This is a genomic window from Vallitalea maricola, assembly GCF_036985595.1.
GTDB classification, from domain to species: Bacteria; Bacillota; Clostridia; order Lachnospirales; family Vallitaleaceae; genus Vallitalea; species Vallitalea maricola.
This window is the reverse complement of the sequence record NZ_BTPU01000013.1, coordinates 1-57,671: the sequence shown is the minus strand read 5'-3', so window position 1 is coordinate 57,671 and position 57,671 is coordinate 1. Positions and strand designations below refer to the sequence as shown.

Sequence of the window (57,671 nt, the reverse complement as noted above, 5' to 3'; positions counted from 1 at the left end):
AGCTATAATGATGCACTTTATTATAGAGACTTGATAAAAGATATGTTCAATCATAACAATATCTCTTTAAGGGAAAGAGCTTTATCAGAGAAGATATATTGGGATTTGATATATAGAGTTTCTAACGAAATTCATAAATTGAAGTTTGTACCATCGGAATTAATTGATTTAGATGATGCACTAGCAGATATTTACTATTGTAATTTTTCAGTCTTTCAATCAATTCCAGATAGCTGGGCAATAGATCAATTATTTCCTATAATGCCGATTCATAGATTGAATGAAGAACCTACAAGGAATGCAGTAATAGCAGATATAACATGTGATTGTGATGGTGAGATAAATAAATTCATTGACCTGCATGATGTTAAGAAAACCTTGCCGCTACATGAGTTAAGAGTTTCAGAGGATTATTATATTGGTACTTTTCTTGTAGGAGCATATCAGGAGACTCTAGGAGATTTGCATAATCTATTTGGAGATACTAATGTAGTTAGTATAAGACTTGATGGAAAAGGTTCTTATGAATTTATAAATGAGATTCAAGGTGATACAGTAGAAGATGTTTTATCATATGTAGAATATAATACAAAAGATTTGAGAGCTAGTTTTAGGGAAAATGCAGAAACAGCTGTAAAAGCTGGTCTGATTACAGCGAAAGAACGAAAGAGTATTATGGAATCTTTTGAAGCAGGACTTAGAGGCTACACGTATTACGAAAGATAGTATGGAGGATTAAGTATGTTTATGTTAGACAAAAAATCTATCTATCAATACGAAGGTATAAATAGTATATATCATGATGCAGATATTGTGATATGTGGTGTTCCTTTTGATGGGACATGTTCCAATAGACCAGGAACCAGGTTCGGTCCTGATGGAGTAAGAACTGAGATTGATGGTCTAGAGACATATAGTCCCTATCAAGATGAAGATATGATAGATTATAATTATGTAGATGTCGGTAATATAGAAATACCCATAGGAAGTACGTCAAGAACAATGGGTTGTATTCATGAGAATATAAAGAGTCTATTGACAGATAATAAAAAAATAATAACATTAGGTGGCGAGCATTTAATATCTTATCCTATTGTAAAAGCCTTTGTAGAAAAATATAGAAATCTACATGTGGTACATCTAGATGCTCACGCTGATCTAAGAAGTGATTATCTAGGTGAGAAATTATCTCATGCAACTGTTATGAGGAGAATATATGAAACTCTTAATAATGGATATATTTTTCAATATGGTATTCGCTCAGGTACAAAAGAGGAATTTCAGTTTGCTCGCAAATATACAAAATTACAGGCATTCAATTTGGATGGTATTGAAAAAGTAAAATCAATTGTAGGTAATGACCCTGTATACTTATCTATTGATTTGGATGTTTTGGATCCAAGTATTTTTCCTGGTACGGGTACTCCTGAACCAGGTGGTGTTGATTTTAATGAATTGATAAATGGCATTATAAGTCTAAAAGATGTTAATATAGTTGGGGCTGATATAGTAGAACTATCGCCTCATTATGATTTAAGTGGTGTATCTAATATTGTAGCAGCAAAAACTCTTAGAGAAGTAGCAATAATCATGTCAAAAAGAGAGGAGCATTTATATGAGTAGAGTATTAATAATTGGAGCTGGAGGAGTAGCTAATGTAGTTGTTGCAAAATGCTGTCAAAATCCAGAAGTATTTCAAGAAATAATGATTGCTAGTAGAACAAAATCAAAATGTGATGCATTGAAAGAGAAATTTGATGGTGGTAAAACAATAATTACTACTGCACAGATTGATGCAGATAATACAGATGAAATTGTTAAGCTGATTAATAAATACAAACCAGAGATGGTTATAAATGTGGCATTACCTTATCAAGATTTAACAATTATGGATGCATGTCTTGAAACAGGAGTTCATTACCTTGATACAGCAAACTATGAGCCACCAAATATCCCAAAATTTGAGTATAAATGGCAGTGGGCATACAAAGAGAAGTTTGAAAAAGCTGGTTTAACTGCTATTTTAGGATGTGGATTTGACCCAGGAGTGACTGGTGTATTTAGTGCATATGCATTAAAACATTATTTTGACGAAATTCATTATATTGATATTCTTGATGCTAATGGTGGTGACCATGGATATCCATTTGCAACGAATTTCAATCCAGAGATCAATATTCGTGAAATTAGTGCTAATGGAAGGTATTGGGAAAAAGGGGATTGGGTTGAGACTGACCCTCTAGAAATAAAAAGAGTCTATAATTTTGACCAGATAGGTGAAAAAGATGCTTATCTCTTATATCATGAGGAATTGGAATCATTAGCAGTTCATATGCCTGGTATTAAGAGAATCAGGTTCTTCATGACATTTTCAGAAAAGTATATAACTCATTTGAATGTATTAAAAAATGTTGGGATGACTAGTATAGAGCCTATTGAAATAGATGGTGTCAAGATACAGCCCCTTCGATTTTTGAAAGCCGTTTTACCAGACCCAGCAACACTTGGACCTCGTACTAAAGGAAAAACAAACATTGGCTGTATTTATCAAGGTATCAAAGATGGAAAACCTGTTAGCTATTATGTATATAATGTATGTGACCATCAATCTTGTTATAAGGAAGTTGGTTCGCAAGCTATATCCTATACAACAGGAGTACCAGCCATGATTGGAGCAAAATTATTACTTGAGGGCAAATGGAAAAAACCAGGTGTTTATAATGTAGAAGAATTTGACCCAGATCCATTTATGGAGCAGCTAAACAAACAAGGTTTACCATGGAATGAAAGTTTTAAACCTGAGTTAGTTGATTAATAGTAAATGTAAAGGTTTGGTGACAGAATGAACGATAGAGACAAAGCATTGATAAAAAGCATAAAAACACCCTCTTATGTGTTAGATGAACGACTACTTATAAAGAATCTTGAACTTTTACAATCAATACAAGCAAAAACAGGAGCTAAAATATTACTTGCATTAAAAGGATTTTCTATGTATTCGGTATTTCCTTTAATAAGCAAGTATCTAGCTGGAATTACTTCTAGTTCCTTATATGAAGCTAAGCTTGGAAAAGAGTATATGAATAAAGAAGTTCATATATATGCTCCAGCCTATAGAGATGATGAGATTGATGAAATTGTATCTATAACAGATCATATAGTATTTAATTCAATCTATCAGTATAATAGATTCAAAGATAAAGTTGATAGATCACACAGGGAAATTAAGTGTGGCATTCGTATTAATCCAGAATATTCAGAAGTTGAGACAGAGATATATAATCCCTGTGCAATTAATTCAAGGTTAGGTACTAAATTGGAAGATATAGAAGGACACGATTTAGAAGGTATTAGCGGCTTACATTTCCATACCATGTGTGAACAAAATTCTGATACCTTAGAGCGAACGCTAAAAGTAGTTGAAGAAAAATTTGGTAGATATTTGTACCAAATGAAATGGATTAATTTTGGTGGAGGACATCATATTACTAGAGATGATTATGATGTGGATAAACTGATTAGTTTAATAATGCATATGAAAAATACTTATGACCTAGAAGTATATTTAGAGCCAGGTGAAGCTGTAGCACTAAATTGTGGTTTCTTAGTATCAAGTGTATTGGATATCGTAAAAAACAATATGGACATAGCGATACTGGATACATCAGCAGCGTGCCATATGCCAGATGTAATTGAAATGCCTTATAGACCACATATTATTGATTCGAAGTTACAGGGTCAAGGAAAATATACCTATAGACTAGGTGGCATGACTTGTCTTGCTGGTGATGTAATTGGAGATTATTCATTTAATCAACCATTAGAAATTGGAGATAAGCTTATTTTTACTGATATGGCTCATTATACAATGGTAAAAAATAATATGTTCAACGGTATTAATTTACCTTCAATATCTATAATGAATGATGATGGAATTAGAGTTATAAAAGGGTTTGAATATGAAGATTATAAATCTAGACTCTAAGTTAAAAAATAATTAAAATGGAAATATAATGATTAGAATAAACTGCAACAAAGAACAGTGTATTATGACTTTGTTGCAGTTGTTTTTTAGTTAAGTTAATTTAATATTAAGCAAAACGTACATATAAAATAGAGCTGTGACAAAGAATATATTACATTCTTTGTCACAGCTCTATTTCTATATTTGATTAAAGATATAGCTGATTATTATGATATTTAGAAAAATGCATTGACAATATAGTCAATTTATATTAAAATATTATCATAAAACATTCAAAAAAAGAATGTATATTGAAAGGAGAATAGTATGAAGATTAAACAGAGTATTGAAAAGATTCCTGGTGGTATGATGGTAATCCCACTACTAATTGGTGCCATAATCAACACTTTATTTCCAGCTTCATTAAAAATCGGGGGATTTACAACTGCTATTGCAACAGGAGCTGGACCGATGATTGGAGTATTTCTATTCTGCATGGGTGCCGGATTGAACTTCAAAGCAGCACCAAAAGCTATCATTAGAGGGTCGGCAATAACTTTTACAAAATTTGCAATTGGTGTTGGAATTGGTTTGTTAGTATCTAAGTTATTACCAGCTAATGGTTTGTTCGGTTTATCATCATTAGCGATAATTGCAGCTATGACAAATACCAATGGTGGATTATATGCTGCATTAGTAGGTGAATTTGGAGATGAAACCGATGTAGGAGCCATTTCGGTTATCTCCATCAATGACGGGCCATTTCTTACAATGATTGCACTTGGTACTGCTGGGATAGCAAGTATACCATTTATAACTCTTGTAGGAGTTATTGTTCCAATAGTACTTGGTATGATTATCGGTAATCTTGATCAAGAAATGAGAAAATTCCTAACAAAAGGCGGACCAGTCTTAATTCCATTTTTTGCTTTTGCTCTAGGAGCTGGACTTAATTTTACAACTATAATCAAAGCAGGATTCGCAGGTATCTTACTTGGTGTTATGACAACAGTTATTGGTGGTATATTCAATGTACTGGCTGACAGAGCTTCTGGAGGTAGTGGAATAGCTGGTGCAGCTGCATCAAGTACAGCTGGTAATGCTGTAGGGACACCTGAAGCTGTAGCTATTGCAGACCCTTCATTAGCAGCTGTTGCCAGTATTGCAACTGCTCAAGTTGCTGCTTCAACCATAACTACTGCATTGTTGACACCTGTCTTCACCTCATTTATAAGAAAAAGAATGAGGAAAAAAGATAAGGAGGAATAAGATATGAAGTTGGCTATAATTGCAGATGATTTTACTGGTTCTAATGATACAGGAGTTCAATTTGCCAAAAAAGGATTACATACTGTTGTTACAACCAATATTAATCAATTGATGGGTAATATAAGTGATAATGATGTAGTAGTATTTGATACAGAAAGTAGATTTGATGATAAAGAAACTGCATATAAAAAAGCAATTAAAATATCCAACAAAATAAAACAATTAGATAATGTATTGGTATACAAAAAATTGGATTCTACGTTTAGAGGTAATATTGGAGCTGAGATTGATGGATGTATGAAGGGGATGGGGTATGATTTTGCTGTTGTAATCCCTGCATTACCATCAAATGGTAGAAAAACTATAGATGGACATGTAATAGTGAATGATAAATTTTTACATGAAACTGAAATAGCAAAAGACCCCAAAACACCTGTAATGCAATCATATATTCCAGATATAATTGCAAACCAATGTTCAAGGAAAGTTGAAGTTATTAAAAAAGACTGCGATTATACTAAAGAACAACTCCAAAAAAGACTTATAGATTTAAGAAATAAAGGAACAGAAATTGTAGTTTTTGATGCAGAGTCTGACTTTGATTTGAAAATGCTTTCAGAAATGATTGCAAAAATTGATTTGCATTTTTTAATTGTAGGGACAGCAGGGCTTGCTGAATATATTACAGATGCTTTTAAATTGAAGATGCGTCAATCTATATTATCAATAATCGGAAGTGTCAGTGATGTTACAAGAGAACAGATTAACTATGCTAATACACTTCATGATATCCATATAATTGACATTTCTATACAAGATTTTTTTGATGATACTAAAAAAGAAATAATGCTAAAGACCATTCTACAGCTCATATGTGATAAAAAAGACATTGTCATACGTACTGCGAAAGATAAAAAAGATATACAAACAGCATGTGAATACGCAAAGACACAAGGTCTTAATAAGTATGAAACCAGCGAGTTTATTGCTCAAGGATTAGGTGAAATCACAGGTAAAATACTTAATGAAGCAAGTAATAATTTATCGGGGTTATTTATTACAGGCGGTGATACATTAATAAAAATTGCTAATTACTTAGATATTGAAGGTATGAAGATAATTAATGAAGTTCTTCCAGCAATACCAGTGGGAAGATTTGTACATGAGAAGTATTCTGACATAGATGTAGTAACTAAGGCAGGAGCTTTCGGCAACAGAAAAACATTTAGCGATATATTAGATTATTTGAGGTGAGTATAATGAAAGTTAAACCAATTATTTTAACAATGGGAGACCCTGCTGGTATAGGGCCAGAAATTATATTGAGTTGTTTTAAGGATAAAGCAGTAAGTAAATTACCAGTTATTGTATTTGGTGATATAAAGGTGTTATCTCTAATTAAGGATGGCATTGGAATGACTGGATACAAATTAAATAAAATAAATGCTGTAGAAGAAGCAATTTATTCAAGTGAAATACTTAATGTCCTTGATTTTGATAATATTGAAATGAAGAAATATAAGATTGGGCAATTAAGTAGTATGTGTGGACACGCTGCTTATGAATATATCATTTCAGCTATACAGCATGTGAAGGACGAAAAAGCCAGAGCTGTAACAACTGCACCAATCAACAAAGAAGCATTACATATGGCTGGACATAATTTCCCTGGCCATACAGAAATATTTGCTACACAATGTGGAACTAAAGATTATGCCATGCATCTATATGATGAAAAGCTGTCTATCATCCATGTATCCACTCATGTATCTTTGGAAGATGCCATAAGAACATTGTCAAAAGAGCGTGTCAAGAAAGTGATAGAACTTGCATACGATAATATGAAAAAAATATTGAACAGAGAACCTAGAATAGCTGTTGCAGGAATTAATCCTCATTCAAGTGAAAATGGTTTGTTTGGAAATCAGGAAAAGAATATCATAATCCCTGCAATTGAGGAAATGAATCATCTTAATGTTGTAGGTCCTATTCCACCAGATACAGTATTCTATAGAGGCATAAAAGGCGAATTTGACATTGTTGTAGCTATGTATCACGATCAAGGTCACATCCCTTTTAAAATGTATGCTTTCGAATCAGGTGTAAATACGTCAGCAGGGCTATCTGTACTACGTACATCTGTTGATCATGGGACAGCATTTGATATAGCAGGCAAAGGTATCGCTAATTCTATAAGCATGGTAAATGCCATAAAGCTTGGGGATAAACTGACTAATTAATGAGATTCGTACAGCTTGATTGTTAAAACGTTTGGTGATATAATACCAATATGTTTTACATGAATCTCTAAAGGTCAGGGTGTGAGTATTTGGCGAAGAAAATTACTGAAGTAGAAGAATATATATTTAAGAACAAAGAAGTAAAAGTTCAAGAATTGATGGAAGTTTTCAAGCTTTCTGAGAGTACTGTTAGAAGATACATCAATCAATTAATAGCTGATGACAAGATAAAAAAAGACTATGGCTATGTTACAGCAAATATTAATGATAATCTAGTTAATATAAAAGCAAGAATAGACTATCTTTCTGAAAAAAAGATATCAATTGCAGATTTAGCACAGCCTTATATAAAAGACGGGGATACCATATTTGTAGACTCAGGTACAACTCATATGCATCTTGCTGAAGTTATTGAGTCAAAACATGATTTGACTATAGTTACTAATAATCTTTTGTTTGCTATAAAAGTCATTGATACTGATTTGGATGCTAACCTTATTATGATACCAGGTAGCGTAAACAAAAAAACAATATCAGCAACTGGTGATGCTGCCATAAGGTTTATTGACGATTTCTATTTTGATAAATCATTCATTACCGCAAGTGGTGTTTCACTAGAAAATGGATTATCCAATAGAACTTTGCCAGAATGTGATATTAAGAGAAAAATTATCAGTCGAAGCAGATTGAACTTTGCTTTAGTTGATGATACAAAATTCAATCAGATTTATCCGTTTTCATTTGGAGATATTGGTGATTTTGATTATTTATTTACCAATAAGAAACCTGATGATAAATATATAGATTATATAAAAATTTTGAAAACAAAGATTAAGTGGTCTTAACCTTAACGTAGATAATTGCAATTATTATAAAACTTTTCTTTTTTGTAAAAGAGAAAAGTTTTATTTTTTTAACTTAAAATCATTACATAGAAATACTACTTTTAAAGGGTTGTTCTCATAAAAGATTTTTTGTTATATGAAACAATCCTTATTATGTTGAACAAAAAAGTGAACCATTTTTTATACTATGACAATATATAAGTGAAGGGCTATTAGAGAGGAGGTTATGGTATGCTGAAAGGAGAGAGATTGCTTTGGATATTGCTTATTTGAGCGATCTTATAGAGTTACATGGTAAAGCTATTTATAGTTTTTGTTATAATCTGACCAACGACAAGAATGATACAGATGACTTATATCAAGAAACATTTCTAAAAGCAATGGAGCTAAGCCATAAAATTGATAAAAATAATAATCCAAAAGGGTTTCTAATTTCTATCGCAATAGGGATATGGAAGAACAATTGTCGTAAATATGCTTGGAGGCAAAGAATAGCTCCAATACAAGAATTTAACGAAGAAGTAATTAGTGAATACATATCTATATGTAAATCAACTGTCGAGGATATAGTTATATCTAATGAACTACATAACATGGTATTGAACGCTACAAATACATTAGATAATAAGTTTAAAATACCATTATATATGTTTTATACAGCAGAAATGTCCATTAAAGAAATAGCTAGCGCATTGAAAATTCCCCAAGGAACCGTAAAAAGTAGGCTATATAAGGCTAGAAAGACCTTAAAAAAAATTTTGGAGTTGGAGGCTAGTAAATATGAAGAATCCTGAACAATTTAATAAATTATTAAAACAAGCCCTTTCACCAACAATAGAGCCAAATAAAGAAATAAATCAAAAAATTATTAATCAAATGAAGGAGAAGAAAATGATGAAACCAAATAAAAAAAGAAGGATATCAGTTGCACTTAGTGTTGCAATAATTTCATTCGCATTATCAATAACAGCATTGGCAGCTTGGCATTTACTTAGTCCTAAACAGGTAGCAGAACATTTTAAAGATGAAACTCTTGCAGATGCATTTGAACAAGAAAATGCAATAGAAATAAATGAGTCAGTTGTTTCGGGGGGCTATAATTTTACTTTGCTTGGTATAGTATCAGGTAAAGACATCAGTGATTTTGGAAATTGTGGGCAGAATATTAATTTAGAAAGAACTTATGCAGTGGTGTCAATAGCAAAAGAGGATGGAAGTAAAATGCCAGACATAAAGGATGAAGAATATGGTAAACAATCATTTTTTATCTCCCCTTTAATTAAAGGTCAAAAACCTTGGCAAGTTAATATAATGACTATGAATGGGGGATATCAAGATAGTGTTATTGATGGAATAATGTATAGAATGATTGAATGTGATGGGGTAGAGATATTTGCAGACAGAGGACTTTATCTTGGTATAATTTCCAGTACTTTTTATGATGTAAATGCTTTTAACTATAATGATGAAACAGGAGAAATAAGTGTTAATGACGGATACCAGGGAGCTAATGTTCTTTTTGATTTACCACTAGACATAACAAAAGCTGACTATGTAAAAGCTGAAAAATATCTTGAAGAAATGTGGGAAGATGAGTAATCTAAACTTAATAAAACCTACACTAGAATTGGATTAGTAGACTATTTAAGACTTACATATATAGTAGGATTTATAGTATTGTGATTACTTACTTATAAGGTGCTTACAAAAAGAAAGATAGATATATATGGGAAAACCTGATGTTAAAATATCAGGTTTTTTGATATACTAAAAAGGTACAAAAATAAGCACGAATTATAGGAGATTTTTCATATGAGAATAGATCGTTTACTAGCTATTACAACTTATCTTTTGAATAGAAATATTGTAACAGGCAAGCAACTAGCTGTGAAATTTGAAGTATCTGAACGTACTATCCAAAGAGACATAGAAACAATAAATATGGCTGGTATACCTATTGTATCATTAAAAGGTGTTAGTGGTGGTTATCAGATTATGGATACTTTTAGGGTAATGAAACAGCCAATGACCAATGATGATATAGAGGCAATTATAATTGCCTTGAAAGGACTAGAGACTACTCTTGAAGACGAACAGATAACTAAGACTTTAGAAAAAATAAAGTCCTTGTCATCTGATAATGATGAGATTATAAGTATAGATTTTAGTATAATAAATGAAAATCAATGTATAAGTAAATATATGAAAGCACTGTCAGATGCTATTGTCAATAAAAAAATGGTCACAATTAAATACTGTAATGCAGACCAATTGATTACTAAGCGAAACATTGAACCAGTTATGCTTAAGTACAAGTGGTATACATGGTATGTAGCTGCTTATTGTCTGGATAAACAAGACTATAGAATTTTTAAACTAAACAGGATTCAGGAGATAGTACAATCAAATATTAGTTTTAATAAACTACATATTGCTGAGAAAGGATTATTTGATAAATTATTGAGGAAGGATAATAGGAAATATATCCATATCAAACTATCCTGTAGTAAAAATGCTATGTATATATTAAAAGAATACATTCCCAAATGTACTATTGTTGAACTTGGTGAAGATACATATCTATGTGAGATGACATTACCAGAAAACGAACGTATGTGGTATGGGATTGTTTTATCTCTTGGAACAGATATTAAGGTTATAAGTCCTGTAGAATTAAAAGAAAGGATAGTGTTACATTCGAAAAAAATAATAGAATTTTATAATTACGACATATAGTTGTCGGGTATACTAATATATAATTATTCCAAAGTAAAAAATAGGAGGATTAATAATGATAACAAGATACCCAACACATTGTAATGATAGAACATGCGCTTCTTGCGTTGAAGCAGGAGGTTTTATTTTTCTAGCACACCATGCAGGGGGATTTGATAAGGATGATGTAGCTTATCAGTCATTGCAAACACTTAATGCTATGAAGGAGACACTGAATACAGCAGGAGCTTCCTTAACAGACATTGTTCATATTAATTTATATCTAAAAAATATAAAAGACCTTAGAGAAGCATGTGATGTGTTCTATGAAGTTTTTGGAGATGAAGTACCCGCAAGGATGACTTTGACGACAGATTTCTTTGATGATAGATGTTTGTGTATGATGGATGCAGTTGTGTATAAAAAGAAATAACAAATTGATATAATACCAATAGCAAGGGACTATTTTTTCTTGACATATAGGGGTTACAAGAGTAAACTGTATACATGTGGGTTACGAATGTAACCTGAAAGGGGAATTATATATGAGTAAATTAGTTTCGAAAATTTCTGACTCTGAGCTTCAAGTGATGCGTGTTTTATGGGAAGCTGGAACTGAACTTCCTATTGCGGAGATTAGGAAAACACTTGAGGTAAGAAGTGATTGGGATACATCTACAATAAAAACATTACTTAGGAGACTTTGTAAAAAAGAAGTTGTTCTAGCGACAAAGAAAGAAGTGTTTTACTATAAACCTCTAGTAACAGAAAAAGAATATAATGAATATAGTACACAAAAATTAATTGATAAGTTGTATTCAGGTAGTGCCAAGAATCTTATAGCTTCTCTTTTGGGGAGTAAGAAACTTGATGATGAAGATATAGAAGAATTACGTACATTATTTAAAGTAGGTGATGATAATTGAATGAAATAGTGAAGCTTTTAATATCCCTTTCATTATCAGGTAGTATTCTTGCATTATTGTTTTTAACTATAAAACCATTAATTAAATATAAGCTATCTAAGATTATACAGTATATAATATGGATTATAATTCTATTAAGATTTATTGTTCCTATTTCTTTTCAAGATAGTGTAATGAATAGGGTATTTAATAATAGCGAAAGTCAAATAGAAATTATTACGCCTAATAATACTACTCAGATTAATGAAGCAGATAAGAATTCAATAAAGCCCAATGTACCACAAGAGGTTCAAAAATATAAATCAAAAATTGCTTATAATACTGGTATTGGTGGTAAGGGATTAATAAATATTGCCAATAAATATATCTTGAACATATGGATATTGGGAGTAATCATAGTTTTTACTAAAAACATATATTCATATATAACATTTTTGATACATTTGAAGAAGTCCAATAAACTTGTTGGAGATAATGAAAATAGCATGTTAAGTAGTTTAATTGATGGGATTAGTCATGTAAGATTTTTTCGAAATCCAGATGTTGCAACACCTATGCTAATAGGGATTATCAGACCTTGCATTATAATTCCTGATGAGGAATATACAAAAATACAGCTTAAAAATATTCTTCTTCATGAGACAACACATTTAAAACATTTTGATATATGGGTAAAATGGTTAACCATGATTGCTGCTTCTATCCATTGGTTCAATCCTATCATGTATTTCATGAAAAAAGAAATCAATAATGCATGTGAATTAGCATGTGACGAAGCAGTTATCAAAAATCTGAGTAATGAAGAAAAACAAGCATATGGTGATACCTTGATATATGTTATTGCAGAGCACAAATACTCTAATTCAATATTACAGGCAACTATGTGTGAGGAAAAAAAGACTCTAAAGGAAAGGTTAATATCTATTATGAAGTATAATAAGAAATCAAAGATTGCAATAATTCTCTCTGCCATCTTAATTGTGGCTGTTATAATTGTTTCATTATTGTTAGGTACAGGAGTTATTAAAGGAGAGGATTCACCTCCTAATATCTATATCAGCGCAGAAAGGCAAAACACTAAAGAAGCAATTACAGGTAGTTATTCTTGGAAGAAAGGGAATGAACATATACAAGTAGACTCAATTGATCCAAATGATTTTGAATATGAATTTAATAATATAGTATCAGCAGCTAGTGAGGAACAGCTAATTATTAGTACACAAAAGATGAAAAAAGATAAGAAGTACGATTTTACCATAGAAGATATATCTATCTATAAAGATAATCAATTAATGGAAATGGATATGGTTGAACCTAATTTCATAAATGGTAACTTGTATATTCAATCACCTAATGAAAAAGGCGAATACATTTATGCTTTGACATTAAAATATAATAAAGGAATAGTTACATATGGATTCGTAGTAAGAGTCAATATGCTAACTTATGATTTGGAAAGTCTATCAGAATATAAAACACCATATGTAGGTGACAGTAGTAAAGTAAGTCATATAGCAGGTTTTTTACCACCTCCAGAAAAGACTTTTATGCAGCACTATATATCTATGGAAACAAGTGAAAAACCTTACAGTTTAACCATATTTTATGAATTAGCTCCTGATCTAGAATATAAAGGAGAATGGCCTATAGTAACCCCAGATTCAATTTTTGAAACGAATTCAAGAATTAATGCATTAGTTGTGTTTACCATGATCGATAATCTAGATGAAGTAACCTTCGCCTTTCGTAATTCAAGATCAGATGGAACACTAGATCAATCAAAATATAATACATCTTTTACATTTTCAAGAGAAGTTTTTGAGGAATATGGAGATCTCACAGAACTAGGTCATAATTTAGATTTACTAACAGATGTATTAAATGACTTATAAAGAAATATTATAGTTGATTTCTTTACAATCATATAATTGTAAGCTAAAATTAAATATAAGTATTACTGATTATGTGTAAATATAAATGATTTACTATAATTAATATAGGAGGTTAATTATGCTTTTTCATAATCAAACATTTGGAGATAGATTGAAATTCTTTGAACTGAATATTTGCGATTATCCAGTAGAATTATCTGAATCCCACATACATCATACCCACCCAAAACAAGTTATAAAGGGATTAAAAGAATTACAACAATTGTTTGCTAGAATATATACTTCAGTAGATGTATTTCAAGTAGATGACCCACTTAAAAGTTTACATAATGTTACAGAAACTATAATGTTCTTATATTCAGCAGGTGCTGTAGGGGAACTTAGTCAACAAGGAGCAAAGTGGTATTTAATGATTGATAAAAAGATTATAAAAGGTCACTATAAAAAATCTATAAACAAATTTTATCGGGAATTATTAGTTGGGCTATTAAACAAAATGTTAAGTAACTTTCCTCTAACTACTAAGATTAAGTTTCATGAATATTATACACCTCATTGGATGTTGCAATTTTATACAAAAGATACTAATGATTATGTTTTCAACCTAAATGTAGCAGCGGATACTATATGTCTTGAAATTCGTCTATCCATAGATACTGTAGAAAAATTAGCAGAGAAAAAAATGGAGATTAAAGGCAATTTAAGATCAGAACTAAATAAATTAGGGTGTATATCCTGCAATAATCAATGTAACAGAGAAAATTTAAATGAAAAAAACGGAGTCAATTATTGTACAGCATATTCTGAGGCAAGATTATTAATGTTATATATTAAATCTATGGAAGATGTGACATCAGCCCTTGAAGTATTGAATCTGGAAAACGAATATTTAAATTGGTAACGAAAGTTGTAATTATAGTAAGGTAGGTGGTTTACTTGATTATTATTTATGGCATGGGTCTATTTGCAATAATATACTTAGCAGTACGATTAGCAATAAGACCGTTAATTCCTATTAAAGATAAAGATATATCTAAAAAAGATGAAATAAGTGTGATTGATCTAAAAAATCTAGGATTGTTTGATAACGAAGAGATGGAAGAAATATTAATATTATTTCAAGCTAAAGGCAAAGATAATAAGAATAAGATTAGATATGAGAAATATCTCGATATACTCATTCAATTGAAAAATCTAGGATATCTTAATGAAGAGCAGTTACAAGATAAAATAAATCAATTAAAAGATTGTGAGTCTAACAATTTCAAATTTAAGGAATTTAGTACTTTCTAATTAAAATTATTAATTCAAATTCCCTATAGTGTATCACTAGATACACTTTTTAAAATGAGAGTATGGTAAAACTTTTATAGGTCAGGGGATTTGGTGATAAGTCACATTTACAAACATAATCCCAAATTAACAAAAGATTTTAGAAGATTATTTGAATGTTTATACGAAAATAAATTACCTAAATATTGGTAAAAAACTGTAATTGAAGCTGTTGGAGTCTATAGAGATATAAAATCTATAGACTTCTTTTATGCTGTATGAATATAATATTTTTCAACATTATGCGCTAATCTATTACTAAAACACAAAAGATAATCTATAAAAATATATATAAATGTTGACTTAATGTTGAGTAATGTGGTAAAATGTAAATAACAATTTAATAGATGTGGTTAAATGTGACTTGTATTTATTGCTAAGATTATAATTCTACATATGAAAAAGTTGTTTATTATAACATATCAAGAGGAGATGTAAAATGTTAGCTATAGATAGATTAAAAAAGATTGAAGAACTACTAAAAGAAAATGGAAGTATTGTCATAAGTCAATTAAGTGAGTTGTTAGATGTATCAGAAGAAACCATAAGAAGAGATTTGGAGAAATTAAGTAAAACTATGAAATTCAAACGTGTTCGTGGAGGCGCTTATTTATACGAATCCTCTGATACAGAAGTACCTGTTAAGATAAGAGAGAAGATTTATATAAAAGAAAAACAGATCATTGGTGCAAAAAGTGTAAGCTTCATTGACGATGGAGATACTATCATGCTTGATAGCAGCACAACAGCTCTTTATATTGCAAAAAACTTAAATCTAAGCAAGAAAAAAGTGACTGTGATTACCAATTCCATAGAAATAGCAAATGAACTAGCTGATAATTCATTAATAAAAATTATTAATCTAGGTGGTACCTTACGACGAAGAACAAAATCTTATGTAGGCTATATGACAACAGATAGTTTAATAGATTTGTCAGCAGATAAAGCTTTTGTAAGCTGTTCTTCTGTAAACGTGAAATTCGGTGTAACAGATAATCATAATCTTGAAGCTAGAGTAAGAAAAGGTATGCTTAACAATTCAGTGAAAAAATTTTTAGTAGTGGATTATACAAAATTTGAAGAACCTGCAATTAATAAAATATGCGATTTAAAGGATATAGATGTAGTTATAATAGATAGGAAACTATCTAATGAACAGCTGGATGTCCTTAAGAAACATAAAATAGAAGTTGTATGTTGTGAAGAATAGGAGTGAATCACATGCAAAATTTCGAATGCAAATTAGGAACAAGAGTCGTTTTTGGTGAAGGCAGAGAAAATGAAGTCGGAAAATATGTAGCCGGATATAGCAAAAAAGTCTTGATACATTACGGTGGAGACTACCTAAAAGAATATGGAATACTTGATAGGATAACTAAATCACTAGAAGAAAACAATATAGAATATGTTATTTTAGACGGTGTTGTACCTAACCCAAGATTATCTCTAGTAAAAGAAGGAATTAAGGTATGCAGGGAACAGGATATTAACTTCGTTCTTGCTGTTGGAGGCGGAAGTGCAATAGATTCTTCAAAAGCAATAGCTTTGGGAACTATGTATGATGGAGATGTGTGGGATTTCTATACAGGAAAAGCAACTCCACAAGAAGCATTAAAAGTAGGAGTAGTGCTGACTATACCAGGTTCTGGTTCTGAAATGTCTGAAAGCAGTATTATTACTAATGAAGAAGAAAACTTAAAATATGGTATTGATACAGAAGTAATAGTTCCTGAATTTGCAATACTTAATCCAGAGATGTGTTATACCATTCCACCATATTTATTATCCTGTGGAATTGCAGATACATTAACTCATCTATTTGAAAGATATTTTACACCAACTAGAAACGTGGTAATAACTGATTACTTGATTGAGGGAGCTATGAAAGCATTATTAGAAATAGGACCAAAGCTTAAAAAAGATCCTAAAAACTATGATTATTGTGCTGAATTCATGTGGATTGCAACAATAGCCCATAATGGTACTATGGATGTGGGTAGAGCTTCTGATTGGGGTTCTCATAGAATCGAGCATGAGATAAGTGCTTTATACGACATTACTCATGGGGGGGGTATGGCAATAATATACCCAGCATGGATGAAATACGTTAAAAATCAAGATTTAGATAGATTCAATCAGTTAGCAACTAGAGTATTTGGAGTTGATAATACTAATAAAGAAGAAGCTGCCGACGAAGGAATTAAAAAGGTTGAAGAATTCTTTAGAACTCTAGGGTTAAAAACTACATTAACAGAAGCAGATATTCCTTTGAATAGATTTGAGGAAATGGCTGAAAAAGCAGTTGGCGAAGCTGGATTCGTTGGTAGATTCAAAAGGCTTGAAGTAAAAGATATCATAGAAATACTAAACATAGCAAAATAGTCATTCATAAATATAGAATTAATCAGAAATTCATATGTGAAAGGGGTTATTAATAAAATGAAGTTTGAAGAAGAAAGAAAATTATTAGTAGAATATGGAAAGAAAATGGTTGATAGAAATTTGACTAAAGGGTCTGGTGGAAATCTTAGTATTTTCATTAGAGAAGAAGGATTAATGGCAATTACTCCAAGTGGAATTGATTATTATGAAATGAAGCCTGAAGATATTGTCATAATGGATTTGGAAGATAATGTTGTTGATGGTGATAAAAGACCTTCATCAGAATACTCAATGCATAGAATTTTCTATAAAGAGAGAGATGATATAGATTCAGTTGTTCATCTTCATTCAGTATATTCTACAATACTTGCTTGTCTTCGACAGGAGCTGCCAGCAACTCACTATCTAATAGGAGTATCAGGAGGTGAAAATGTAAGATGCGCTAAATATGCTACATATAGTACTGAAGAACTTGCCAGAAATGCATTTGAAGCTATGAAAGGCAGAAATGCAGTGTTCTTAGCTAACCATGGATTATTAGTAGGAGGTAAAAGCTTATCTAGTGCCTTTGGTAAAGCAGAAGAGATTGAGTTATGTGCAGAGGTTTATTATAGAGCAAAATCTATAGGTGAACCTGTAATACTCGATACGCAAGAAGTTAATAAAATGTTAAAAATGTTCCAAGGATATGGACAAAGAGCTTAAAATTGTTGCATAATGTTTTGATTGAGATTTACTAAAAACTACTAAATATTAAGGAGAGGTCAGACATGAACAATAACAAAGATAATAGTAATAGTAATTTTAAAGGATTATTACCATTAATAGTGTTCTTGGTATTATTTATGGGCACAGGCATTATAACAGGAGATTTTAGTAGTATGCCATTGCTGGTAGCATTTATTTTCGCATCAGGATTTGCTTTATTATTGGATAAAAAAGGTGGTAAAACAAGCTTTGGAGAAAAAGTAGCAATATTTACTAGAGCTGGTGGTGAAGAAACAATTATTTTGATGGTAGTAATATTTATATTAGCAGGAGCTTTCTATTCTGTGGCAGATGCCATGGGAGCAGTAAACTCAATAGTTAATCTAGGTTTAACAGTATTACCTGTTAATATGATTTTACCAGGAATATTTATCATTGGATGTATCCTATCATTTTCAATGGGAACATCAATGGGTACAATTACGGCATTAGCACCAATCGGTGTTGGTATCGCTAATCAGGCAGATATCAGTATGGCTCTAGTATTAGCGACAGTTGTAGGTAGTGCAATGTTCGGCGATAACCTGTCATTCATATCTGATACCACAATTGCTGCAACAAGAACTCAAAATGTAGAACTAAGAGATAAGTTTAAGTCTAATATTCTTATTGTTCTACCAGCAGTAATAATAACACTTGTAATATTAGCTATGATTCCTGTTGATGTAGTAAGCTTAGAAAGCGTTGATTACTCATTAGTTAATATATTACCTTATGTAGCTATAATAGTTAGTGCATTAATAGGACTTAATGTAATGGCTGTATTAGGAATAGGTATTGGTGTTGGTTCAATCATAGGTTTAATCAATAATAGCTTTGATGGCGTTGGATTATTAGGGGTTTTACAAAGAGGTATGGGATGGATGGAAGATCTATCAATGATAGCAATAGTTGTTGCCGGTCTAGTTGGACTAATGAAATATTATGGAGGAATTGATTATCTATTAGAAAAAGTTACTGCCAAGGTAAAAGGTAAAAAAGGTGGACAATTTGGAATTGCAGCCTTAGTTGGATTAATTACAGCAGCTACTACTAATAATACAATCTCAATCCTTACAGCAGGACCATTAGCAAAAGATATATCTGAAGAATATGATATCGATCCAAGAAAAACTGCCAGTTTATTAGATATCTTCTCAGCAGCAGTTCAAGGACTAATACCTTATGGAGGACAGCTGTTATTGGCAGCAGGGTTAGGACATATTTCACCTGTTGAAATAGTACCATACTCAATATATTCAATATTAATGTTAATAATTGGTAGTATATCTATTGTTATTGGATTCCCTAGATATAAAAGAGCTAGAAAATAATATATAGATTCATTCAAGAAAATAATTTGATAAGGATAACAACATTAGAATATACCATATATAATGTGGAGAGCATTATATATGGTACATTCATAAGAAATTTTACAGGGTAAACGAACACAGGAGGTATGAGGTAATGGAAAGAGTAGATAAAGATCTTGCATTTATGCTAAGATATGAAAATGTTGCTTGGTATGAAGATGGAAAAGTTAAAATATTAGACCGTAGAATTTATCCAACAGAGGTTAGATTTGTTACTTGCGAGTCCCATCAGGAAGTAGCCCAGGCTATAGCTGATATGGTAACCCAGAGTGCAGGACCTTATACAGCGGCAGGAATGGGTATGGCACTTGCTGCTTATGAGTGTAAAGACTTAAAAGAAGAAGAACAGATGAATTATCTAAAAGATGCAGCATATACATTATCACATGCAAGACCTACAACAGTTCCTAGAATGACTTTAGTTGTTAATGGTTGTCTGGAAGTAGTAAAAAAAGCTTTTGCAAATTCACAGAGAGTGGATGAAGAGATATTCAAACATACTGTTAAATCTATGAATAGAAGATACTCCAAGATAGGTGAAGTAGCTAATTATCTAGTAGATATGTTTCCACAAAATGGTAATGTTATGACTCAATGTTTTGGAGAAACCATAATAGGTATGATGCTAAAAGAGGCTAAAAAACGAGACAAAGTTGTTAAGTTCTTCTGCCCAGAAACAAGACCTTTCCTTCAAGGTGCAAGACTTACAGCAAGTGTAATAAAAGACCAAGGATTTGATGTAACTGTTATTACAGATAATATGCCAGCTATTACTATGCAGACTAAAAATATAGATTTGTTTACATCAGCTGCTGATTCCATATGTATAGACGGACATATCGTCAATAAAGTAGGAACAATGCAGATTGCAATCGCTGCTAAATATTTTGGTATTCCATATTTTGTTACAGGAATTCCAGATAGAGACACAATAGAAAAGGTTAAGATAGAAGAAAGAAATCCAAAGGAAGTATTAGAGTTCAGAGGTATAAAAAATACATTGGACGGTGTTAAGGCTTATTATCCAGCTTTTGATATAACACCACCTCATTTAGTAAGTGGAGTAGTAACAGATAAAGGAATATATAGTCCATATGACTTAAAAAGATATTTTGCTACAGAAGTAGATAATTACTGGTAGAATAATTGGAGATGATTAGATGTCTAGATTTGACAAACATTTTAAAATGAACGAGCAAGATGCTATTGATTATACATTAGAGAAACTTGACTATTTTGACGATAATGCTAAGTTAAATGCAAAAGAGATAGGCGATGGTAATATAAATTATGTATTCAAAGTTTGGGATGAGAATACAAATAAATCAATTATCATTAAACATGCTGATACAGTACTTAGATCATCTGGAAGAGCATTAGATGTAAATAGAAACAAAATAGAAGCTATGGTACTGATGCAGCAAGAGAAATTAGCTCCTAACTTAGTTCCTAAAATATATAAATATGATCCTGTCATGTGTGTATTAGCAATGGAAGATGTATCAGCATATCACAATCTCAGAACAGAGTTATTACAAAGAAAAACTTTTCCAACATTAGCTGAAGACATTACAACTTTCTTAGTAAATACTCTATTGCCAACTACAGATTTGGTTATGGATTCAGGAGAGAAAAAAGACCAAGTAAAAGCATATATAAATAAAGATTTATGTAAGATATCAGAAGACCTTGTTTTTACAGAACCTTATATTGACTATAAAGGTAGAAATGTAATAATAGATGAAAATCTAAAATTTGTTGAACAAGTCTTATATAATGATGATGATTTAATTCTTGAAGTGGGTAAGTTGAAAAATAATTTTATGAATAATGCTCAAGCCTTAGTTCATGGTGATTTACACTCAGGTTCAATATTTGCTAATGAAACTGGAATCAAAGTATTAGATCCTGAATTCGCTTTTTATGGACCCATAGGTTATGATGTGGGAAATGTAATAGGTAATCTGTTTTTTGCTTGGGCACATGCATATGTAGATGATACAGATGATAATGATTTCCTAGATTGGTTATCTGATACAATTGAGGAAATAGTAGATAAATTCATTGTCAAGTTCAATAAATTATATAAAGAAATTGTAATTGATGAAATGGCTAAAAAAGATTACTATAAAAAATGGTATCTAGAATCAGTATTAGCTGACTCTGCTGGTAGTGCAGGACTTGAAATAATAAGAAGAGTTGTTGGGGATTCAAAAGTTGCAGATGTTACTACTATTGAAGACACAGATAAACGTATTAAAGCAGAAAGATTGTTAATCAATATTGGAAAAGAAATGATTATGAATCGTGAGAGTATCAAAAATGGTAAAGGGTTTAATGATATATTAAAAAAACATATCTAGTATAGATATTAAATTATTACTATAATATAGACTGTTAAACATTATAAGTGTATTTGAGGGCATTGATATAATTGACGAAATAGATTAAGAGGCTGCAAACATATAAAGTGTTGCAGCCTCTTAACATATTATAGTATAAACTATTAAAGTGCTTTTCTACTATCAGGATTAATAACTCTGTTGATTATAGCAGAAGCTTCAGCTCTTGTAATATTATTAGTTGGATGGAATGTTGCATTTTCATCACTACCAGTAACAACTCCGGCATTGAATAATAAGTAAATCTCAGAAGAATAATCTGTATCATCATCAACGTCAGGAAGTAGGTAAAGCTGTATTGCTGTAAATTCTTCTTCTGGCACTGATTTAGCAAATAAATATGATAATTCAGCTTTTGTAATTTTTCTAGTATAATCATCAAATTGATCTTCTTTTATAATATTGTTTTCTACTGCATATTTAACGAATCCATCATACCAAGTATCACCAGTTTTTTCAATTTCACTACCTAGACCTGCATAGATTTTATTTGTTCTACTTGCCATTGCTATAGCTTCTGCTACACTGATAGAACCTTTTGGTGCGAATTGGTTGTCTCCTTTACCATTCATTATTCCTAATTCATAGCAGTTTCTCACTGAATCTGCATACCAAATACCATCTTCAACATCATTGAAAGTATCTGGTGTGTATTCGTTTACTTGTTCAAAATTATTTAATCCAGGAACTGCTTCAGTATCTTTCTTAGGTTCTTCTTCTTTAACATTTTCTTCCTCTTTAGTTGTATCTTCTTTTATTACTGATGAATCTGTTATTCCTAATTCTGTTTTCACTGCTTCAATTTTTTCTTTAGTAGGTTGAGGATAAGTTTTAGGGTCAACAACCATAATACCTACTGGTTTATTATTTAGATATATTGGAAACTCATCGAATGTACCAACAGATAATTTATCAAATACAAGTGCAGTTCCTGTACCTAAGAAACCACCTTGTCCCATTCCTTGACTAATAACAGTTTTTTCATCATTAATAAAGCAAAAATAGCCAGGATAGAAATCTAAGTCATCTTTACCATCAATTACTTCTAATAAAACTTCAGCACCTTGAATTACAGGTATTATATCTATTCCGTTTTTTATTAGCTCTCCTTTACCGTTCCATATTTCTTCTTGCTTATCTTCATCATATGTAAAATATGTTTCATCTCCATAATAAGTATCAAGGTAACTATGTTGATAGTCTTCATAGTAAACTCTGCAATCATCTAACTGAACACCTACAACACCTTTAATTGTAAGCTTTAATAATCTTTCATTACCATTATCGTCTTTAAGAATTATTTTGTTGAATACTATTGTAGCTGTTTCTGCTTTTGAATCTGTTGTTTCGTTTTCAGCAGCATAAGATAGTGTACAAGTACTAAAAACAAGTGTAAAAGCTAATAATAATGTAACAATTCTTTTCATTTGTGAATTCCTCCTATTATTTTTATATGCTATTTAAAAAACTGATAGCATATAAAATTTTATATCATTAATAAATATTTGTCAATAAATTGTCTATTTGTTTTTTATTTTGAGGAATTATGTTGATTAAATAACATTACAATATATATAGTTAATAAAAATTAGTATAAAGCAATAATTATTTAATATAATTAGATATAATAACTGGTTTTCAAAATTAATTAAAGTGAGAAATATGTAGCATTTAACATAAATAATAAATATTATCGTAATGAAAATTTTCTTAAGAGTATTGCAATAAAAAAGGCTGTTAATGGTAAGTTCCAATCAACAGCTTTATCATGTTATTATTTATTCTAATAAATTTATTATGCTAGTATTGATTCAAAAATAAGTGTTTCAACTTGTTTTTTATGGTTGTCAATGAATTCTTGTCTAGTAAAATCTTTATCCATTAATTTTAGAAAAGTATCTTGAGTTATGATAGGTAACCATGCCATTGCCATTGCATTCAACCATAAAGTATTTATATCTATGTCTTGTCGGATTATTCCCATTTCTTTTGCATCCGACAAGTATTTATGGCTCCAGGAAATCATGTCAGGGAAGAAGCTAAGTATCCATTCCTGTCTGTTTTTATTTAATGATTCAGTAACTAAGATTTTAGTTAGATTAGGATGTTTAAAAGTATAATCAATGTGACGTGCCAGAATAGTTTTTAATGCTTCAACGGTTACTTTATCTTCAATTACTAATTTATCAACATAGTTTTTTTCATCTTCTATGAGATGTTCAATAACTTTTTTATACAGCATCTCTTTATTACCAAAGAAGTAAGAGGGGGTAGTCCGTGATAAACCACTTAATTCTGCAATCTCTGTCAAAGTTGTTAGATGATAACCTTTTTGAGCAAAAAGTGTTTCAGCGGCATCTAGTATTTTTTTTCTGGACAACTCAGCATCTCTTTTTTTTATATTATCCATAATATGACTCCTTCATCGAATGATTTGTTATATTAACAATTACAAAAAAAGACTATAATAAATATATCAAGTCTTTTTTGGGAATATTACTATGTAATTATAACATATCGCTATAGAATAAAACAGTGCTTTTTATTGCTGTGGTTTTATAATAACCTTAACCACTTCGTCAGGTTTGTTTTGAACTAGATTAATAGCGCTTTCAATATCATCCAAAGGCATTGTATGACTTATTAAAGATGTCAAATCAAGATTACCCTCGTTTACTTGATTAAGAAACCCGCTTATATTCTTTAGGTCACCTAACCCCATACTGAAAGTGATATTTTTATAAAAATTATTTGATTGAATATTGATAGGTTTCTTTGGAATACCTACAAGGAACATTCTGCCACCAATACCAAGACAATCAATTCCTTGATTGATTGTAATATCTAATCCTGCCGCATCAATAACAACGTCAGCCCCTTTGTTGTTAGTGTACTCAGCTATATTTTTTAATACATCCTCATCTGTACTGATGGCATGAGTAGCCCCAATTTTTAATGCTTTTTTCAATCTTGTCTCGGATTTTTCAACTACTATTATTTTATCTGGGTTATGAAGTTTGGCTGTTAGGATTGTTGCCATACCAACAGGTCCACAACCAAATATAACAATGGTTTCACCTTCTTTTAAACCAGAATGCTCAACACCTGTATAACCAGTAGAAGCGATATCAGATACAAAGATAACCTGTTCATCAGTAAGATTATCAGGTACTTTCAACAAACAGGAATCCCCATGAGGAACACGTGTATATTCAGCATGAACACCAGGTATATCTCCTCTAGTTGCTCCTGCACCATGAATACCACCATTAGCACAATGAGATACGTATCCATTTTTACATGGTTGGCATTGACCACAGTAAGGAGCAGGAGGACCGATAACTCTGTCACCAGCTTTGAAATTCTTCACATCTTTTCCAACGGATTCAATTATCCCTACATATTCATGACCTAGTACAAATCCAGGTTTTGTAGGAATGGCACCTTTTAGGATATGAATATCACTACCACATATTGTTGTGGTTGTAACTTTTACGATAACATCAGTAGAGGTTTTTAATACAGGTTTTTCAACATTTCTTAATTCAACTTTATTTATTTCTGGAAAGTATAATGCTTTAATAGTAAACACTCCTTTATGTAATATATAAGTAAGTACTAGTCATCTATAAGCAACTAGCTGAACGTTCATTTAGTTAATCATAGCATTGATTATTTTACTTGTCAAGATGACAATATAAGTAAATATATTAGAAAATAAGACAAATAGATGTCATATTTATCTGTTATAATATTAATAGGTGGTGATATTATTGCAGATTGATAGATTATTTCAGATAGTATATTTGCTTTTAGATAAAAAACAAGTAACAGCAAAAGAATTATCTAATAAGCTAGAGGTATCCACAAGAACAATATACAGAGATGTAGAAACTTTGTCTATGGCAGGAATACCCATATATACAAATAAAGGTAAGGGTGGAGGTATAAGTCTCCTTGAGAATTTTATTATAAATAAATCAGTTTTATCAAATGAAGAACAAAATAAAGTTCTTATAGGCTTGGAATTATTAAAAGCTACAGAATATGAAAATGTTGATGATGCCATTTTAAAACTGAAGTCATTATTTAACAAAAGTAATGAAAACTGGATTGAAGTAGATTTCTCTTATTGGGGAAGTTCAGAGTTGGAAAAAAAGAAATTTGAAGACCTAAAAGATGCTTTAACTCTTTGCAGGAGTATAAGCTTTAATTATTATAATCTATATGGTGATAAAACGACAAGAGTTGTTAACCCTCTGAAACTGATTTTTAAGCAGAAAGATTGGTACTTGTTAGGGTATTGCCTAATGAGAAAAGATTATAGAATGTTCAAGATCTATAGAATGAAAAATCTTGAAATAACCAATAACGGGTTTGATAGAGATAAATATAAATTAGATGATTTTAAATTATCATATCACAACACAGCTCCATTGATTACTTTAAAAATCCTTTTGACACCTGAGATAAAATATAGAGCTTATAATGAATTTGATGCTAAGGATATTATACGAAAAGAGGATGGTAGTTTTGAAATTACTTTTACAGCTTTGGAAGATGAGTGGTTATACAATTATATAATTTCATTTGGTCCATATATAAAAATTATAGAGCCAAGTTATCTTAATGACACAATCAAAAAGAGATTGGAAAATATTCTAAAGAATTATCGATAAGTTTTTGTAATATGACATGCTGATGTCAAATTATATTTGATAATATATAACAGTAATAAAAAATAAAATGAAGGGAAGATGTATATGAACGATATTCGTTATTGTCAAAGTTGTGGAATGCCTATGGGAGAATCTAATGAGATGTACGGTACTAATTTTGATGGAAGTAAAAGTGAAGATTACTGTAAATATTGTTTTGCAAATGGTGAATTTACAGAGGATTGTACTATGGAACAAATGATAGAATCTTGTGTTCCTCATATGGTTGGAGCTAATAAAAATATGAGCCAAGAAGAAGCAAGAAAAATAATGAAAGAATTTTTCCCAACACTAAAAAGATGGAACAATATTTAGTTAAAAAAGTTATTTTAGGAATGAAATAATGCTTTATAGATTTCACCGTTGCTGGTTTAAGTAGTTTGTTATAACGGATTAATATCATAATATAAAACTTATATAAAATGTATTGTTTAGAATTATCTAATCAATACATTTTTTTATTGTAATTAATTCTTGACATGAAAGTATAAAAATGTTACCATACATACATAAATAGATTAACGTTAAACTAACAATAACGTCAACGAATATATCATGTTTTACATTAAAAATATACAAAAATATCAAAGGTGAAAGAAAATGATATATTTATTATTGCAATAATTGAGATATGTACATTAAAAAAGGAAGGCATGATGGAAAATGTATCAAAAATTATTTAAGTCAAATCACTTATGGAAAAGAATATTTCGAAATCGGGGTCTCTATTTAATATTATTACCGTCTTTAATATTGTTAATTTGCTTTAGTTACATACCAATGTACGGGGTACTAATTTCATTTAAGGACTACAAAGGTTCTCTTGGTATTATGGGTAGTCCATGGGCTGATCCCTGGTACAAATATTTTATTAAGTATTTCAATTCTTATCAGTTTGTTAATACAATAAAAAACACTTTGATTATAACAGGTTACAGCTTATTGGTCAGCTTTCCTATTCCAATAATCTTTGCATTAGCAATTAATCAAATGAGGACTAACAAATACAAAAAGGCATTTCAAACTATTTCATATATGCCACACTTTATTTCTACAGTGGTAATAGTTGGAATACTTAATTTAATTTTTTCACCTGGAGCTGGATTAATTGGACAGATATTCGGATTGTTCGGAGCCGAAGCACCAAACTTATTGGGTAGTCCTTCAGCTTTTAAACATTTGTATGTATGGTCGGATGTATGGCAGCATGTTGGATGGGATTCGATTATTTACATAGCTGCGCTATCATCTGTTGACCCTAATCTGTATGAAGCAGCTAGTATTGATGGTGCCAGTCAGTTCCAAAAAATATTGTATGTAGATATTCCAATGTTAATACCTACAGCTATGACATTATTAATACTTAGATGTGGTGGACTTATGGCTCTTGGTTTTGAAAAAGTATACCTTATGCAAAATGACCTTAATTTATTAAATAGCGAAGTAATTTCTACATATGTTTACAAAGTGGGTATGATAAGTGCTCAATACAGTTACTCCTCGGCGGTTAACTTATTTAGTACAATAATTAATTTTATACTTTTAATATCTGTTAACAAGTTCAGCAGAAAAGTATCAGAAAACAGTTTATGGTAGAGGGGAGGAATAATGATGAGTAGTCTAAAGAAAAAAAAGAAAGTTACCAAGTTTGACATTATATTATATTCCATATCAGCTATTTTATTAATTATCATCCTTTATCCTATTTATTTTGTTGTTACTGCATCTTTTAGTGAACCTGCAGCAGTAGCCAGCGGAAATGTATGGTTATGGCCGAAAGGATTTACATTAGAAGGTTATACAGAACTCTTGAAACACAAAGAAATATGGATAGGATATAAAAATACAATTCTGTATACAGTAGCAGGAACTGCAATTGGTATTTTTGTTAATATCACTGCTGCCTATACATTATCAAGAAAAGATTTTGTGGGTCGAAAATTTTTTATGCTGTTATTTGTATTCACCATGTTTTTTAATGGAGGTTTGATACCAACATTCTTAACAGTAAAAAGATTTGGATTGTATGATAATTTCTTAGTAATGGTACTTCCTTTTTCAGTATCAGCTTTTAATATAATCGTAGCCAGAACATTTTTTCAAAATTCCATCCCTAGCAGTTTATGGGATCAGGCTAGAATTGATGGATGTGGTAACGTAAGATATTTCGTTCAGATTGTAGTACCTTTATCAAAAGCTATAATATCAGTTTTAGGACTTTGGATAGCTGTTGGACAGTGGAATTCCTACTTCAATGCTTTGATATATTTGAAGAGCAGCAGCCTACATCCACTACAATTAATATTAAGAAATATTTTGATAACTAATAATATGCAGACTGCACTTGGTAGTGGTGAAGCAGCACAGATTGCACTAAGAAGAGCCAATTTGATGAGATATTCAGTAATTGTAGTATCCACCCTTCCAATCATGTGCGTATATCCATTCGTTCAAAAGTATTTCAACAAAGGTGTAATGATAGGTGCAGTAAAAGGATAAAAAATAACCATGAATCTATTAAAATTTATATAGATTACTTTTAATTATTATAATTAAGGAGGAAAAGATTATGAAAAATAAAACAACAAAGTCATTTTTAAAGACAATAAGTCTATTGGTTGTAGCAATGTTAATGCTTACATGTGTTACAGGATGTGGATCAAACAATGAAAAAGACAATAATAATGGTGCAAAAGAAACTGCGGGAAATACAGAAAACAGTAACTTCAATAAAGAAGGACTACCTATTGTAAATGAACCTGTTACATTAACAGTATTAACTACTAGATGGGGTAATATGGGAGATAGTTTCACAGATAATCAATTCATAAAAGATTTGGAAACTAACACTAACGTTAAGATTGAGTGGCAAGTTCAATCTCTAAGTGATTGGGGAGAACAAAAAGGTATCTTGTTAGCTGGAGGAGACCTACCAGACATCATCATCGGTAATAAAACATTTGAAGATACTGATGTAATCAACAATTTAGAAATGTTTTTACCAGTAAATGATTTAGTGGATGAATATATGCCTAACTACAAAAAAGCTTTAACAGACATGCCTGACTTGAAAAAGACAGTTACATATTTAGATGGAAAAATGTATTCAATGGGTAAAAACCTACCTTGTCGTCCAGTTGTATGTAACCAGCCAATCATCAACAAAGCTTGGTTAGATAGATTAGGATTAGAGGAACCAACTACTATTGAAGAATTATATACAGTATTAAAAGCATTCAAAGATCAAGATGCTAATGGAAATGGAGATCCTAATGATGAAATCCCTATAACTGGAAGTAAAGGTATTTCAATGGATTTACTTAATCCTTTTGGAATCACTGATATAAATGGAGCTATGATGCTTGTAGATGAAGATGATAGCTTAACATTCTATCCAACAAGTGAACAATACAAAGAAGGTATAAAATGGTTAAATAAATTATATACTGAAGGGATTATCGATCCAGAAACTTTCACACAAGATGATACTATGGCACTTGGTAAGAATCAAGACCCTAATGTATCAAGAGTAGGTTTCTCATATAACTGGATTCCAGATGCAGTTTACGGACAATGGAAAGATGAATATATCGCTTTAGCACCTATTGCTGGACCAGATGGAAAGAGATATGCAGGTGGAGATAAAAACGGTATTTCTGCAATTGAACGTAATGAAGCTTTAATCACAAAGAATTGTAAATATCCTGAAATAGCTGCACGTTGGCTTGATGAATTCTACACAGGTGAAGCAAGTATCCAGAACTTCTGGGGAGCAATTGGAACAGTTATCTCTAAAAATGAAGATGGTACATATACTTTAAATAATCCACCAGAAGGAACAAGTGCTGACGGTTGGTACTGGGATCAAAGTTTAAGAGATTTTGGACCAAAATATGTAAGTGCTGATTTCCAAGAGAAAATTAAATTATCACCAGAAAGTGGAGACGGATTAAAACTTGACCTAAGTAAATTAGGAGAAGAATACATTACTAGAACATATCCAAAAGTAATGTTAAGTGCAGAAGAAATCGAAGAATTAGCTACCTTAGAAACAGATATCAACAAATTCATCGATGTTACTAGAGCTGATTGGGTAATTAATGGTAATGTAGATGAAGGTTGGGATACATATGTTAAAAGATTAAATGAAATGGGATTGGAACGTTTGATTCAAATCCGTACAGATGCAATGGAGCGTTACTCAAAAGGTGAATAGTATTATTATTTAACTAACTCAACTTTCCCACCTTTAATATATTAATAAGGGGCTGCTCTATAATACATTTTACGTTAATATCCTAGTGAATTAGAATCTTCTTAACGGTATAAATTGTAGCAGCCCCTTTATTAATTTAAATGGATACAACGGGACAGAAATAATTAATTTATATAAAAGAATACAAGGAGTATAGAATGAAAACATATAAGTATAACTTAAATAGTGCTCTTAATATTGAAGATTTAGATTATGTTTTCTTGAAAAAAGAAAATGACAAATGCACAATTACTATTGATATAGATTACCAAGCTGCTTATGGTTTGGGTGAAAGATTCAATTGTATTAATCAAAAAGGTCAAACAGTACAATCACATGTATATGAGAAATTCTGTAATCAGGGGGAAATAAGTTATTGCCCAATTCCTTTTTTCTTCACTAATACGGGATTAGGTGTTTACGTAGATTCTTGGGTTATCAATGAATTTGATTTTGCTGATACAATAAAGATTGCAATATCAAAAGACAGTTCAGATAAATTCCCAGAAATATATTTTTTCGTTGGTAAACCAAAAGAAATTATCAGCGAGTATGTATCATTGACAGGGAAACCTTTCATTACTCCGAAATGGAGTTTTGGTCCATGGATATCAGCTAACAGATGGAATACAGAAGAATTGGTAGAAGAACAGTTAGAATTACTGGAAAAGTATAAGTTCCCTGCTAATGTAATGGTTCTTGAAGCATGGAGTGACGAAGCTACCTTCTATAGATGGAATGAAAACGACGAATGGAAAAATCCAAAAGAAATGATTGATAAGCTTCATGATAAAGGTATTAAATTATTATTGTGGCAATGCCCAGTCATAAAGAAAATGGAAGAAGGTAGATTCCATAAAGTTAATGAGGAAGATTGGGAATATGTAAAACAAAATGACTTATGTATAAAAAATGCAGATGGAAGTCCTTATACTATAAAAGAAGGACGTTGGTTCAGTGGGTCCATGATTCCAGATTTTACTAATGAAGAAACTATAAAATGGTGGTTTCAAAAAAGACAGCATCTATTAGATATAGGAGTAGATGGATTTAAAACAGATGGTGGAGAATTCGTCTATGATGATGATATAAAAGCTCATAATGGAATGACAGGAATTGAATTAAAGAATGCTTATGCGTCCAGTTATGTACAAGCTTATCATGATTTTATAGGAAAAGACAGAGTACTTTTCAGCAGAGCAGGATATAAAGGACAACAAAACTTCCCAATGCAATGGGCTGGAGATCAGCAATCCACTTGGGATGAGTTGCGTCATATTATATTAGCAGGAATTTCATCAGGAATGAGTGGAGTTCCGTACTGGGGATTTGATATTGCTGGATTTGCCGGAGAGCTTCCATCAGTTGAATTATACGAAAGATCAACACAGTTAGCTGTATTCACGCCTGTAATGCAATGGCATTCAGAGCCAGTAGGCGGTCAGTTTTCCGAAATATTACCTGGTGTAAAAGGTACTAATGATAGAAGTCCATGGAATATGGCGCTATGCTACCAGGATGAAGATTTAATTGATAGATTAAGATATCACTATAATTTAAGAATGAATTTATTGCCTTACATCTATGACCAAGCAAAGAAATCCAGCGAGACAGGAATTCCAATGATGAAACATCTAGTATTAGAGTATCCAAATGATGAGTTGGTATATAATATTGAAGATAGTTTCATGCTTGGAGATATTTTAGTTGCTCCTATAATATTTGAAGGTAAGACAGATAGAGAGGTATATCTACCAGATGGTATGTGGACTAATCTATGGACTGGTGAAACATTGACAGGAAATAAAAAATATCTGATTAAGTCTGGAAAAGAACGTATCCCTGTTTTCCTTCGCAGCGGTGGAGGTATTGCCTTGAATCTAGGTGAGGACAAAAAATTAGGAAGCTATGTTGGTAATGGTACAGAAGAATATAACAACCTATGCTTCTACCTAGCGGGTAATGAAGGAGAATATTGTTTCAGTGATGATTTGGGAAATAAAATATTAATAACCTGGAAAGATGGTATTAATAAGGCAGAGGTCTTATCTGGAAATATACAATTTGATATTATTAACAATATTTGATTGATATATCAAAATATAGCAAGTAAAATCAATAAAGTCTGAAAATAGCTAGGGGCTGTGTTATCTGACAGAGCCCCTTGAATATTAATGTAGACTATCGTAAGGAGACATAAAATGATTAAGAGATTTATATATGGTAATCCATTTAATACAAAAGCTGTCATTAAGGAATTGCCAATGGAAAAAGATAAACCTAAGTACGGTAAATTAGATTTATCAGAAGGCTTCACATATACATATGACATGAAAGATGATATTGTTTTTGGTTTAGGTGAAAACATAAGAGGAATAAACAAGAGAGGATATAGATACGTAAGCAATTGTACAGATGATGCTGTTCATACAGAAGATAAGAGTTCATTATATGGAGCACATAATTTTATTATTATCTTCGGAGAAAAAACATTTGGATTATTCTTCGATACACCCCAAAAAATCGTTTTTGATATTGGATATACTCGACAAAATGAGTTGAAAGTAACAATGCCAGAGAAAGATGTCAATCTATATTATATAGAAGGAAACAGTCTCAATGATATAGTAAAAGAATTTAGACAGCTAATAGGTAGAAGCTATATTCCACCATATTGGGCTTTTGGATACCAGCAAAGCAGATGGGGATATAGAAATGAAGAAGATGTAAGAAAAGTATTGGATGAATACAGAAAAAATGATATTCCTTTGGATGCAATATATCTTGATATTGACTATATGAAGGATTATAAGGATTTTACTGTTGATACTGATAAGTTCCCTGATTTTGAAAAATTAATTTCTGATATGAAAAAAGAAGGAATACGATTAGTACCTATTATAGATGCTGGTGTAAAAATAGAAGATGGCTATAATGTCTATGAAGAGGGTGTAGCCAAAAACTATTTTTGTAAAAGAGAAGATGGCACCGATTTCGTAGCTGGTGTATGGCCAGGAAGAACACATTTTCCAGATTTTCTGAATGAAGATGCTAGAGAGTGGTTTGGAGAACAATATAAATTCTTATTAGATAAAGGTATAGAGGGCTTTTGGAATGATATGAATGAACCCGCTATATTCTATTCTGATGAAGGATTAAATGAAGCTTTTTCCAAGATTGAAGAGTATAAAGAGGATAAACTAGATGTGAATTCATATTTTGAATTTCAGAATCTAGTTAAAGGTCTATTAAATAATCCAGATGATTATAAAAGATTCTACCATAATGTAGATGGAGAGATGATTTGCCACGATAAGCTTCATAATCTATATGGTTATAATATGACTAGAGCAGCAGGGGAAGCATTTGAGAGATTGGTACCAGAAAAAAGGATATTAATGTTTTCTCGCTCTTCTTATATTGGAATGCATAGATATGGAGGGATTTGGACTGGTGACAATAATTCTTGGTGGTCTCATTTATTATTGAATATCAAAATGATGCCATCATTGAATATGTGTGGATTCCTTTATTCAGGTGCAGACATAGGAGGATTCGGCTGTAATACAACTAGGGACTTGGTACTTCGTTGGCTTGCTTTCGGGATTTTTACTCCATTGATGAGAAATCATTCATGCTCAATAAGACCACAGGAATGTTATCAGTTTGAACAAACAGTTGATTTTAAAAATATCATCGACCTTAGATATAGGTTAATTCCATATATCTATAGTGAGTATATGAAAGCTGTTTTAAATGACGAAATGTATTTTAGGCCATTAGCTTTTGATTATCCTAGTGATTCCTTTGCAATACATGTTGAAGATCAACTAATGGTAGGTGAGGGAATGATGGTCACACCTGTATACGAGCAAAATGCAGTAGGCAGATATGTATACCTTCCAGAAGATATGTTGAAAGTTAAGGTTAAAGATGGAAAATTAATTGAGGAAATTCTACAAAAAGGACATCATTACATAGACATATCCCTAGATGAGGTAGTATTCTTCGTTAAAAAGAATCACATAATACCTATATGTGAACCAGCACCTAATACAGATAAACTGGACACTAATAATTTAACATTGATAGGTTATGTTGAGGACAGTGCATCATATAAGCTATATCATGACGATGGTATGTCAAAAGACTATGATAAAAAAGAAAATCTAATTAATATTCAAGTTGAAAATGATAAAGTACATTCTGATAGTGATAGTATTAGTTTTAGTTTAAAAACAAAGAGAGAAATTTAATTGTCCAAATGGTTCATAATAGTCAATGTAGAGCTGAAAAATTAATAGACACACTCTATAATATGTATTGGTTAAGAAATAGTTTAACCAATACATTTTTTTGGAAGGGAGATTTTTGACAATACGTGAAACGGCTGAAAGCTTGAGCATCTGAAAAGCAGCTTGACTAAATCTATAAAATAATCTATAATACTAGTTAATTAAATATGGTTCGTAATCATTAAGCATAAAATGGGGTACACCACCGCGGGTGTAAATCTCCATTTTATGCTTTTTTTTATGAATTAAACATAAAGGAAGTGAAGAAAAAATGAGAGTTAATGGAACTGATATTAAGCTTGATGAGGATATAAATTTATATGATTTCTTGGTTAACAATAATTATGATATTACCAAGATTGCTGTTGAACATAATAGTAATATTGTTCCTAAGATAGAGTATAAAAATATTATGCTTAAGAATAATCATGCCTTAGAAATTGTCAGCTTTGTTGGAGGAGGTTGATATATGAAGACAACAGTTAACGGTAAAAGGATTAATACAGATGCAGCTACTGCATTTCAATTACGTAACCAAATAGGAAATGAAGATGATATTATCATTTTAAATGGTTATCAAATAGAAGAAGATAAGAAGTTAGTAGAGGATGATATATTTAGTGTCATAACAAAAGGTGCTATGGTTAATAGTGATGAGCTAGAGAGTATGCTCATGGCAAGACACACTCCTAATGTACATAAAATGATAAAGAAAGGAAAAGTGGCTATAGCTGGATTAGGTGGTCTAGGTTCTAATATTGCAATCATGCTTTCTAGAACAGGCATTGGAGAATTACTCCTTGTAGATTTTGATATTGTTGAACCAAGTAATCTAAATCGCCAGTGTTATAATATCAGTCATTTAGGTATGCCTAAGACAGAGGCGCTAAAACAGCAGATAAAAGAAATCAATCCTTATGTTGAAGTACAGATCAAGACTGTAAAAGTAACTAAAGACAATGTTTATGAGCTTTTTAACGGATATGATATTATTTGTGAAGCTTTTGATAAGCCAGAGGCAAAATCAACACTTGTTAACGTAGCATTGGAAGAGATGAATGACGTGAAGATTGTTGCAGCTTCTGGTATGGCAGGTTATGGCAGTTCCAATTTAATCAAGACAATTAATCCAATGAAAAGATTATATGTATGTGGAGATTTGCAGAGTGAGGCAAAAATCGGACAAGGATTAATGGCTCCAAGAGTAAATATATGTGCGGGTCATCAAGCTAATATGATACTAAGATTATTACTAGGAATAAATGATATATAGGAAAGGATGTATAAAATGAATGATAAATTAATAATAGGAGAACACGAATTTGACTCAAGATTTATATTGGGTTCAGGTAAATTTTCTTTGGATATGATAGATGCAGTTATAAATAAAGGCGATGTCCAGATAATAACCCTTGCCTTACGCCGCTCTAATGTAGGTGGGCAAGAAAATATATTGGATCACATACCAGAAGGTATAACATTATTGCCTAATACTTCTGGTGCTAGAAATGCTTCTGAAGCAGTAAGGATAGCAAGACTTTCAAGAGAAATTGGATGTGGTAATTTTATAAAGTTAGAAGTAATAAGAGATTCAAAATATCTGATGCCAGATAATTATGAAACTATAAAAGCTACTGAAATTCTTGCAAAAGAAGGTTTTGTTGTAATGCCTTATATGTATCCAGACCTAAATGTAGCAAGAGCATTAGTAGATGCTGGTGCAGCAACTATCATGCCTTTGGGTTCACCTATAGGCAGTAACAAAGGACTTTGCACAAAAGATTTTATAAAGATATTAATTGATGAAATAGATGTACCAATTATCGTAGATGCAGGTATAGGACGTCCATCACAAGCCTGCGAGGCAATGGAAATGGGGGCTGATGCAGTTATGTGTAATACAGCAATTGCTACCGCTTCTGATATATATACAATGGCAGAAGCCTTTAAACTTGCAATAAGGTCAGGACGTAAAGCTTACTTAGCTGGACTTGGAAGAGTTTTGAACAATAAAGGGGAAGCTTCTAGTCCTTTAACTGGATTTTTGGAGGATTGATTATTATGAATAGAGAAAAAGTAAACCACATGGAATATTTAGAAGGAATGGATGTGATAGATTCTGATTTAATGGAAAAAGTATTGGGAATAGTTGATAAATACGATTATCATATGTATACTTCCAGAGAAGTTGAGATAGCATTGGAGAAAGATGTGATTTCATTAGATGATTATGGGGCTTTGTTATCTCCAGTAGCTATGCCTTATTTAGAAGATATGGCAAAGAAAGCAACTATGAATACAAAAAAATATTTCGGTAATTCTGTAACCATGTTTACTCCTTTATATATATCGAACTACTGTGAAAATCATTGTGTTTATTGTGGGTTCAACTGTATGAATAAAATTCATAGAGGAATGCTTACATTAGAAGAAGTAGAACAAGAACTTAAAAATATTGCCTCCACTGGTTTGAAAGAGATTCTATTATTGACAGGTGAATCCCGTAGTACTTCTAATGTGGAATATATTGGAGGTGCCGTCGAATTAGCTGCAAAATATTTTTCTACAGTTGGTATAGAGATATATCCTCTTAATACTGAAGAATATGCTTACTTACATAAATGCGGTGCCGATTTTGTTTCTGTTTACCAAGAAACCTATAATGCAGATAAGTACGAACAGGTTCATTTAAGTGGTTCAAAACGAATATTTCCATACAGATTTTATGCACAAGAAAGAGCTCTGTTGGGTGGTATGAGAGGAGTATCTTTTGGAGCATTATTAGGTATAGATGATTTTAGAAAAGATGCTTTTGCAACAGGATTACATGGGTATTTTATACAGAAAAAGTATCCTTATGCAGAAATTTCATTTTCAACTCCTAGGTTAAGACCGTATATCAATAATGCTGATAATAATCCTAATGATGTTCATGAAAAACAGCTTCTGCAGGTAATGACAGCTCATCGTATCTTCATGCCATTTGCAGGTATAACTATTTCAACAAGGGAGAGAGCAGGTTTTCGTAACAATGTTATTGGAATGGCAGCAACCAAGATATCTGCAGGTGTTAAGGTTAGTGTTGGAGGTCATGGGGAAGAAGAAAAAGGTGACGAACAATTTGAGATTTCTGACCCACGTGATGTAGAAGAAATCCACAACATGATACTCAGTAGAGGATTACAGCCAGTATATACTGATTATATTTATGTTTAGGAGAAAGACTATGCTTATTTGTGTAACTAATAGAAAATTGTGCAGAGATAATTTTATAGAGAGAATAAATAAGATAGCAGAAGGAAAACCCTATGCAATAATGTTAAGGGAAAAGGATATGAATATATCTGAGTATGAATGTCTAGCTGTGAAGATAAAAGATATATGTAATAAAAGCAATGTGAAGTTCATAATCAATAATAATATAGAAACAGCTGTGAAACTAGGTATTCCCAACATTCATCTATCAATGTCTGCTCTTAGGATACATAAAAACCGACTAAGCCAATTTACGAATATAGGTGCTTCAGTTCATTCATTGGATGAAGCTAAAGAAGCTGGGGAGTTAGGTGCTTCATATATAATTGCTGGACACATATTTCCTACGGATTGCAAACAGGGGGTTCCACCAAGAGGTTTATCATTTTTACAAGAAATATGTTATTTCTCATCTATACCTGTATTTGCAATAGGTGGTATAACTAGTGATAAAAAGAATGATATAATAAAAACTGGGGCAAAAGGAATGTGCATTATGTCTCAGATCATGGATTGTACTAATCCTATTGATTGTATAAACAGTTTTCTTTTTAACCGCTTACCATAATAACTTGCATCCTAGAATCCTACTTGTCATCTATTCTGCTAATACTGAAGTTAGTATTTACATTAATTCTTTACTTTTTTGTATCCTGACTTCATTAATATAATTCTATTTTACAAGAAGGTAGTAAAAACATAGGATGATATATTTGCAAATAACTTTTACCATATGGTATAATTTTAACCACAGATAAAGTTTTATGGAGGTGGCGACTTGGCACAGCAATATACCAGAAAAATGATTCGCGATGTATTCATCAAGATGCTGAATGAGCGTCCACTTAACAAAATCACAGTTAAGGATATTGTTAGAGCATGTGGGGTCAATAGAAATACTTTTTATTATTACTATACAGATGTATATGCAATTCTGTCAGAGATATTCCAAACAGAACTTCAGACGGCTATTGATGAATATAATGATACACTCTCTTGGGAGGAGGGTTTTCTTGTGGCTACTAAGTTTGCTTCAGAAAACAGAATAGCTATTTATCATGTATATGATTCCATGCAGAGAGAAGAATTAGAGAACTACATATACAATGTATCAGGAACTGTCATGATCCGGTATGTTGAAAAAGTAAATGATGGTATCTCAGCTTCTTTGGAAGACAAAAAGCTAATTGCTTCCTTTTATCAGTGTGCCCTCACTGAAATGGTACTGCGCTGGATTGCTTCCAGAATGAAGGATGATCCTAGTACTATCATCAGACGTATCGGCCAGCTCTTTGATGGAAACATTGCCCTATCCCTTAAGCGAAGTGCTAGTTTAAAGGATGTCTGATAAAAAAAATTTCCGAGTACTTTTTTATTAGATATTTTAATCTTAATGCCTAAAAATTGGACAATTAACTAGACATATTAACTGTGGTGTTCGAATCTCCAACACCACAGTTTATTTGTCTAATGAAAAAGACATAAATAAGTGATATTATAAGTATAAATAAATCTTATAAATTAACAAGCAATCACAAAGTTAAAGGAGGGATTATTACGTCGCCGTGTAGGTACGTTAATTGAGTGAACATAAAAAACTCTTCATTAATAATTGGGATTTAGAAGGCTATTAAAAGATTAAGAAAGAAGGAGATAAAATGGAATTAAAAACACATGATGATAGATTAACACTTACAAATGGAACTTATCATTCTTTAGTAAATGCAAGAAAGCCTAAAGGAATTGAAGACAAAAAAGCTTATTTAATTGGTACAGGAATTGGTGCTTTAGCAGCAGGTTGTTTTTTGATTCGTGATGCTCATATGGATGGTAGCAAGATTACGTTTTTGGAACAATTAGACATTCCTGGAGGATCATTAGATGGTCAAGTTCGTCAGAATATGGGTTATGTAGCACGTGGAGGACGTGAAATGGGACATCATTTTGAGGTTCTATGGAGCTTATTTAGTTCATTACCATCTACTGAAGATCCTAATATGACTGTGCTAGATCATTTTTATTATACAAATTATGATGATCCAAACTCTAGCAATTGTCGTATTACTAAAAATCAAGGTGAACGCTATGACAATGGAAAATTTAATTTAGGGCAAGACTTGGCAAAAGAATTAGCTGCTTTTGTAAACATGAAAGATGAAGAACTTCAAGATAAGTCTATTGAAGATATTTTTTCTGAAGAGCTTTTAAATACTGATTTTTGGACATATTGGAGAACAATGTTTGCATTTGAAAATTGGCACAGTGCTTTAGAGATGAAATTATATATGAATCGTTTCATCCACCATGTTGGAGGTTTACCAGATCTTTCAGCTTTACAGTTTTCAAGACATGATCAATACACTTCATTTGTAAAACCTATGGTTAAATATTTGGAAGACCATGGTGCTAAATTTGAATATGGAATCACTGTCGATAACGTTGAGTTCTCAATTTCAGAGGATAAAAAAGTTGCAAAGAAAATAGTTGCAACAGATAAAAATGGAAAAGATATTTCTATTGACTTAACAGAACATGACTTAGTATTTATAACTAATGGTTCTATGACTGAAGGTTCTGGTTATGGTGATGACAATACTCCTGCTCCATTTAACAAGAAACCAGAAGGATGCTGGAAGTTGTGGAGAAATATAGCATCTCAATCAAAGGAATTTGGAAATCCAGATAAATTCTGTACAGATACAGAAAAATCTAATTGGGAATCTTGTACAGTAACTTGCCATGATGAACGTGTTCCTAAGTATATTGAAAAGATAACAAAACGTTCACCATATGGTGGACGCACTGTAACAGGCGGTATCGTTACAGCTCTTGACTCTTCATGGTTGATGAGTTGGACAATAAATCGTCAAGAACAATATTATGGACAACCAGAAAAAGATGTTGCTGTTTGGGTATATGGTTTGTTTTCTGATGTTCCTGGAGACTACATTAAAAAACCTATGAGAGATTGTACTGGTAAGGAAATCACAAAAGAATGGTTATATCATATAGGTGTTCCTACAGATCAAATCGAAGAATTAGCCGAAAGTTGTACTGCAATTCCTGTTATGATGCCTTTTATCACATCTATGTTTATGCCTCGTGAATTTGGTGATCGTCCTTATGTTGTACCAAAGAATGCAGTAAACTTTGCTTTTCTTGGACAATTTGCAGAAACATTGGATGATCCAGGACGTGATACAGTATTTACTATCGAATACTCAGGACGTACAGCTATGGAAGCAGTATATGTTTTAACTGGAGTTGAAAAAGGAGTTCCTGAGGTATTTGCTTCGAGATATGATATTCGTTATTTATTGAGTGCAGGTACAATGTTATTAGACGGAGAAAAACCAAAACTTGATTTACCTCCATTGGCTAAACGTAAAATTTTAAAACAATTAGCAGGAACAGAGATTGAAGAGTTATTGAAAGAATATGGAGTTTTTTAATTACATTTAGCATAAGATAATTTGATTAAAATCCCGAATTTAAAATCGGGATTTTAATTTATAGTTCTTTATGACACATATTGGACTTGATATATTGATAATATAAGAGAATAACATACAAAGGAGGAAACTTCTGTGAAAGAACAAAAAAATCTTAACCAAACTTATATTCCTACTATGGAAGAAATGCAAAGTTGGTATGAAGATGATTTGCGTGGAAGAGCCTTTAAATCATCAGAATATGAGAATAACAAAAAAATAGAAGATCAAGGATTATTTTTTAAACATTTTAGAAAATTTGAAGAAAGGAATCATAAAATTCCTCCTGATTCTAAAAGAAATAGTATTTATTACAAAAAATATAAAGCCTATGTAGAAGAAGAAACAGTAAACAAGGGTGAAAAGATACAAGAAATTGAAAATTTAATCCAATACGAAAAGTTTTTTCTTCGTTGGGAGAGGAGGGTCAATAGCGAAAGTAATAATTACAGTCATTATAGGAGTAATTCAGCTACCAGATATCGTGTTGATTGTATAGAAAAATTGCAAAAAGAGCTAGAGAAAATCCTAGAAAATTCACCAGAAGCATGGGAATTTTATTATAAACGCCAATTGACATGCGATATAGAAACCCAACATCAACAGCGTTTGGTAACTGTCCCTTATGTAGCTGAAGCAAAACAAAAGGTAATAGATTCGTTGAATTTAGGTGTCCCTGTATATATTGTTGGACATTTAGGAAGTGGTAAAACACAATTAGCAACTGAAGCAGCCATAGATTTTGCTGTTCAAAATAAAATACAAAGAGAATTAGAAGTTAAAATGGAAGATTGGTTTTCTACAAATACTAATGTGACAGAAGATGACGCTATTCAAAAATTTAGAGAATTTAATGAAGAAAGAAATCTTTACTATAAAAATATTTTAATGAATGGAAAAAAAGAGGAAATAGAATCTTTACAACCACTATTTATATCTGGTTCACATAATTTAACTTACGAAGATATGTTTGTAGAGAAAACTTTGTCTCTCGAAAATAGTTTTTCACAAAGGTCTTATTCAGATTATTTGAATATGATTATAGAAGACTTTTATGAGTGGATGGATGAACACAAAGAAAGACTAGAGAGGATGACTGATGAAGAGCAGTTGCAGCTTAAGATTCAAATATGGAAAAGTTTTTCCGATTTATTAGTAGCAAGCAACAGTGCTTTTGGTACTGAAATCAAAAAAATAGAAAGGGAAATTTTGATTGCAGTAAAAGAAGGTCGCCCTGTAATCGTAGATGAATTAAATACAATTGCAATGCAAAACTTAATTGCTTTAAATGATATCTTGCAACGTCATGCGGGAAGTAGAGCTTACATTACAGGAGTTGGTCCTGTTTTAATTAAACCTGGATTTGGATTTATTGGTACAGGGAATTTGTCAACTCAAATGGTTAATTATGAAGGAACAAATGAGCTGAATCCAGCTTTTAAATCACGTTTTGTAACCCTTGAATACAATTATATACCCCAAATGATAACTGGTTCATTAGAAGATCAAGAGTTCCCAGAAAAAAATGAACTTTTTAGAGTCATAATAGCACGATTAGCTGACAAAAATGGTAATATTCACGTTCCTGATTCTAAAAGGACATTAGAAGAATTATTTCGCTTTTCTCAATTGTGTAGGGTAACTCAGAATGTTTTTATGGGTAAGTGGAAAGACAATGAAGTTCAAAAAGAGTCTGGAATGGATGAACTAGAGTTGAGAGAATCTGTATTATCAATCCGTAATATCTTACATGTTTTAGATAATTGGAATCAAGGTGAAGAAAAAGACTTGAGTAAAGCTATGTGGGATGGTTTTATTAGTTCAATTACTTATCCTGACGATCAAAACTATATCCTATCACAAGCGGTGCGTTTTGGATTTTTTCCTATATCAGAAGGATGGAAGATTGAGACAAAGGGAATAGGAGAAGCAACTACAACATATGAAGAAATTCGTACTCGTCCATATCACTATGTTCGACCATCAATAGATACTTTAAGTTATTTAGATGTCGTTCATCTGTTATTTGGAAAAGGAACTTCCAGAAAAATTATGCCAGAAGGATTAAAAGAAACTTTTGAAGCGTATATGGATGATTCATTGCTAATTGATGCAAAAAAATATCAAAAACTAGACCAAAAATTATCTCATTTAGAGCATTCAAAAGATTTACTTGAATACTTAGAGGATAATGGAGGACAAAAATGAAAATAAATTTGTCAGTAGACAGAAAGGACTTTAAGAGTCAAGTTAAAGATTTAAGAGAAAAACTGAATAAATGCCAAACAAATGGAATTTTGGATGATGATTTCGAAGAACAACTTGACAAACTTTCGCAAGTAGAGGAAGAATTATTGACGGACTTAATTCCGTATTACCGAGTTTATGCAAATACTATTAAGAAAACTTTAATACAAATAAGTCCTATAAAACGATTGGGAGCTTTTAGTTTTGATAGTTTTTTACAAACGACATTGAGAATTAATGAAAATCTTTTTGTTACTAGTAGTATAGATAGAAAAACTCAGTTTTTTTATATAGATATTACAGGCGGTTCTAATCGTAATCCAATTGAAGTAGAGTGGAGTACTCCTATTAAAGAAATAAAAGAGACAATTTCATTTATGTATAAATTAAATGATAAAGAAATTTTGCTTTGTGGAGTGAGAGGAGGATGTTATCTACTTTCCAGTGATAATTTTGATCAAATACCTGATGTCAACGGACAGATTAAAGTTAAAAAGATTCAAACAGATTATGATTTTAATGGAATTGGAAGATGCTTAGTAATTAGTAATGGTTTATTTGTAGTAGAAAATGGAGATGAAAAACTAAACTTATGTGAAATAATAAAACAAAATGATGAATATCATTTCGTTTTTTATAAAGATATATATTGCACTATTCAAAATTGGACTGCGTTGGAAAAAATTAAAGATGATTATTTTGTAGTTGGAACGAAGATTGGGCAATTATATTTTATCAAATATGAGAACGGACAACTTACTATTACAGAAAAAAAAGATTTTCTAGATGATGAAATAAGACAAATTAGATGTTTAGAGGATGAAAATGGTAAAAAGAATTCTGTTATAGTAATAGGTAACAAAGGGCAGCTTAAGATATTTTCTTTATATGGAGATGAAAAAAATATTAAAACAGAGGTTAATGATTTAAAAGGTAATTTGTTTGACGTTCAATCTAAAAAAGGTACAGCAGTAGTTTTAAGTGAAGATGGAATTATATACTTATTTGAAGAGAATTTTGGGAAGTGGTATCTAAATGAAAAAGCTACAATAAAAGATATCTTTTTCACAAATGTCTTAAAATTAGACATCTCAAAATATTTGATTATGGATGTAGAAGGTAAATTAAACCTGTTAGACATTGACCGAATTGATACACCAAAAGACTTGTGGGATCTGCCACTGTATCAATAGGAGGTGATGAATATGTTTAATTTTGATGAACAAACTCTAGTAGAAGAATCTAAAAAACAATGCGAAGAATTTTTGCAAAAAGAACAACGCTCATTAGCCACATTTACAGGAGATTCTAGTTTAATGTATATTCCTGATTCAAAATTACAAAGGTTTCTTTTTGATCCTTCCAAAGGAGTGTTGTACTTGCCTTTGGAAAGTTTTTTGGATAGAAAATTAGATGACAATCAAATTATGTGGCATATCTACTATGAGCTAGCCTTATATCCTGATTGGAAACAACAAACTAGAAAATATCTCAATAGAAAAAAAGATTGGCAGAAAGAAATTGATCGCATGACAAGCTATATTCTAGCTAGGATAAAAAAAGAAGGACTGGGAAAAGATAGCGCATATCAACCTAAAATTATATCCAATTATGTAATAAAAGAAATTCTTGACTTGTTACATCTATTGGATAAGCTAACATCATTTCTGAGAGTTTTACAATTGTGCCCTATATACAGAGATGAAGAAAATTTCGGAAAAATTATTTCATATATGAAACAAACAGGTAAGAACATGGAGTCAATTTCTCAAATGCCTAAACATAGAGCTTTTGCAAACAGTTTCTTAATTATTGAATTATATAAGATAGAGCCTAAAATAGAAGAATGCATTAAAAATCCCTTTGATAGAAAAATTTTCAATCAGCCTTTTTTTGACTTTATTCATTATCAATTAATTAGACAGATAAATAATGGTCAAGGAATTATAGAAAGAGATCCATTCATTCGTTCTTTTATCTTTCCAACTTTTGAGCAATTGTGGAAGGAAGAAATTGATCAAATGGAATTCTATGAATCAAAAGGACAGGAAAAAGAACAAGTCAAAGGAAGTAAAAACCCCTTTGAACAATCAAAAGTAGATGAGATACCAGATTCATTAGAATCTACTCAGGAAGAAGAGAAAAAGATTCTAGAAGAAATGTTAGATATAAGTACGAGTGCACAAAATATGATACAAAATGAGATAGATTTAGTACCTTATGGGATTAGCCAAGCAGATCAACAATTGTTTCAATTTTATTCAAATAAAATGAAATCAGAAAGAGAACAAATGCGTCAATTCTGGAAAAAATTGATAGGAGATGCAAAAAAAGAAATAAGTATAAAAAAGGATGGTGAAATTAAGGGAAAACTAGATTTGGATAGTTTTATTAACTCTTATCCAGATTTTATAGAAGCTGAGAACAAGGGAAACTACAAAAATCTACCAATTTTTAATAGATATTTACTAGAGTCCCAAACCAATATATTACCTAAAAGAATAGAAATTTCTTTTGTGATAGACAATTCAGGATCAATGAATGCCTCAAAAATTGAGGCTGCAAGAAAAGCTTTGGCAGTGACCTTACTGTCAATAGATGATTTTAATCGATATTTGAAAAGCAATGCAGAACAATTGAATCAAAAAGTAGAAGTCTTAAGCGAAACCTGGTTTTTTGGTAGTAAGTATTATAATATTAAAGAGTTTAATGATAAAAATGTGAAGGAAAAAGAAAAAAGCGACATAATTCGCTCAATCGTAAAGCTAGATGCAACATATGGAGCAACAGATGATGCAAGTTGTCTTAGAGAAATATCCAATGCAATAACGTCCATACAGGAAAATGAACTAAAAAAGGGGAAACAAATAAAGATAGTCTTTGAAATGACTGATGGTGCATCAAGTTTTCCAGGATCAGCAAAAGAAGCTGTACAAGAATTATTATCTAAAAATGTTCAAGTCTATGCATTTCAAATAGGTAAAAATAGTAAAACAAATGAAAAAATCTTTAATTTCGTATGGAATGAAGGTTGCAAACAATCACGTGGAGTAATGATTGGTGAACAAGTAGAAAAACTGCCACAAGAACTGCTAAAAGCAGTAGGAAAAAATATGCAGTCTATTTTTAATAATTAGTTTGTATGTTAAAAGAATATATCAAAACTTTTGGTGACGAAAATAATTTGGACAATTCCCAATTTTTAATAATAATTGGTTAATATATATTTTCCACCTCAAAAAATACATGAATATGAAGAATCTGAACGAGAAGATGTACATACATGGCTTTAAGTTGCAATAGGCGTAAAGCACTTGAAAAACTCTTGAGGATGTGATAAAGGTAGTAATTCACAATTGGATTTATCATATTGGGTAATTGGAGCAAGTATTGATTATAATAATAAAATATGTTATGCTTAAATCCACAATAGCATCCTGCCTCCCATTTATTTTAGTGAGATAAGAGATTGAGGGGCCATTTATTTTTGAAAAATTTGTACCCCTTGATATAAGAAAGTATTAATCAAAAATATTAGTGTGAAACTTTACTCTAAGTTATAATAAAGGAGGGGGAAAATGAATATATTGAATACAGGTATTAACCAAGATAAAATACAAGAAGTGAACCGCTCTTTGGTCATTAGTCTATTAAGAGAAGAAGGAGTCTGTTCAAGAGTAAATCTTTCCAATCGAACTGGTCTGAAACAAGCTACAGTTACTAATATTATTAATGATTTTATTAATTGGGGATTAGTAAAAGAAGTTGGATTTTTATATGGTAATAAGGGACGTAGGGCTATAGGTATTGCTATTAATACAGATAACTATCGAGTGATTGGAGTTAGATTAACAAGAAAAAATTATACAGTTGGTTTATTTGATTTAACTGATAAACTTTATCTATCAAAAACTGTAGAAACGGACTTTAACATTGATCCAAAAATAATCTTTGAAAATATCACACAAACAATAAGTGCAATTATTAAAGAAAATGATAATTGTAAAGTCCTGGCTATAGGAGTTGCTATTCCTGGTCCGTTTATGAAAAAAGAAGGAAGGATCGTTTTGATGACGGAAGTGCCGGGATGGCAGAATATTTTAATAGAAAAAGAATTAGAAAATATATTTCATATTCCAGTATTTTTAGAACATGATGCCAACTCAGGAGCATATGCGGAATTATGGCATTCAAAAGATATAATAAAAAGTGTAGGACTAATTTATATTGCTGCAGGGCAAGGGATAGGGGCAGGAATACTAATTAATCAAAAACTTCTTAAGGGTACTTTTGGATTCGCAGGAGAAATTGGACATACTAGTATTAAATTTGATGGACATAAATGTGAATGCGGAAATAGAGGATGTCTAGAAAAGTATTGTTCATCAATAGCTTTTACAAATGCTGTAAATGAAGAATTAGGTCAAAAACTAAGATTCAAACAAATTGAACAGCTTGCAAAAGAAGGAAATTCAATTTGTTTAAATCAATATAAAAAAGCATGTGAATACTTAGGTATTGGTATAGTGAATATGATTAATAGTTTTAATCCAGACACTATTATTATTGGTGATGATATGGTTAATATTAATCCTAAATTGATGCTGGATACGATTAATCAAACAGTAAAAGAGAAAATTATACCTGAACTCTACAATGATTTAAAAATAGGAATAAGTAATATACCCAATTCTATTTTACATGGAGCAGGAATAGTAGCCATTAACGAAATATTTAGAAACCCTTTAGATTTTGTTGGGTCACAAGTTTAATGATTGTTAAAAATTAATGATACACTTATATCTCAAATGCAAACTTATTTTGCTGAGTTATGGGTGTTTTATTTTTGCCTATTTACTGGGTTCTTGGAACATTCTATTTTGGGGTTATATTTAAACTTTTTATATACTTTCTTATAAGTTTAATTGGTGGTAGTCATGTCTATACTATTATTAAAATCTAATAAAATAATGTCATTTAGTGAAAATTATATGCAAAGCATTAATTAATCGTTTTTTTTTCGTCATTTTTACTGATGTTTTTAAATTCGACTTTTTTAAACTTAGAAAAATATACAATGATATGTTGACAGATTAAAATACTAATGCTATAATCTGTTTATTGATTAATTCAATTAATTAATAAAATCAATAAAATAAATGGAGGGATAATATGAAAAAAGTTGGAGCTATTTTAATGGTACTATGTTTGTTTGTAGTAATAATGGTGGGGTGTACAAAAGAAAGTAAAGAGAATGAAAAAGGAGGGGAAGAGTCAAAAGTTGAAAGTACAGAATCAAAAACATCAACCAATAAAAAAATTAAAATTGGTTTTGCACAGAAAACGTTGGAAAACGAATATCAAAAAGCATTAGCAGAGGGATTAGTTGAAGCAGGAGAGGCTAAAGGATGGGAAGTTACTGTACTTAATGCAAAAAACAGTATAGAAAATGAACAAAAAAATATGGAAACATTTGTATCACTTAAATATGATATGATTTTTATTAATGTTGTTGATACAGAAGCTGCTACAGCAAGTATTAATGCGGCAAGTGAAGCAGGGATTCCTGTTATTGGAATTGATAGTCATGTTGCTGAAGATGCAAAGGTTGTAACAAATATAGCTTCTCCAAGCTATGGAAATGGTAGATTAGTTGGGTTGTATGCTGCTAAGCAATATGATGTAGATGAATTGATTTCAACTGGGTTACTAAGCGGAAATAAAGGGAATCCTGGTGGACTCGATAGAAGATTAGGATTATTTACAGGTGTTATTGAAGGTAGAATAGGATGTACAGAAACAGAAGCAAGAAAATTTGCAGAAGAATTTGAACAACAATTGGTTAAACAGGGTAAAGCACTTAATCAAGATGCTAATTTTGAAGTTGTAGCACAAGGCTGGGGGGGCTGGTCAATCGAAGGTGGTCTTCCTGAAATGGAAGATATTATGGTTGCAAACCCAGATATCAACTGTGTTATGGGTGAAAATGACAGTATGTTAATTGGTGCTATGGGAGCCATTGAAGCAGCTGACAAGCTGGACCAAATTCAAATTTTTGCTGCTGCAGATGCTATGAAAGGTGCTTTAGAAGCAATTATGGACGGTTCCTCGTATAAAGCCACAGGATTAAATGATCCAGTTTTAGTAGCCGCAAAAGGGATTGATGTAGCTGCCGAAGTTCTTATTGATGGTACTGATCCTAAATCATATGAAAAAATCGTTTATACTGATGCTGCATGTATAACTATTGAAAATGCTGAAGAATACTATGATGCAGATGCAACTTTTTAGTATAGAGTACAAAGGTATTTAATCAATTCATAAACAACCTCTTATCTTTATAATACTAGGTTGTTTATGAATCTTATTAATAAAATCATATAATAGGATATCGGAGGTGAATTAAGTTGGATAATAAATATCTTGTTGAAATGGACAACATTTCGAAGAATTTCAACGGTATAAAAGCATTAAGTAATATGAGATTCTATCTTAAGAGTGGAGAAATCCATGCTTTAATTGGTGAAAATGGGGCAGGAAAATCTACCTTAATGAAAATATTAGCTGGTGCACATATTCCAGATAGTGGGACTATAAAAATTGATGGCCAAATTAGAAAGATAAATACTCCAAAAGCAAGTAGAAAACTTGGAATATCTGTTATTTACCAAGAGTTTATGTTAGCTCCTCATTTGACAGTAGCTGAAAATATTTTTATTGACAAACTTTCTGAAAAAGGTATGTTTGTTAATCAGAAGAAACTTAGAAAGAATGCCAAAAAACTCCTTCAAGAATTGGGTTTTGATGACATTAATCCTAATAGCCTTGTTATGGAACTTCCAGTAGCTTAACAACAGGTTGTGGAGATATGTAAATCTCTTTCAAGGAATGCCAAGATTTTAGTTTTAGATGAACCATCAGCAGTCTTAACTTTTAGTGAGATAGAAAAACTTTTTAAATTATTGCGAAAGCTGAAGAATCAAGGAATTGCAATTGTATATATATCTCATAGGCTAGATGAAATATTCCAGTTGTGTAATTCTATTACTGTTATGAAAGATGGTTGTTTTGTAGGAAATTATGGTACTAATGAAATAGATAAAAAAGGTTTGATTGAAAAAATGGTAGGAAGAGAATTATCCACGCTCTTTCCAAAAAGAAATGCAAAAATTGGTGAAAATATATTAGAGGTAAAAAACTTAAATAGGGGAAACATGGTACAGAATGTATCATTTAATGTTAAAAAAGGAGAGGTTGTTGGTTTTAGTGGCTTAGTTGGTGCTGGAAGAACAGAAACAATGAGAGTTATTTATGGAGCTGACAAGCGTAAAGAAGGAATTGTTTTATATAATGAAAGAGAAGTTGAATTTAAATCTCCTTATGATGCAGTAAAAAATAAAATTGGTTTATTACCTGAAGATAGGAAGCAACAAGGAGTTTTAGTAGAAATGCCAATTAGTCAAAATGTAACATTAACATCTCTAAAAAAAATAACGACGAGTGGTATAATCAATCATAAAAAAGATGCTGAATTTGCTGCTAGTTTATTGAAGGAATTAGAAGCAAAATATGGAAAAATTGATGATCCTGTTGATAGCTTGAGTGGTGGAAATCAACAAAAGGTTGCATTGGCAAAATGGTTGGCTGCAGACTGTGAACTGATTATTTTAGATGAACCTACGAGAGGTGTAGATGTTGGAGCAAAAGCTGAGATTTATAAAGCTATTAATCAATTAGCAGAAGCTGGAGTTGCTATTATTATGATTTCGTCTGAATTGGAAGAAATCATTCATATGAGTGATCGTGTTTATGTAATGAAACAGGGGCATATTACAGGCGAACTCTCTAAATCTGACTTGAATGAAGTGAATATTATGAAACTATGTGTAGGAGAGTGAAAAAATGAATAATAGAAGTATTGTTGATTTTATTAAAAAGTATAACACTTATTTAATTTTAGTTATAGTAGTAATCGTGTGTATGTTAATTTCTCCATCTTTTTTTACAATAACAAATATTACGAATATAGGTAGACAATATGCAGGTTTGACAATTGTAAGTTTAGGAATGCTGATTGTAATTTTGACAGGAGGAATTGATCTGTCTGTAGGTTCTATTGTGGCTTTAGGAAGCGTTACGATGGCACTTAGTCTTAAAAGTGGGATAGGAATGATTCCGTCTATAATCATTACCATCTTGATTGGTTTTGGTGGAGGAATATTTTCAGGTTTTTTAGTATCGAAGTTAAAGATGCCGCCTTTTATTGTTACATTGGCTATGATGACAATGGCAAGAGGAGCAGCATTTGTTATTTCAGATGGTTCTCCAATCAAAACACCTAAGAATTCTATCCAATTACTTGGAAAAAGTGCTATATTTGGAGTTCCTACTATAGTTGTTATTGCAGGAATCTTTATTATTATGTTTTTCTTTATTATTAATTATACATCTTTTGGAAGAATTGTTGTTGCCATTGGAAGTAATGAAAAAGCAGTACACTTATCTGGAATAAGAGTAGACTTGAATAAAATGGCGGTATATGCCATTGCAGGTGTATGTTCAGCGGTAGGTGGGATTATAGTTGCTTCACGTACAGGAATTGGTACACCTTTATATGGTACTGGTATGGAGTTAGATGCAATTGCTGCTTGTGTAATTGGTGGTGCTAGCCTTTCAGGTGGGCAAGGTTCGGCAGTTAAAATAGTGGTAGGTGTACTAGTATTAGCACTAATTGGAAATATTATGAATTTACTTTCAGTACCATCCTATCCGCAAGATATTATTAAAGGAATTATTATTATTGCATCAACTTTACTTCAAACTTTTACATCGGCTAGGAAAAATACAGTTTAAAGTTGATTATGTGATCTGTATTATCAATAATATAATGTTACTACTCAATAACAGAGGCGAAAAAGGAGAATATCATGCAAGTTATCTTAGGAATAGATTTGGGTACATCCAGTGTAAAATCAATGTTATTGGATGTTGATAAAGGTGTGATAGATGTTATTACAAAAAGCTATGAGGTAAGTATACCGAAAGTGAATCATGCAGAACAAGCCCCGCAAATGTGGTGGGATGCGACTATATCTACATTACAAATATTAAAAAATGGACATAAAGAAGAATTTGATTCCATAGTAGCAATTGGTTTTTCAGGACAAATGCATGGATTAGTTGTTACTGATTCTGAGGGAAAACCATTAAGACCAGCAATTATTTGGTTGGATCAGCGTTCAAACGATCAATTGGCTGAAATAAGTTCCAAAATAGATTTAGCTGAAATGGGAAGAGTAATGCATAATAGAGTATTTACTGGATGTACATTTTCATCTTTATTATGGGTTAAAGAGAATGAACCAAGCATATTTTCTCAGATACATACAATACTTCATCCAAAAGACTATATTCGATTCAAGATGATAGGTCGATTCGGTACGGATGCTTCCGATGCATCTGCTTCTATGGTATTTGATGTAGGAAAAAGAGACTGGGCTTGGGATATTTTGCAAAGATTTAAAATTCCAAAAGGGATATTCCCAGAGTGTCATGAATCAACAGAAATTGCCGGAGTAATTACGGAGGAATGTGCTAGACAAACAGGTCTAAAGGCTGGAATTCCTGTTATATACGGTTCTGGCGATCAACCAGCACAAAGCATAGGAAATGGTGTGGTGAAGGAAGGTTTAATTGTTTCTAACATAGGTACAGGCGGGCAAATCTCAACTTATATAAAAGAAGACAAATATGATTCCAAGTTAAGAACACATACATTTTGCCATGCTATCGACCATGCAAATACAATTTTTGGAGCCGCTTTATGTAGTGGAATGTCACTAAATTGGTTAAAAAATAAGGTTTTAAATGTGGATGATTTTAACCTTATGAGTGAAATGGCAGAGGAAGCGGAATTATGTAGCAAAGGTTTAATTTATCTTCCTTATTTATCAGGGGAGAGAACACCACATATGGATCCAAAAGCAAAAGGGATGTTTTTTGGATTGAGTCTAGGTCAGGACCGAAGACATTTTATAAGAGCGGTTATGGAAGGTGTTACATTCAGCTTAAAAGATTCTTTAGAAATATTTAAAGAAATAGGAATTAAAGGAGATAGAATTATTGCATCCGGTGGAGGTTCAACAAGTCCTGTATGGTTACAGATTCAGGCAGATATTTTTGAGAGTGAAGTTAGGGTATGTCGGGTAAAAGAACAGGCATGTCTAGGGGCATGTATTATGGCAGGTGTTGGAACGGGAATTTATAAAAATGTAAAACAGGCTTGTGATCAGTATGTTAAATTCGATGAGAAAATTTATTACCCTCAAGAACAAAATGTTTTAAAATATCGTGAAGTATATCAAGTGTTTAAACAACTTTATGAGAGAACAAAAGATTTATACGAAATTGAAAACTATAATTTATATTAAAATAGATAAAACTATTTAAAAACATATTATTCTTTTATTAAAAAGATTGGAGGCATTGTAATGAAAGGGAAAATGAAAGTAGCGGTAATGACCGATGTTGGTAAAATGGATTTTATTGAAAGAAATATTCCAAATGTTGAAGATGATTCTGTACTAGTTAAACTAGAGTATGTGGGGATATGTGGTTCAGATTTGCATTTTTATGAAACAGGTTCTATTGGAGATATTGTTGTAAATCCACCTTTTGTATTAGGTCATGAGCCTGGAGGAACTGTGGTTGAAGTAGGAAAAAATGTAAAAACACTAAAAGTTGGTGATAGAGTTGCTCTTGAACCAGGAAAAACTTGTGGAAGGTGTGAATTTTGTAAAACTGGTAGATATAATCTTTGCCCAGATGTTGTCTTTTTTGCAACTCCTCCTGTAGATGGTGTTTTTCAGGAATATGTTGCTCATAAAGAACAGCTTTGTTTTAAACTTCCTGATAATGTTAGTACCTTAGAAGGAGCGCTGATTGAACCTTTAGCTGTTGGATTCCATGCAGCAAATCAAGGTGGTGCCCATGCTGGTCAAACAGCAGTAGTTTTGGGTGCTGGTTGTATAGGATTAGTATCTATGATGGCATTAATTGCTGAAGGTGTCTCTAAAGTTTATGTAGTGGACATTATGGAGAAACGATTAAATAAAGCTTTAGAGCTAGGTGCCACAGACATTATTAATGCCAAGGAAAAAGATGTAGTTCAAGCAATTCTCGAATTGACAGGCGGTTTGGGATGTGATTTAGTTATTGAGACTGCTGGGACAGAATTGACAACTCATCAGTCTGTACAGATGACAAAAAAAGGTGCAACAATTGTACTCTTAGGTTATGGAAAAACAGGAATGATGAACATGCCTATGAGTCTTGCTATAGATAAAGAATTAACATTTAAAACAGTTTTTCGCTATAGACACATTTATCCAATGGCGATTGAAGCTGTCGCAAATGGCAAGGTTAATTTAAAAGGTATCGTAACAAACATATTTGATTTTGATGATATTCAAAATGCAATGGATTTAAGTGTTAAAAATAAAGAAGATATAGTAAAAGCTGTTGTGAAAATTGAAAGCTAAAATTTAGTATCCATTATCAATTAAAGGGTAATACTTTTAGATCAGTTCTCCAATTAACCAGTACATTTTTATGTAATAGGATATTAATATGAATACTTTTGGGGCAATTATATTGCCCTCTTTTTTATGTTTCGATATTATAAGTAGTATAGTATTAAGTTAAACCTATAATGTGTATTCCTATGAAATTTGTTCTATTTTACCCATACATAAAGTATTTATTTGGTCACAGGAAACGAAATATAATCATCAACATTAAAAGGATAACCAGGTCCGTCCAACAGCTTACTATGTTCCCAAATCTTATTTCCTTCCTTATCATAGTATAATCTGTATTCGGCATTAGTACCATTAGTTGCTCCTAATTCTAGAAAAACGAAGCGAAGATTGTTGAGATCGTCATAATAATAACTTGTTGTATAAGCCGAATCATCTGATCCACCTTGTTCAGTATACTTTCTAGTCTTTTGATTTGCATCCTTATATATTATAATATCTTTTGAAAGTGATAAATTATTTGTCGTATTCTTATTCGTTACAGTTAATTGTTCAGACTTCAAGGATTTTTCTATAGCATTATATATTGCCCTAATTTCAACTATTTTTGGATGGTTCATCCAATTTGATTCAGTTATATCAACTTCATCTTTGAAAATTGCATTACCTGATTCATCTGTATCGACTTTATTTTGCATGGCATCAAGTAATTTTACAGAAGGATTGTTAACAGTTATTGATGCAGCTTTTATAAATGGACTCAGACTGTTATCCATACCTTCTTCTACATATTTTTCATATACACAATACTCATTTTTTTCTTTAATTAATGAGATTATCACACCGCCTCCAGCGTACCATCCGAGGTAATTGCTAATGGAGTTATCCATAACATTCCAATCGGTTATATTATCTAGTTTTTGAAATGATGCAAAATATTTTCCGACAAACAATCTATGTGTTCTATTCTCATTAACAACTAATAGTACGTTTGTTATAGGTACATTATCTTCGGAGGAAAAGTTATCGAACTCTAACCGAAGGCTAGTAACATCATAGAGTCCATCTGTTGGTTTAACAGAACATCCCCCAATACAACATATCAATAATATAATAAAAAAGAGCTTGATTATTCTCATCTTAAAATCTCCATAAATATCTAAATTTATTTCTTGATAATAACAAATGCAACTTCAAGATTAAAGCGTATCCAAAGGTTTATTATTACTAGACAAATAATACCATAATGAATAGTATTTATCAACATAGGAGTATATAGTGTATACGGGATAATTTTAAATTAGTCCTTTGGTTCAATCTAAAACGTAATACTATTAACTACTGCATGGTAAGAAAATATTTATTGAAACTATTGACAATTACATACGCAAACGTAGAATATAATTATAGGTTATTCTTCAAATGTAGAAAGAAGTGAAGAAATAAAAGTAAACAATATCAATTTTTCTTCAGATATATAGTTCTAAAGGAAATGTGGGGGATAAAATATGAGAACATTTTTGAAAATAGTGTTAGTTGGTATAATGACGACCTGTTGCAGAGTTGTAGGACAATTGGTTGTTCCCGATGGTAATGCAATAAAACAGATATAAAATAACGAAAGTACATCAAATATGAAATAAATATATTATTTGCTATATTGACAACAACAGTTGCAGCTCTAATTTTTTCTAGCTGTTATAAAAGCAATAAATCCTATTGATTGTATAGAAAGTTTTAGGGTTGATTGATAATCAATCATCCCTTATAATGTTTTCTAAAT

The 57,671-nt window shown here is 31.4% G+C and carries 50 protein-coding genes (1 of these 50 running past the window's edge); 46 read left to right on the top strand and 4 right to left on the bottom strand.

Annotation, left to right across the window (positions count from 1 at the left end; translation table 11 throughout):
- From speA to mtnK, 22 genes are all read left to right on the top strand, one after another.
- A protein-coding gene (gene speA / locus AACQ14_RS04960) for a biosynthetic arginine decarboxylase (protein ID WP_339362472.1) crosses the window boundary here: on the top strand, positions 1-726 show its final stretch. 1,191 nt of this gene lie to the left of the window's left edge; 726 of the gene's 1,917 nt are visible here — the last part of the coding sequence; the start codon falls outside the window, past its left edge; it ends in the stop codon at positions 724-726.
- Positions 727-741: 15 nt separating this feature from the next.
- On the top strand, positions 742-1,623 hold the full coding sequence (gene speB, locus AACQ14_RS04955) for an agmatinase (protein ID WP_339362471.1): 882 nt from the start codon (positions 742-744) through the stop codon (positions 1,621-1,623).
- Positions 1,616-2,815 carry a saccharopine dehydrogenase family protein gene (locus tag AACQ14_RS04950; protein WP_339362470.1) on the top strand — a complete coding sequence of 400 codons (1,200 nt, stop codon included), beginning with the start codon at positions 1,616-1,618 and terminating at the stop codon, positions 2,813-2,815. Before speB ends, AACQ14_RS04950 begins: the two co-directional genes overlap by 8 nt.
- 27 nt (positions 2,816-2,842) lie before the next feature.
- A complete protein-coding gene (gene nspC / locus AACQ14_RS04945; RefSeq protein WP_339362469.1) occupies positions 2,843-3,985 on the top strand; it encodes a carboxynorspermidine decarboxylase in 1,143 nt (380 codons plus the stop codon).
- 306 nt (positions 3,986-4,291) lie between these two features.
- Entirely contained in the window at positions 4,292-5,233 is a 942-nt protein-coding gene (locus AACQ14_RS04940) for a 2-keto-3-deoxygluconate permease (RefSeq protein WP_339362468.1), read from the top strand.
- Between the two features lie 3 nt (positions 5,234-5,236).
- The gene (locus AACQ14_RS04935) at positions 5,237-6,487 is read left to right on the top strand and encodes a four-carbon acid sugar kinase family protein (protein ID WP_339362467.1); all 1,251 of its coding nucleotides are present in this window, start codon (positions 5,237-5,239) and stop codon (positions 6,485-6,487) included.
- Positions 6,488-6,492: 5 nt separating this feature from the next.
- The gene (pdxA, locus tag AACQ14_RS04930) at positions 6,493-7,473 is read left to right on the top strand and encodes a 4-hydroxythreonine-4-phosphate dehydrogenase PdxA (protein ID WP_339362466.1); all 981 of its coding nucleotides are present in this window, start codon (positions 6,493-6,495) and stop codon (positions 7,471-7,473) included.
- An 89-nt stretch (positions 7,474-7,562) separates the two neighbouring features.
- Positions 7,563-8,318, top strand: a complete 756-nt coding sequence (locus AACQ14_RS04925; RefSeq protein ID WP_339362465.1) for a DeoR/GlpR family DNA-binding transcription regulator — start codon at positions 7,563-7,565, stop codon at positions 8,316-8,318.
- 254 nt (positions 8,319-8,572) lie between these two features.
- On the top strand, positions 8,573-9,112 hold the full coding sequence (locus AACQ14_RS04920) for an RNA polymerase sigma factor (RefSeq protein WP_339362464.1): 540 nt from the start codon (positions 8,573-8,575) through the stop codon (positions 9,110-9,112).
- A complete protein-coding gene (locus AACQ14_RS04915; RefSeq protein ID WP_339362463.1) occupies positions 9,099-9,917 on the top strand; it encodes a hypothetical protein in 819 nt (272 codons plus the stop codon). The genes AACQ14_RS04920 and AACQ14_RS04915 overlap by 14 nt, the downstream gene beginning before the upstream one ends.
- Before the next feature lie 213 nt (positions 9,918-10,130).
- On the top strand, positions 10,131-11,054 hold the full coding sequence (locus tag AACQ14_RS04910; protein WP_339362462.1) for a helix-turn-helix transcriptional regulator: 924 nt from the start codon (positions 10,131-10,133) through the stop codon (positions 11,052-11,054).
- Between the two features lie 55 nt (positions 11,055-11,109).
- The gene (locus AACQ14_RS04905) at positions 11,110-11,466 is read left to right on the top strand and encodes a RidA family protein (RefSeq protein ID WP_339362461.1); all 357 of its coding nucleotides are present in this window, start codon (positions 11,110-11,112) and stop codon (positions 11,464-11,466) included.
- A 112-nt stretch (positions 11,467-11,578) separates the two neighbouring features.
- Positions 11,579-11,959, top strand: coding sequence for a BlaI/MecI/CopY family transcriptional regulator (locus tag AACQ14_RS04900; RefSeq protein ID WP_339362460.1), 381 nt, complete (start codon positions 11,579-11,581; stop codon positions 11,957-11,959).
- Entirely contained in the window at positions 11,956-13,851 is a 1,896-nt protein-coding gene (locus AACQ14_RS04895; protein WP_339362459.1) for a M56 family metallopeptidase, read from the top strand. Before AACQ14_RS04900 ends, AACQ14_RS04895 begins: the two co-directional genes overlap by 4 nt.
- Before the next feature lie 118 nt (positions 13,852-13,969).
- Positions 13,970-14,752: a hypothetical protein gene (locus AACQ14_RS04890; RefSeq protein WP_339362458.1), complete on the top strand. Its 783-nt coding sequence runs from the start codon at positions 13,970-13,972 to the stop codon at positions 14,750-14,752.
- Positions 14,753-14,787: 35 nt separating this feature from the next.
- Entirely contained in the window at positions 14,788-15,144 is a 357-nt protein-coding gene (locus tag AACQ14_RS04885) for a hypothetical protein (RefSeq protein ID WP_339362457.1), read from the top strand.
- Between the two features lie 478 nt (positions 15,145-15,622).
- Positions 15,623-16,393, top strand: a complete 771-nt coding sequence (locus AACQ14_RS04880) for a DeoR/GlpR family DNA-binding transcription regulator (protein WP_339362456.1) — start codon at positions 15,623-15,625, stop codon at positions 16,391-16,393.
- Positions 16,394-16,404: 11 nt separating this feature from the next.
- Positions 16,405-17,565 (top strand): iron-containing alcohol dehydrogenase, encoded by a 1,161-nt coding sequence (locus AACQ14_RS04875; RefSeq protein ID WP_339362455.1) that lies wholly within the window; start codon positions 16,405-16,407, stop codon positions 17,563-17,565.
- A 57-nt stretch (positions 17,566-17,622) separates the two neighbouring features.
- A complete protein-coding gene (locus AACQ14_RS04870) occupies positions 17,623-18,270 on the top strand; it encodes an L-fuculose-phosphate aldolase (protein WP_339362454.1) in 648 nt (215 codons plus the stop codon).
- 65 nt (positions 18,271-18,335) lie between these two features.
- Positions 18,336-19,646, top strand: coding sequence for a Na+/H+ antiporter NhaC family protein (locus AACQ14_RS04865; protein ID WP_339362453.1), 1,311 nt, complete (start codon positions 18,336-18,338; stop codon positions 19,644-19,646).
- 136 nt (positions 19,647-19,782) lie between these two features.
- Positions 19,783-20,829 carry an S-methyl-5-thioribose-1-phosphate isomerase gene (locus AACQ14_RS04860; RefSeq protein ID WP_339362452.1) on the top strand — a complete coding sequence of 349 codons (1,047 nt, stop codon included), beginning with the start codon at positions 19,783-19,785 and terminating at the stop codon, positions 20,827-20,829.
- Between the two features lie 19 nt (positions 20,830-20,848).
- The gene (gene mtnK / locus AACQ14_RS04855; protein ID WP_339362451.1) at positions 20,849-22,051 is read left to right on the top strand and encodes an S-methyl-5-thioribose kinase; all 1,203 of its coding nucleotides are present in this window, start codon (positions 20,849-20,851) and stop codon (positions 22,049-22,051) included.
- Between the two features lie 143 nt (positions 22,052-22,194).
- Here the strand turns inward: mtnK and AACQ14_RS04850 are convergent, their stop codons facing one another.
- From AACQ14_RS04850 to AACQ14_RS04840, 3 genes are all read right to left on the bottom strand, one after another.
- Positions 22,195-23,517, bottom strand: coding sequence for an S-layer homology domain-containing protein (locus tag AACQ14_RS04850; protein WP_339362450.1), 1,323 nt, complete (start codon positions 23,515-23,517; stop codon positions 22,195-22,197).
- 368 nt (positions 23,518-23,885) lie between these two features.
- Positions 23,886-24,500 (bottom strand): TetR/AcrR family transcriptional regulator, encoded by a 615-nt coding sequence (locus AACQ14_RS04845; RefSeq protein ID WP_339362449.1) that lies wholly within the window; start codon positions 24,498-24,500, stop codon positions 23,886-23,888.
- Positions 24,501-24,632: 132 nt separating this feature from the next.
- Entirely contained in the window at positions 24,633-25,682 is a 1,050-nt protein-coding gene (locus AACQ14_RS04840) for a zinc-dependent alcohol dehydrogenase (RefSeq protein ID WP_339362448.1), read from the bottom strand.
- Between the two features lie 181 nt (positions 25,683-25,863).
- On the opposite strand from AACQ14_RS04840, the gene AACQ14_RS04835 reads away from it, so the two are divergent.
- From AACQ14_RS04835 to AACQ14_RS04720, 24 genes are all read left to right on the top strand, one after another.
- The gene (locus tag AACQ14_RS04835; RefSeq protein WP_339362447.1) at positions 25,864-26,769 is read left to right on the top strand and encodes a helix-turn-helix transcriptional regulator; all 906 of its coding nucleotides are present in this window, start codon (positions 25,864-25,866) and stop codon (positions 26,767-26,769) included.
- 84 nt (positions 26,770-26,853) lie between these two features.
- A complete protein-coding gene (locus tag AACQ14_RS04830; protein ID WP_339362446.1) occupies positions 26,854-27,123 on the top strand; it encodes a zinc ribbon domain-containing protein in 270 nt (89 codons plus the stop codon).
- Between the two features lie 465 nt (positions 27,124-27,588).
- Positions 27,589-28,404, top strand: a complete 816-nt coding sequence (locus tag AACQ14_RS04825; RefSeq protein WP_339362445.1) for an ABC transporter permease — start codon at positions 27,589-27,591, stop codon at positions 28,402-28,404.
- A gap of 15 nt (positions 28,405-28,419) precedes the next feature.
- Positions 28,420-29,307, top strand: coding sequence for a carbohydrate ABC transporter permease (locus AACQ14_RS04820; protein WP_339362444.1), 888 nt, complete (start codon positions 28,420-28,422; stop codon positions 29,305-29,307).
- Between the two features lie 70 nt (positions 29,308-29,377).
- Positions 29,378-31,024, top strand: a complete 1,647-nt coding sequence (locus tag AACQ14_RS04815) for a type 2 periplasmic-binding domain-containing protein (RefSeq protein WP_339362443.1) — start codon at positions 29,378-29,380, stop codon at positions 31,022-31,024.
- Between the two features lie 197 nt (positions 31,025-31,221).
- Entirely contained in the window at positions 31,222-33,150 is a 1,929-nt protein-coding gene (locus AACQ14_RS04810; protein WP_339362442.1) for a glycoside hydrolase family 31 protein, read from the top strand.
- 114 nt (positions 33,151-33,264) lie between these two features.
- Positions 33,265-35,319: a glycoside hydrolase family 31 protein gene (locus AACQ14_RS04805; protein WP_339362441.1), complete on the top strand. Its 2,055-nt coding sequence runs from the start codon at positions 33,265-33,267 to the stop codon at positions 35,317-35,319.
- 310 nt (positions 35,320-35,629) lie between these two features.
- On the top strand, positions 35,630-35,824 hold the full coding sequence (gene thiS / locus AACQ14_RS04800; RefSeq protein ID WP_339362440.1) for a sulfur carrier protein ThiS: 195 nt from the start codon (positions 35,630-35,632) through the stop codon (positions 35,822-35,824).
- Between the two features lie 3 nt (positions 35,825-35,827).
- On the top strand, positions 35,828-36,631 hold the full coding sequence (gene thiF / locus AACQ14_RS04795; RefSeq protein ID WP_339362439.1) for a sulfur carrier protein ThiS adenylyltransferase ThiF: 804 nt from the start codon (positions 35,828-35,830) through the stop codon (positions 36,629-36,631).
- Between the two features lie 6 nt (positions 36,632-36,637).
- Positions 36,638-37,414: a thiazole synthase gene (locus AACQ14_RS04790; protein ID WP_339362437.1), complete on the top strand. Its 777-nt coding sequence runs from the start codon at positions 36,638-36,640 to the stop codon at positions 37,412-37,414.
- Positions 37,415-37,419: 5 nt separating this feature from the next.
- On the top strand, positions 37,420-38,574 hold the full coding sequence (gene thiH / locus AACQ14_RS04785) for a 2-iminoacetate synthase ThiH (RefSeq protein ID WP_339362436.1): 1,155 nt from the start codon (positions 37,420-37,422) through the stop codon (positions 38,572-38,574).
- A gap of 10 nt (positions 38,575-38,584) precedes the next feature.
- A complete protein-coding gene (locus tag AACQ14_RS04780) occupies positions 38,585-39,181 on the top strand; it encodes a thiamine phosphate synthase (RefSeq protein ID WP_339362435.1) in 597 nt (198 codons plus the stop codon).
- A 234-nt stretch (positions 39,182-39,415) separates the two neighbouring features.
- Positions 39,416-39,961: a TetR/AcrR family transcriptional regulator gene (locus AACQ14_RS04775; RefSeq protein ID WP_339362434.1), complete on the top strand. Its 546-nt coding sequence runs from the start codon at positions 39,416-39,418 to the stop codon at positions 39,959-39,961.
- A gap of 310 nt (positions 39,962-40,271) precedes the next feature.
- Positions 40,272-42,065: an oleate hydratase gene (locus AACQ14_RS04770; RefSeq protein WP_339362433.1), complete on the top strand. Its 1,794-nt coding sequence runs from the start codon at positions 40,272-40,274 to the stop codon at positions 42,063-42,065.
- Between the two features lie 135 nt (positions 42,066-42,200).
- On the top strand, positions 42,201-44,312 hold the full coding sequence (locus tag AACQ14_RS04765) for a hypothetical protein (RefSeq protein ID WP_339362432.1): 2,112 nt from the start codon (positions 42,201-42,203) through the stop codon (positions 44,310-44,312).
- Positions 44,309-45,544, top strand: a complete 1,236-nt coding sequence (locus AACQ14_RS04760; RefSeq protein WP_339362431.1) for a hypothetical protein — start codon at positions 44,309-44,311, stop codon at positions 45,542-45,544. Before AACQ14_RS04765 ends, AACQ14_RS04760 begins: the two co-directional genes overlap by 4 nt.
- Before the next feature lie 6 nt (positions 45,545-45,550).
- Positions 45,551-47,488, top strand: coding sequence for a vWA domain-containing protein (locus tag AACQ14_RS04755; RefSeq protein WP_339362430.1), 1,938 nt, complete (start codon positions 45,551-45,553; stop codon positions 47,486-47,488).
- A 441-nt stretch (positions 47,489-47,929) separates the two neighbouring features.
- A complete protein-coding gene (locus tag AACQ14_RS04750; protein ID WP_339362429.1) occupies positions 47,930-49,123 on the top strand; it encodes an ROK family protein in 1,194 nt (397 codons plus the stop codon).
- Positions 49,124-49,523: 400 nt separating this feature from the next.
- The gene (locus tag AACQ14_RS04745) at positions 49,524-50,642 is read left to right on the top strand and encodes a substrate-binding domain-containing protein (RefSeq protein ID WP_339362428.1); all 1,119 of its coding nucleotides are present in this window, start codon (positions 49,524-49,526) and stop codon (positions 50,640-50,642) included.
- A gap of 116 nt (positions 50,643-50,758) precedes the next feature.
- Entirely contained in the window at positions 50,759-51,202 is a 444-nt protein-coding gene (locus tag AACQ14_RS04740) for an ATP-binding cassette domain-containing protein (RefSeq protein ID WP_339362427.1), read from the top strand.
- A gap of 9 nt (positions 51,203-51,211) precedes the next feature.
- Complete coding sequence (locus tag AACQ14_RS04735) at positions 51,212-52,249, top strand: sugar ABC transporter ATP-binding protein (protein ID WP_339362426.1); 1,038 nt, start codon at positions 51,212-51,214, stop codon at positions 52,247-52,249.
- A 4-nt stretch (positions 52,250-52,253) separates the two neighbouring features.
- A complete protein-coding gene (locus AACQ14_RS04730; RefSeq protein WP_339362425.1) occupies positions 52,254-53,204 on the top strand; it encodes an ABC transporter permease in 951 nt (316 codons plus the stop codon).
- A gap of 74 nt (positions 53,205-53,278) precedes the next feature.
- Positions 53,279-54,781: a xylulokinase gene (gene xylB / locus AACQ14_RS04725; protein ID WP_339362424.1), complete on the top strand. Its 1,503-nt coding sequence runs from the start codon at positions 53,279-53,281 to the stop codon at positions 54,779-54,781.
- Positions 54,782-54,841: 60 nt separating this feature from the next.
- The gene (locus AACQ14_RS04720) at positions 54,842-55,891 is read left to right on the top strand and encodes an NAD(P)-dependent alcohol dehydrogenase (RefSeq protein ID WP_339362423.1); all 1,050 of its coding nucleotides are present in this window, start codon (positions 54,842-54,844) and stop codon (positions 55,889-55,891) included.
- Positions 55,892-56,109: 218 nt separating this feature from the next.
- Here the strand turns inward: AACQ14_RS04720 and AACQ14_RS04715 are convergent, their stop codons facing one another.
- Positions 56,110-57,027, bottom strand: coding sequence for a hypothetical protein (locus AACQ14_RS04715; protein ID WP_339362422.1), 918 nt, complete (start codon positions 57,025-57,027; stop codon positions 56,110-56,112).
- Positions 57,028-57,671: the final 644 nt, after the last annotated feature.

What these genes read in the sequence shown, in the direction of transcription:
- speB (WP_339362471.1), top strand. Translation starts at nt 742, where the DNA reads ATGTTTATGTTAGACAAAAAATCTATCTATCAATACGAAGGTATAAAT.
- AACQ14_RS04950 (WP_339362470.1), top strand. Translation starts at nt 1,616, where the DNA reads ATGAGTAGAGTATTAATAATTGGAGCTGGAGGAGTAGCTAATGTAGTT.
- nspC (WP_339362469.1), top strand. Translation starts at nt 2,843, where the DNA reads ATGAACGATAGAGACAAAGCATTGATAAAAAGCATAAAAACACCCTCT.
- AACQ14_RS04940 (WP_339362468.1), top strand. Translation starts at nt 4,292, where the DNA reads ATGAAGATTAAACAGAGTATTGAAAAGATTCCTGGTGGTATGATGGTA.
- AACQ14_RS04935 (WP_339362467.1), top strand. Translation starts at nt 5,237, where the DNA reads ATGAAGTTGGCTATAATTGCAGATGATTTTACTGGTTCTAATGATACA.
- pdxA (WP_339362466.1), top strand. Translation starts at nt 6,493, where the DNA reads ATGAAAGTTAAACCAATTATTTTAACAATGGGAGACCCTGCTGGTATA.
- AACQ14_RS04915 (WP_339362463.1), top strand. Translation starts at nt 9,099, where the DNA reads ATGAAGAATCCTGAACAATTTAATAAATTATTAAAACAAGCCCTTTCA.
- AACQ14_RS04910 (WP_339362462.1), top strand. Translation starts at nt 10,131, where the DNA reads ATGAGAATAGATCGTTTACTAGCTATTACAACTTATCTTTTGAATAGA.
- AACQ14_RS04905 (WP_339362461.1), top strand. Translation starts at nt 11,110, where the DNA reads ATGATAACAAGATACCCAACACATTGTAATGATAGAACATGCGCTTCT.
- AACQ14_RS04900 (WP_339362460.1), top strand. Translation starts at nt 11,579, where the DNA reads ATGAGTAAATTAGTTTCGAAAATTTCTGACTCTGAGCTTCAAGTGATG.
- AACQ14_RS04890 (WP_339362458.1), top strand. Translation starts at nt 13,970, where the DNA reads ATGCTTTTTCATAATCAAACATTTGGAGATAGATTGAAATTCTTTGAA.
- AACQ14_RS04880 (WP_339362456.1), top strand. Translation starts at nt 15,623, where the DNA reads ATGTTAGCTATAGATAGATTAAAAAAGATTGAAGAACTACTAAAAGAA.
- AACQ14_RS04875 (WP_339362455.1), top strand. Translation starts at nt 16,405, where the DNA reads ATGCAAAATTTCGAATGCAAATTAGGAACAAGAGTCGTTTTTGGTGAA.
- AACQ14_RS04870 (WP_339362454.1), top strand. Translation starts at nt 17,623, where the DNA reads ATGAAGTTTGAAGAAGAAAGAAAATTATTAGTAGAATATGGAAAGAAA.
- AACQ14_RS04865 (WP_339362453.1), top strand. Translation starts at nt 18,336, where the DNA reads ATGAACAATAACAAAGATAATAGTAATAGTAATTTTAAAGGATTATTA.
- AACQ14_RS04860 (WP_339362452.1), top strand. Translation starts at nt 19,783, where the DNA reads ATGGAAAGAGTAGATAAAGATCTTGCATTTATGCTAAGATATGAAAAT.
- mtnK (WP_339362451.1), top strand. Translation starts at nt 20,849, where the DNA reads ATGTCTAGATTTGACAAACATTTTAAAATGAACGAGCAAGATGCTATT.
- AACQ14_RS04850 (WP_339362450.1), bottom strand. Translation starts at nt 23,517, where the DNA reads ATGAAAAGAATTGTTACATTATTATTAGCTTTTACACTTGTTTTTAGT.
- AACQ14_RS04845 (WP_339362449.1), bottom strand. Translation starts at nt 24,500, where the DNA reads ATGGATAATATAAAAAAAAGAGATGCTGAGTTGTCCAGAAAAAAAATA.
- AACQ14_RS04830 (WP_339362446.1), top strand. Translation starts at nt 26,854, where the DNA reads ATGAACGATATTCGTTATTGTCAAAGTTGTGGAATGCCTATGGGAGAA.
- AACQ14_RS04825 (WP_339362445.1), top strand. Translation starts at nt 27,589, where the DNA reads ATGTACGGGGTACTAATTTCATTTAAGGACTACAAAGGTTCTCTTGGT.
- AACQ14_RS04820 (WP_339362444.1), top strand. Translation starts at nt 28,420, where the DNA reads ATGAGTAGTCTAAAGAAAAAAAAGAAAGTTACCAAGTTTGACATTATA.
- AACQ14_RS04815 (WP_339362443.1), top strand. Translation starts at nt 29,378, where the DNA reads ATGAAAAATAAAACAACAAAGTCATTTTTAAAGACAATAAGTCTATTG.
- AACQ14_RS04810 (WP_339362442.1), top strand. Translation starts at nt 31,222, where the DNA reads ATGAAAACATATAAGTATAACTTAAATAGTGCTCTTAATATTGAAGAT.
- AACQ14_RS04805 (WP_339362441.1), top strand. Translation starts at nt 33,265, where the DNA reads ATGATTAAGAGATTTATATATGGTAATCCATTTAATACAAAAGCTGTC.
- thiS (WP_339362440.1), top strand. Translation starts at nt 35,630, where the DNA reads ATGAGAGTTAATGGAACTGATATTAAGCTTGATGAGGATATAAATTTA.
- thiF (WP_339362439.1), top strand. Translation starts at nt 35,828, where the DNA reads ATGAAGACAACAGTTAACGGTAAAAGGATTAATACAGATGCAGCTACT.
- AACQ14_RS04790 (WP_339362437.1), top strand. Translation starts at nt 36,638, where the DNA reads ATGTATAAAATGAATGATAAATTAATAATAGGAGAACACGAATTTGAC.
- thiH (WP_339362436.1), top strand. Translation starts at nt 37,420, where the DNA reads ATGAATAGAGAAAAAGTAAACCACATGGAATATTTAGAAGGAATGGAT.
- AACQ14_RS04780 (WP_339362435.1), top strand. Translation starts at nt 38,585, where the DNA reads ATGCTTATTTGTGTAACTAATAGAAAATTGTGCAGAGATAATTTTATA.
- AACQ14_RS04775 (WP_339362434.1), top strand. Translation starts at nt 39,416, where the DNA reads ATGATTCGCGATGTATTCATCAAGATGCTGAATGAGCGTCCACTTAAC.
- AACQ14_RS04770 (WP_339362433.1), top strand. Translation starts at nt 40,272, where the DNA reads ATGGAATTAAAAACACATGATGATAGATTAACACTTACAAATGGAACT.
- AACQ14_RS04760 (WP_339362431.1), top strand. Translation starts at nt 44,309, where the DNA reads ATGAAAATAAATTTGTCAGTAGACAGAAAGGACTTTAAGAGTCAAGTT.
- AACQ14_RS04755 (WP_339362430.1), top strand. Translation starts at nt 45,551, where the DNA reads ATGAATATGTTTAATTTTGATGAACAAACTCTAGTAGAAGAATCTAAA.
- AACQ14_RS04750 (WP_339362429.1), top strand. Translation starts at nt 47,930, where the DNA reads ATGAATATATTGAATACAGGTATTAACCAAGATAAAATACAAGAAGTG.
- AACQ14_RS04745 (WP_339362428.1), top strand. Translation starts at nt 49,524, where the DNA reads ATGAAAAAAGTTGGAGCTATTTTAATGGTACTATGTTTGTTTGTAGTA.
- AACQ14_RS04730 (WP_339362425.1), top strand. Translation starts at nt 52,254, where the DNA reads ATGAATAATAGAAGTATTGTTGATTTTATTAAAAAGTATAACACTTAT.
- xylB (WP_339362424.1), top strand. Translation starts at nt 53,279, where the DNA reads ATGCAAGTTATCTTAGGAATAGATTTGGGTACATCCAGTGTAAAATCA.
- AACQ14_RS04720 (WP_339362423.1), top strand. Translation starts at nt 54,842, where the DNA reads ATGAAAGGGAAAATGAAAGTAGCGGTAATGACCGATGTTGGTAAAATG.
- AACQ14_RS04715 (WP_339362422.1), bottom strand. Translation starts at nt 57,027, where the DNA reads ATGAGAATAATCAAGCTCTTTTTTATTATATTATTGATATGTTGTATT.